Consider the following 56755-nt stretch of genomic DNA (forward strand, 5'->3'; position numbering starts at 1 on the left):
GAGCAAGCTCCACTATCTCCGCTCGACTTGCATGTATTAGGCACGCCGCCAGCGTTCGTCCTGAGCCAGGATCAAACTCTCCATTATAGAGTAGTATTGATTGCTCAATAGTTGCTGGCGTATCGCCGTCCCGAAAGACGCGCGATTCGCTTGATCTGCCGAAGCTGATCAGTACGTTTGCCGCGATCACTCGCGACTGTATTGTTGACGTTTTGCTGTTCAGTTTTCAAGGTTCAAATTTCCACATTGCTTCAAGAGCAACTTCTATAATTTAGCATCGCTGAGCGAAAGAGTCAAGTCTTTTTTATTATTGTAAAAAACTTAATCTGTCCGAGCGACATGTAATATCATAATACAATAGTTGCTTGATTGTCAACGCTTAAATTGAAAATATCCTCGAAGTGTTTTGAAGCATATCTATTCTTGTGCAGTATTTTGCTATTCTTTAACTTGCTATAATGAAGAAAGCTGACGGGGTGACTTCCCTGTCAGCTTTCTTCCTGTAAAATTATTTAGCGCTGGTTTGAATAATAACGATGGAAGATACCTTCGCTTTTTGTCTTTACGCCGTTAATTGCAATTAGATCTTTTTCGATTAAAAACTCAATTAGCACTTCAAGGTTGGAAGAATAATTTTTCAATTCTTCCTGTTCGTGCAATTCCTGAATCGTCCAGCTGCTTTGCTTCTCCATTACTTCACGAATATGTTGTGATCCGTCTTGTGTGCGAGAATGGATGAAGAATTCGCTGGCTAAGAATAAAAGCTCCAAGCGCTTGTCAATCGGTTCATCGCTTGAGATGAGTTCTTCGTATAATTTATAGATTGCCGGTTCCATCTTCTTCACTTGTGACCACACCGTCACTTCAGGCGGAAGCCCATTCTCAAGAACGGATAATCGAGCCAAATGATGGAGTGACTCTACCATGTGATGATACGCATCTAAATAATTTTTTTCTTCGAAGAACATTTTACCTTCTAGGTACCGGCGAATCAGTTTAGCAAACTCCAGCCCCATTTTGATTTTTCTGCCGTAGAAGGGATACTCTTTCAATTCTGTTTTGAGCTTTTCCATAAATTCATTGCGATCATATATGACACGTCCGTTAAAGAGCCAGTCGACAATTTTGCGGTTTGTTCCCAATAGAAGCCACTTGTGCAATTGCTTTTCTGTAATGATATGCATAGCTGCTTTTTTATCCATGTACGTATAATGTTTTGTGAAAACCGGTGTTTCATTTTCTTTTGTAATGATTAGAAGGATTGAATCGAATGTATCTGTAATTGGGCTGATGTCTTCTCTCTTTTCTATTAGGATGACACCGAGCGTTGTTTCCTGGCTCGCGCGTTCTTGGTATAGCGGTCTCAATATTTGTTCCATCCGTCGTCACTCCCTGCAGTCTATCTTTGTATGTTTTATGATGCCCTGTATGCTCTAGGCATGCAAATATTCTAAGGCGTTTTTCTTTATTTCGACATATTTCTCTCATATTCCTTTAACGGAATTAGCTTAACCCTTTTTGTGGACGTTTATGATATAGTATGATGGACGCAAGGAGGAACCGCTCATGAAATCTTATAAAAACAAAATCAACCGCATCCGGACCTTCGCTTTGGCATTGATTTTCATCGGCATCGTGATTATGTATGTCGGTATCTATTTCCGTAACCAACCGATTGTAATGGTCATCTTTATGCTGCTCGGTGTTGTCGCCATCATCGGAAGCACGGGTGTCTATGCTTGGATCGGCCTACTGTCGATGAAAACCGTCCCTGTACAGTGCCCGAATTGCGAGCGCCATACAAAAATGCTCGGACGTGTTGATATCTGTATGCATTGCAATGAACCGTTGACGATGGACCCTTCTCTTGAAGGTAAAGAATTCAACGAAGAATATAATAAGAAAAAGCCGCAATTATAAAAAAGAATGCCCGCCAAATCGGCGGGCATTCTTTTTATTGGGCTTTAGCTGACTCGCTATAACAATCGCGGCATGTCCCGTAGATTTCCAAACGGTGGTAATCCACCTGGAAGCCTGTTACATGGGACGCCAAATGTTCCACTTCGTCCAATCCTGGATAATGGAAATCGACAATCTTCCCACACTCGTTACAAATCATATGATAATGGTCGTGTGTGACAAAATCAAAGCGGCTTGAAGAATCCCCGTAGGTTAATTCTTTTACCAGCCCTGCTTTTTTAAAAACACGCAAATTATTATAAACGGTGGCTACACTCATATTGGGAAAGGCCTTTTCAAGCGCGCGATAAATATCATCTGCTGTCGGATGCGATGTAGAATGGATCATAAACTCCAAAATCGCATGACGCTGTGGTGTAATTCTGACACCTGTAGACTTCAACGTATCGAGTGCGTCTTTCAATTGGGCTTCAGACATCGCTGGGCACCTCACTTCGTATATATTCTTACATTGTAATCGTTATAATTAGTGTACCTAAAAAAACCTTTGCGTGTCAAGAAATCGCTATAGGACGCTAATTTTCTGTTTATTCCACTATCTAATTTTTGAATTAAAAAAGCAGCTAGGTATAGAACCCAGCTGCTTGAAGTTTCCGCTTACTCTGCGTGAAGCCCTTTTTCTTTAGAACCTAGTTGCTGGTTGACGAATCGTGCTGCGACAAAGAGAAAATCGGAAAGCCTGTTCAAATATGCCAGGACGTTAGGCGAAACGCCTTCCCCTATTGCAATAACATTGCGCTCGGCGCGGCGCACGATCGTCCGGGCTACATGAAATGCCGCTCCTGCGGGATGGCCGCCTGGCAAGATGAAGTTACTAAGTGGTTGGAGTTCTGCGTCATATTCATCGATCCATGTTTCCAGTCGAGTGATATGTTCCTCCTCAAGTTTCCATTTCACTTCTTTTCCTGCCGGGGTCGCTAATTCCGCTCCAACGTGGAAGAGAATTGTTTGGATCTGATGGAAGATTTCACAAAGAGCTTCTTTTTGCTCGAAAAATTCTCCATTCAAATGCCCTACACCGAGACCGATCATCGTATTGGCTTCATCACACGTTCCATAGGCTTCGACGAGCGGGTCGTTCTTTTTGACGCGGCTGCCGTATACAAGTGAAGTCGTTCCTTTGTCTCCTGTTTTCGTATAGATTTTCATCTTCAATAACCCCTTTTCATATCCACTGGATTTGATGGTGATTTATCGCCTTTGATCCAAGCATGTAAATTCGGAATGAAAACATCCAATGCGCGCTCGACGTATTTTCCGGAATGGCTCGAAACATGCGGGGAAATGATGACATTGTCCATCTTCCAATACGGGTGGTCTGCCGGCAGCGGTTCTTCTTCGAAAACATCCAATATGGCATAACCAATTTCGCCGCTTTCCAGCGCTTCAAGCATCACTTGGTCTTCCACCAGATCACCGCGGCCTAAATTCATGAAAATCGCATCCTCTTTCATCGCCTGGAAATGCTCTTTCTTCAATAGATGATAAGTTTCCTTCGTGCTCGGCAATACGGACAGAACAATATCAGCATTTGGAAGAACGGCTGATACATTTTCAATAGAAACCATTTCATCCATATATTCAGCATCATTTCCCGAACGGTTGCAGCCGATCGTCTTAACTCCGAATGCTTGAAGCAAGCGGCCGATTTCCGAACCGATTGCCCCAGGACCGAACAGGACGGCTGTAGAACCTGCCAGTTCGGATGATTTGGTTTTCCGGTTCCATTCCCTGTTGCGCTGGTTCTCATAAATGAATGGCAAGGAGCGTTTGAGCGACAGCAAATGGGCCAATGCGGATTCCGCCATCGGGGTTTTATGGATTCCTTTGACGTTCGAAACGATGATCCCTTTTTTTGCTATGGCCGCGTGGGGCATTTTTTCAATTCCTGCGCTTGCTACCATGATCCATTTCAGGTTGTCAGCGCTTTCGATATCTTCCGCCGTTAAATCTTCTCCGTATGTGACAACAATATCGGCTGTCGGCAAAAATGACTTGTTCTTATATAAAAAGCGGAAATTTACTTCAGGGAATTCGGCTTGAAGTCGTTCCTGCTGGTTTTCTCTTGGCACAAATGTAAATAGGACATCCATCAGATTCTTCCTCTCTCAGTCACCGCTGATTGCTTTTACAGTTTCCAACACTTCTTCGATATGTTCTTTCACTTTCACTTTGCGCCATTCCTTGATGACGGTACCTGTCGGGTCAATCAAGAATGTCGAGCGCTCTATGCCCCAGAATTCTTTGCCGTACATTTTCTTGAGCTTCCAAACCCCATAAGCTTCAGACACTTGGTGATCCTCGTCAACGAGAAGCGAAAACGGCAAGCCGTGCTTGTCGATGAATTTTTGATGGCGTTCTTTGGAATCTGCACTAACGCCCAAAATCTCCGCGTTAAGCTCCGAGAAATCTTTTTCGGCATCGCGGAAATCGCATGCTTGGGTCGTACAACCCGGCGTCATGTCTTTCGGATAAAAATAGAGCACGACGTATTTTTTCCCTGCGTAATCCGATAGGGAAATTGTTTCGCCCTGTTCATTTTGCAATGTGAAGTCAGGTGCTGCCAATCCTTCTAATGTAGCCAAACCCATCACTCCTTTTCTTTCTTCTATCGTACCGGACGGTTTCATTACTTTCAATTTCTTTGGCGTTTGCAGCTGATATTGTCTACAATAAGGAATAGATTATTTTAGGAGGCATTTTATGGATCACTCGATTTCCGAACAATTGCACCAAGAAGCGCTAGAACATATTGTCGGCGGGGTTAATAGCCCTTCCCGCTCTTATAAAGCTGTAGGGGGCGGCTCCCCTGTTGCCATGGATTATGGAAAAGGCGCCCACTTTTATGATGTGGATGGAAATAAATACATCGATTATTTAGCGGCTTACGGCCCGATCATCACAGGCCACGGTCACCCGCATATCGCAAAAGCCATTGCACATGCCGCTGAAACCGGCGTGTTATTCGGCACACCGACAAAGCACGAAGTGACATTCGCAAAAATGCTGAAACAAGCGATGCCTGCGATGGATAAAGTGCGTTTTGTCAATAGCGGGACGGAAGCTGTCATGACGACCATACGCGTGGCCCGTGCCTACACGGGACGGACCAAAATCATGAAATTCGCCGGATGCTATCACGGCCATTCCGATTTAGTGCTCGTTGCGGCTGGTTCCGGCCCCGCTACACTCGGCACACCTGATTCGGCAGGCGTCCCGAAATCGATCGCTGAAGAAGTCATCACGATTCCCTTTAACGATCCCGGGGCATTCAACGAAGCGATTAACCGTTGGGGAGACGAAATTGCCTGCATTCTCGTCGAGCCGATTGTCGGCAACTTCGGCATTGTTGAACCGGAAGAGGGATTTCTTGAAGAAGTCCATGCACTGGCGAAAGAGAAAGGTGCATTGATTGTCTATGATGAAGTCATTACGGCTTTCCGCTTCCATTACGGCGGTGCGCAGAACTTACTCGGACTTGAGCCGGACTTGACGGCGCTCGGAAAAATCATCGGCGGCGGTTTGCCGATCGGTGCATACGGCGGGAAGCGTGAAATCATGGAAACGGTCGCCCCGCTTGGACCCGCTTATCAGGCAGGGACGATGGCCGGCAATCCGGCTTCGATCCAAGCAGGCATCGCATGTCTTGAAGTGTTGCAAGAAAAAGGTGTTTACGAACGCATGGACCAACTTGGGGAACGTCTTGAATCAGGAATTTTGGCTGCTGCTGACAAACACGGCGTCACGATTACGATCAATCGTTTAAAAGGTGCCCTGACGATTTATTTCACCGATCAAAAAGTGAAAAATTACGAACAAGCGGAAGCAACGGATGGCGAAATGTTCGGGCGCTTCTTTAAACTGATGCTCGAGCAGGGCATCAATTTGGCGCCTTCCAAATACGAAGCCTGGTTTTTGACCACTGAACATACAGAGGAAGATATCGATACGTCGATCCGGGCGGTAGAGCATGCATTTGCCCAATTGTAAAAACGGATTCCTTCCTGAAGGGGGTGTTTGCCGATGAAACTCGGTGCGCGCATATTCAAAACCGGTATCGCTATATCACTTGCCTTGTTTCTGGCGACGCTTCTTGAACTTCCGACGCCGGTATTTGCAGGGGTAGCGGCGATTTTCGCCATACAGCCTTCCATTTACCGGTCATACCTGACATTACTCGACCAAGTTTACGGCAATTTGATTGGTGCTTCGATTGCCGTAATCTTCGTGTTGACGCTCGGGCCGAACTATTTGACGATTGGCGTCGCCGCTATTTTAGCGATTATCATTATGCTGAAATTAAAGCTGGAAAATACAGTTCCCCTGACATTGGTCACTTTGATCATCATTATGGACTCGCAATCGGATGACTTCCTCGTCTTCGCTTCTTTGCGATTCTTGACAGTATTATTGGGGATTTTATCGGCTTTTATCGTCAATATGATCTTTTTGCCGCCAAAATACGAAACGCGCTTGTTCCAGTCAATCCATTCCGTCAGCGAAGATGTCATACGGTGGATCCGGATTTCGATCCGCCATGCTTCCGATCATTCCTCGGTAAAAGAAGACATCGACAAATTGACCGAGAAACTGGTGAAAGTGGATCAATGGTATTCATTTTATAAGGAAGAACGCAGTTATACGAAAAAGCAGCAATATACAAAAGCACGCAAGCTGGTACTCTACAGGCAGATGATTGCCACATCGAAAAAGAGCCTCGAAGTTTTGCGGCGCTTGAACCGTTATGAAAATGAACTGCGCGACCTGCCCGAACAATTCCATATGATGGTTCAGGAACGGCTCGAGAGCTTGGCGAGCTATCACGAACAGCTTTATATGAAATACATCGGGAAAATCCGTCCGGAACATAGCGAAAGTTCAGGGCCGGACGCGGTGTTGAAACGCAATGAAGTCATGTCGATTTTCGTTAAGGAAATCAATCTATCGACTGAAGTCGAAGAAGACGAATTTTCGGTTTACCATTTGATGCATGTCCTCTCTGCCCTGCTTGACTACGAAGAGCATTTGGAGCATTTGGACTTGCTGATCATCGCATACCATAATTACCATAGCGAAGAAGTCGACAGCGATATCGAAAACGCCATATAAAAAACGCCCGGAAAATTTCCGGGCGTTTTTCTTATGATTTCATTCGTGGGTCGAGTGCGTCGCGCAACCCGTCTCCCATTAAATTAAAGCCAAGTACGGTCAACATAATCGCCACACCCGGGAAAATCATCGTCCACGGGGCATTGGTCAAGTACGAGCGGGAATCGGCCAGCATCTTGCCCCATTCCGGGGAAGGTGCCTGCGCCCCGAGCCCGAGAAATCCGAGTGCCGCCGCTTCAATGATCGCTGTCGCAATCGCGAGCGTGCCTTGGACGATAACCGGCGCCATGGAGTTTGGCAAAATATGCGAAACCAAGATGCGGTTGTCTTTCATGCCGATCGCTTTCGCTGACATGATGTATTCGTCTTCCTTGATGCTCAATACCTTCGATCGGATCAAGCGCCCAAAGTTCGGAACGTTGATGATGGCAATCGCAATCAATGCATTGCGCAATGACGGCCCAAGAACCGATACAACTGCAATCGCAAGAAGGATACTCGGGAATGCCAACATGATATCGAATAGCCGGGAAATAATGGTGTCGACCCAGCGCCCGTAATAGCCCGCCAAAATACCGAGAATACTGCCGACAACTACCGAGCCGATAACCGCCAGGAATCCAACCCATAGCGAGATGCGCGCTCCGTATACGACACGCGACAAGATATCACGGCCGAAATCGTCTGTACCCATCCAATGATCGCCGGAAGGAGGCAGAAGCCGCTGGGAAAGATTTTGTTCATTGATGCCTTGAGGTGTAAATAACGGACCGAAAATCGCCAAAAGAATGAAGAAAATGACGATGCCCATGCCGACGACCGCGACTTTACTTTTGCGGAATCCACGCCATGCCTCTTTCCAAGGACCGGCGACTTTTTGCATTTCCTGCTTGTCTGCTGCTGCTGTTTCAGCCAATATGCTCCTCCCCCTTCCTAATCATATTTGATCCTCGGATCGACCAAGCCGTAAAGCAAGTCGACGAAGAGATTGATCATGACGAATATAAATGCGACGACTAGAATGCCGGATTGGATAACCGGATAATCGCGGAAACCGATCGCTTCATAGATATAGCGCCCAATGCCTGGCCATCCGAAAATGGTTTCGGTCAAAATTGCGCCGCCGAGCAATAAGCCCATCTGCAAACCGATAATAGTCAATACAGGAATGATCGCATTTTTTAATGCATGCTTGTAGACGACCCAGAACATTTTGACGCCTTTAGCGCGAGCGGTCCGGACGTAATCCGAACGCATGACTTCAAGCATTGAAGAGCGTGTCATCCGTGCGATGATCGCCATCGGAATGGTGGCTAGCGCCGTGCCTGGAAGCACCAAATGCTTCAATACGGTCGCCAATTGGTTGAAATCGCCTTGAATGATAGTGTCCAACACATAAAAATTGGTGATGTTATTGATTGGGTCCCGGACGTTTTCCCGGCCAGTCGTCGGCAATATGCCGAGTTCAATCGAGAAAATCCATTGGTTCATGAGGCCAAGCCAGAAGATTGGCATGGAAACACCGATCAAAGCTAGCACCATCGCTGTGTAATCGAACCACGAGTTTTGGAACCATGCAGAGATGATGCCCGCATTAATGCCGATGACGACGGCAATGATGATTGCGAATAAAGACAGTTCAAATGTCGCTGCTAGATATGGCCAAATTTCTTCCGAAACAGGTGAACGGGTACGCAGTGAATCCCCCATGTCGCCTGTAACCAGGCCTTTTAAGTAATCGAAATATTGGATGTACCAGGGATTATCAAGCCCCAGACTCGTCCGTAATGCTTTAATTGCTTCTTCGGATGCTTGTTGCCCAAGGATGACTTGTGCGGGATCGCCTGGAATTGCCCGGATGATCATAAAGACGATAAACGTCATTCCGAGTAAGACAGGAATCAATTGCAAAAGCCGCTGCCCGATATAGTGAAGCATCTTCTTCACCTCTCCATCTCAATTGCATTATGTATTGAAAAGGGGGAGAAATCAGTATGACCTCTCCCCCAAAGAAACGCCTACTCCAAATCTACTGAAGACAATTTGTCAGAGCCAGTTGGATGCGCTTTAAAGTCGATTACGTTCGTCCCACCTGCAAGAAGCGGTGTAGAGTGCGCAAGCGGTACCCATGGCGCGTCTTCGTGAATGATTTCCTGTGCCTGCATGTATAATTCGTTGCGGGCATCTTCATCAACTTCTGTTTGAGCTTCGATTAATAGATCGTGAAGTTCTTGGTTTTCGTAGTATGTGTAGTTGTTTGAACCAATGTTGTCTTGGTCAAGCAATACATACAAGAAGTTATCCGCATCGCCATTATCGCCTGTCCAGCCAAGAAGGAATGCATCCGCTTCTCCCGCTGCCGCTTTTTCGAGGTATGTTGCCCACTCGTAAGAAACGATTTCAGCTGTAATGCCGACTTCTGACAAATCACTTTGGATCGCTTCTGCTACTTTTTGGCCATCCGGCATATACGGACGTGGAACCGGCATTGCCCATAGTTCCATTGTGAAGCCATCTTCAAGTCCAGCTTCAGCCAGAAGTTCTTTCGCTTTTTCAGGATCGTATTCATAGCCTTCAATGCTGTCGTTATAACCGCTGATTACCGGAGGCATCGGGTTTTTCGCGACTTCTGCACGGCCTTCGAAGAATGAATCAACAATCGCCTGACGGTCGATCGCGTGGTTCATCGCCTGACGGACTTTCGGATCATCAAATGGCTCACGAGTAGTCGTCAATCCAAGGTAGCCGACGTTCATCGACGGACGCTCGAACAATTGAAGATTTTCATCGTTTTCGATTGTTTCTGAATCTGATGGCGTGATGCCGTCAGCCAAATCAATTTCGCCAGACAATAATGCATTCAAGCGAGCTGAGTTATCTGGAATTGCACGGAACACGACTTGGTCGAGTTTCGGTTCTCCATCTACCCAGTAATCATCGAATTTCTCGATTGTTACCGTGTCGTTGCGCTGCCATTCAACGAATTTGAATGGGCCAGTTCCGACAGGGTTGTCGCCGAATGATTCGCCGGCTTCTTCAAATGCTGTCGGTGATGCGATGCCGAACGGGCTCATGGCCAAGTTTTTCAAGAATGGCGCTTGAGGACGTTTTAATTTGATAACGACTTCGTAATCACCAGTCGCTTCAACAGATTCGATGACGTGTTCTTCTTCGTCGCCAAATCCGCCAAACATTGATTTATAGTACGGGAATTGGTCTGCATCTCCAGCAGCCCAGCGTTCAAAGTTTGCGACAACTGCTTCTGCGTTGAAATCCGTTCCATCATGGAAGGTGACGCCTTCTTGCAATTGGAACGTATAAGTCAAGCCATCTTCAGAAGCTTGCCAATCGCTGGCAAGACCTGCTTCAATTTCTGTGTCCTGCTCTCCGAAATTGATCAAGGTATCGAAGATGTTTTTTGTTACTTTGAAAGATTCTCCGTCTGTAACCGTGATCGGATCCAGTGAAACCGAGTCGCCGCCGCGGCCGAAGATCAGGACTTTTTCGCCGCCTGATTCTGAATCTCCGCCTTCTCCGCCTGACTCCGAATCACCGCCTGAACAGCCGTAAAGCGCTGTGGACAGCAAAAGCAGCATCAGGAAAGCGATTGATACAATTTTCTTTTTCCCCAAATTAACCCCTCCGTTTTGTTTTTTTATTATCATTGCGGCCTGCATTCCTCATAAAGGTGGCAAGCTACAGAATGACCTGGTTCAACTTCCGCGAAACGCGGAATTTCCTGCGAGCAGATATCCATTTTGAATGGGCAGCGTGTATGGAAACGGCAGCCTGATGGCGGGTTGGCCGGGCTCGGCACATCCCCTTTGATCACCACTTCTTCGCGGACAAAATCAGGGTCCGGGACGGGCACTGCCGACAGGAGCGCTTGCGTATATGGATGAAGCGGCTTTTCATACAGGCTTTCTGTATCCGCAAGCTCCGCCATATTGCCCAAATACATGACGCCCACACGGTCGCTGATATGGCGCACGACACCCAAATCATGGGCGATGAATATGTACGTCAGTTTTAAATCGCGCTGCAGATCCTGCATCAAATTGAGCACTTGCGCTTGAATCGATACATCAAGCGCTGAAACCGGCTCATCGGCAATGATCAGTTTCGGGTTGGTCATGAGGGCGCGCGCGATGCCGATGCGCTGGCGCTGGCCGCCGCTGAATTGGTGCGGATAGCGTTTAGCATGGTAGCTGCTGAGCCCGACGATTTCGAGAAACTCGTGCACTTTGCGTTTGCGCTCTTTCGGGTCGCCGATATTATGGACATTCAGCGGCTCCATCAAAATCTTTTCGATGCTGTGGCGCGGATTGAGTGACGCGTACGGATCCTGGAAGACCATCTGGATATCGCGTCTGGCCTTACGCATTTCAGATGCTGACAAACTGGTCAATTCCTGGCCATCAAACGTCACTTTGCCTTCTGTCGGATCGAGCAAACGCATAAGCATACGCCCGGTCGTCGACTTGCCGCAGCCCGATTCGCCGACGATTCCGAGCGTTTCGCCTTCATTTACATAAAAAGAGATGTCATCAACTGCTTTGACCTGCCCTTTGACACGGCCGAACATGCCGCCCGTAACCGGAAAATATTTCTTTAAGCCTTCAACTTTCAACAACGGTTCTGTCATGCGACTCGGCCTCCTTTGGATCGAATAGGAAACAGCGCGTCTTGTGGTCTTCTGCCGTCTGGTATAATGCCGGGTCTTCCACTCGGCAACGATCGAAAGCAAATTCACAACGTGCTGCGTATTTACAGCCTACTTTGATCGATCCCGGTTTTGGCACGTTTCCTGGAATAGAGTATAGCCGCTCTTTCTTGAAGCGCATATCGGGTACGCTTTCTAGAAGGCCGCGGGTATATGGATGCTGCGGATCATTGAAAATGGTATGTACTGGCCCTTCTTCGACCACTTTGCCCGCGTACATGACTACGACGCGTTCGCAAGTTTCTGCGACGACCCCAAGGTCATGGGTAATCAGCAAGACGGCGGTATCGAGCCGTTCATTTAAATTCTTGATCAATTTAAGGATCTGCGCTTGAATCGTCACGTCGAGTGCCGTGGTCGGTTCATCGGCGATCAGCACTTTCGGGTCGCACAATAAAGCCATCGCGATCATGACGCGCTGGCGCATGCCTCCCGATAATTGGTGAGGATAATCATTAAGCAAAGCTTCTGCGCGTGGCAAGCCGACCAGCTTCATCATTTCGACAGCGCGTTCCTGAATTTGGCTTTTCGACCAATCCTTTTTATGAATCTTCAACGCTTCGCGCAATTGATTGCCAATGGTAAACAAAGGATTCAGTGAAGTCATCGGCTCCTGGAAAATCATCGCTATATCGTCGCCGCGAATCTGGCGCATTTCTTTATCGGATAGTTTTGTTAAATCCTTATCTTGGAATAAAATTTCCCCGCTGACAATTTTCCCTGGAGGACTTGGCACCAGCCCCATTATGGACAATGAGGTAACACTTTTGCCGCAGCCTGATTCCCCTACGATGCCGAGTACTTCTCCCTGGCGGATATGGAAATCCACGTTGTCGACTGCCGGTACTTCTCCATCATCAGTGAAAAAGGAAGTGCGCAGCCCTTTCACATCCAAGATGGTTTTACGTTCGTCCATAGAGATCCTCCTTCTTCATTTTAAATTATTCAGAACATTCTCCGTGTTTCCATTATACGTAATATTAGTAGTAATGCAATAGTTTTCGGGAGATTGGCGAAAGCCTTCCTTCCTATTGAAAAAGCTCCCCAAAAATTGGGGAGCTTGAAATAGTTAACCTATGTTCTGCACTTGGAATAGTTTGTAATAGACGCCACGCTTTTGCAACAGCTCTTCGTGCGTGCCTTGTTCAGCCAATTGGCCGTTGTCGATGACCAGGATTTGGTCGGCGTGGGTAATGGTCGACAAACGGTGCGCGACCATCAATGTTGTGCGGTCGTGCGCAAGGCGTTCCAAGGAATCCTGGATCAGCGCCTCGCTTTCGAGGTCGAGTGCGGATGTCGCTTCGTCCAAGATGAGGATCGCCGGATCTTTCAGGAAGACACGGGAAATGGCGATGCGCTGTTTTTGGCCGCCAGATAACTTGACGCCGCGTTCGCCGACTTTCGTATCGTAGCCTTCCGGTAAGTTTTCGATAAATTCATGGGCATTCGCCGCTTTGGCTGCCGCGATGACTTCCTCATCGGTCGCATCGGGTTTGCCCATCAGGATATTTTCTTTGACCGACTCACTGAACAGGATCGAATCCTGCAGGACGAGACCGATCTGATCGCGCAAGGAATGAATCGTCACGTCTTTTAGGTCGTGGCCATCCATACGGATCGTACCTTCCGTGGCATCATAGAATCTCGGGATGAGTGAGACGATCGTCGATTTGCCTCCGCCGCTCATGCCGACAAATGCCACTGTTTCTCCTGGACGGACCGTGAAGTTGAGATTCGACAGCACTTCACTTCCCCCGTCATTATAATGGAACGAGACGTTATGGAATTCAAGCTTGCCATCGACGCGCCCAAGTTCGCGCGCACCTTGTTTATCCGTTACGTCGTATTCCTCATCGACCATCTCGAAGACACGGTCCATCGAAGCAAGTGACTGGACGAGTGTTGTTGACGAGTTGACGAGGCGGCGCAGTGGATTATACAAGCGTTCGATGTAAGCGATGAACGCCACCATCGTCCCAAGCGTCAAATTCCCCTGGATGACCTGGTAGCCGGCGTAGCCGATGACCAATAGCGGTGCCACGTCGGTGATGGTGTTGACGACCGCGAATGCCTTGGCATTCCATTTCGTATGGTCGATCGCTTTTTCCAGGAATTGATCGTTCGTGTTATTGAAAATCTTTTCTTCATGCTTTTCGAGTGCAAAGCTTTTGATGATGCTCATGCCTTGCACGCGTTCATGCAAATAGCTTTGGACATTGGCAAGCGCCTGGGAACGCTCGCGCGTCAAATCGCGCAAGCGGCCGAAGAAATACTTGACGCTGAATGCATAAAACGGAAACGCCAACAGCGCAACAATCGTCAAGGAGACGTCCATGGTGAGCATGATGATGATGGCGATGAGAATCGTCGCGACATCGAGCCAGACGTTCATCAAGCCGATCATGACGAAGTTTTTCGTCTGCTCGACATCATTGATGACCCGTGAAATGATTTCCCCGGCCCGTGTGTTTGCATAATAGCGCAAGCTCAGGCGCTGCAGGTGGCTGTAAAGATAGCCACGGATATCGTAGAGAATTTTATTGCTGACGTATTGCGCGTAATATTGCCGGAAATATTCGATCGGCGGGCGCAGCAGGAAGAACACGATCGCCGTGCCCCCGAGCCATAGATAAAGCTGGCTGAGTTTTTCCGCATCCGATAATGCCTCTGCGCCGATGATATCATCAATGACGATTTTGATTAAAAGAGGGATAAAAAGAGGGATCGCAAACTTGAATATCCCGATGAAGATCGTCAAGGCAATCTGCCAATAATAGGGCTTGACGAATTTCATATAGCGTTTCATACTGCTCAAACTGTTCACTCCATTCTGTTCAAAACGAAAAACCTGTTGGCAGGCAACAGGTTTTCCATGTTAATCATGAATCCGGTTATGCTTATGAAATTCATACCGGCTCGTCCATACTTCGATAAAGTCCTGGGCAAAAGGGCCTCTTCTTTGCTTGATCCAGCTGATCAGCTTGTCCACGTTTCGGTAGAGTATTTGATCGATGACTTCTGGGTAGCCCATTTGCCGCTTATGGTCTTCAAATTCGTCTTCATCCAACAGCGTGTAAGACATATCCGGAAACACTTTTACATCCAAGTCATAATCGATGTATTTCAACGATCCATTATTGTAGACGAACGGGGAGCTGATATTGCAATAATAATAAACGCCGTCGTCACGCAGCATGCAGATGATGTTGAACCAATGTTCGGCATGGAAATAACAGATCGACGGTTCTCGCGTCAACCATGTCCTGCCGTCCGATTCCCTCACCAGCGTGCGTTCGTTCGCGCCGATCACAATATTGTTCGTCCCTTTCAGTACAGTTGTTTCCTGCCAGACACGGTGGATGCGTCCGTTGTGCTTGTAACTGTGGATCTGGATTGTTTCACCCTCCGCAGGAACCGCCATGCACCATCCCACCTTTTCGTCTAACTATCACTATATGTTATCTCCCGTTCATTATATCAATCAATTCTGAAAACATACAGCAATAAGCCGAAAGTTGCGAGAATCACATGACGATAGACCGACCTCCGTCGACGATGATCGTCTGTCCACGGATCATATCGGCATGGTCAGAAATGAGGAACATCGCGGTTTTCACCATGTCATCGATTTCGACCATGCGCCCAGCTGGCGTGTTGTCGCGCGCATCGCCGAGCAGTTCTTCGCGGTTCGGGAAATGCTTCAACGCTTCCGTATCGAGCGCCCCGCCGGAGACGGTATTGACCGCGATATTTTTCGGCGCGAGTTCCACCGCCAAATAACGGGTGATCGATTCTACGGCTGCTTTCGATACGCCGATCGTCGTGTAGTTTTCCAAATAGCGGATCGAGCCGAGCGAGCTGATGCCGATGATCTTGCCGCCTTTGTCCATCAGTTTTGCTGCTTCCTGTGCGCCGAACAACATCGCTTTGGCGTTGATGTTCATGGTCCAGTCCCAATGGGATTCTTCCAGTTCCATAACTGGGCGCAAGACGCCGGATGCCGCATTCGACACAAAGACATCCAAGCGGCCAAATTCTTCTTTGATCGTCTCGAACATGGCGCGCAACTTATCGACGTCGCCAACATTGGCACGCACGAGCAACGCTTTTCTGCCTCTCGCTTCAACTTCTTTTACGGTATCGAGTGCAGCCGTTTTGCTGCGCGCATAGTTGACGACGATATCATAGCCCTCTTCCGCAAGCGCAATTGCCATCGCTTTTCCTAGCCCACGGCTGCTGCCTGTTACTAACGCCACTTTTTGTTCTGTCATTTTGCTACATCTCCTCTTTGCTCTAAAGCTGTCTTCATTTTTTGTCCGGGCCCGGCAATCGGTAAATTCTCCAATTGTTCCGGTGTCACCCATTTCATGTTTTCAGGCGGCGTGAATTCTCCCGCTCTGGCCAAATAGCCATCCACATTCCATGTTAAATGAGAAAAGACATGTTTGAAAGCGGTAATTTTCTCGACATCAGAAAGCTCGCCGTTTAATGTCTCTACATATAATTCACCGACTTCATTCGCTTCGAGCGGTGCGGTCAGCTCAAGCATCGGATACTGCCACATGCCTGCAAGCAGTCCTTTTCCTGGGCGCTGCTCCATTAAAAGCTTGTCCCCGCTCCAAATTGCCATCATGGCGAAATCGGCATTGCGATTTTTCTTCGCTTTCGTCTTAACCGGCAATTCAGTCTCCTTGCCGGCGTGAAATGCTTCGCAATGATCGCGAACCGGGCATAACAGGCATTTTGGCGATGTCGGCGTGCAGATGAGCGCACCGAGTTCCATCAATCCTTGGTTGAATGAAGATGGGTCTTCGTGGCTGATCAATTCTGTCACTGCCTGTTCAAACACTTTGCGTGTCTTCGGCTTGGCGATGTCTTCTTCAATCAAGAGGATGCGGCTGAGCACACGCATGACATTGCCATCGACGGCATGTTCCGGCACGCCATAAGCAATACTCAACACCGCGCCTGCCGTATAAGGACCAACGCCTTTCAATGAAGAAATCTCCTTGCGTGTCGATGGCACGATGCCCCCGTATTGTTCGGCGACTTCTCGCACGCCTGCCTGAAGGTTGCGGGCACGCGAATAATAGCCGAGCCCTTCCCAAAGCTTCAATAAACTTTCTTCTTCAGCTTGCGCCAAAGATTCGACAGTGGGAAATTTCTCGACAAAGCGTTTATAATAAGGGATAACCGTATCGACTCTCGTCTGTTGCAGCATGACTTCGGAAATCCAGATTTGGTAAGGGTCGGCTGTACGTCTCCAAGGCAGGTCCCGCTGTTCTTTCCGGAACCAGCCGATCAAATCCTGCTGAAATTGTTGCTTGTCCATATTTATGTTTTCTGCCTCCGTTCGTGCTGATTATTCCGGCCCTGAAGCGGGTATGTATATTTAGGGAATATGCTTATTTTATCAAATGGCGGGCACACAAGATATTATAAACGCTCGCAAAGAAGGGGGATGCGTCGATGGATACAGGAACTCATATCGTCATGGGCATTGCGCTCGGCGGGTTGGCAATGGCCGATCCCGTTGTCGCTGCTCATCCGGCCACTTGGACTGCCGTCATGACCGGCACCATTATCGGCTCACAAATCCCCGATATCGATACTGTTTTAAAACTGCGCGACAACGCGGTGTATATACGCCATCACCGGGGCATAACACATTCAGTGCCGGCCGTTCTGTCATGGCCTATTTTGCTCTCCGGCGCCATCTACCTTATCTTCCCGGAAGCCAATTTGCTTCATTTATGGCTATGGACTTTCCTGGCTGTGTTCCTGCATGTATTTGTGGACATATTCAATTCATACGGTACACAGGCACTCCGGCCATTTTCCAATCATTGGGTGGCGCTCGGCGTCATCAATACTTTTGACCCAATCATTTTCGGCGCGCATGTCGTGGCCCTCATGATCTGGGCGTTCGGAGCCGATCCGGTTTGGACGATGAGCATTTTGTATGTCATCTTGTTCTTCTATTACGTCTCGCGCTTTGCGCTGCAGTCAGCGATCAAGCAGGCGATCCGTAATACGATCCCGGGCACGAATGATGTATTCGTCGCGCCGACGATGCGCTATTTCCAATGGCGCATCGCCGCTGACACCGACCGGCACCATTATGTCGGCCAGGCATATGGCCGCTCGATCAATATCTATGATAAGTTCCTGAAAAAACCGATGCCTGAAAACGACTTGATCCAGACGGCAATGAAAGACAAGAACCTGGATGCCTTCGTCTCGTTTTCCCCACTTTATCGCTGGGAAATCAATCAATACGGAGAAATCTACGAAGTGCGTTTGATTGATTTGCGCTACCGCAGCAACGATTATTATCCGTTTGTCGCGGTTGCCCATCTGGACGAGGACCATAACATCCTGAACTCCTATACAGGATGGATTTTCAGCGAAGATAAATTGAGGAAAAAGCTCGATTTCAGCCATAACTAAACAAAAAAACGGCCGGGGTGCTCGCCCCGGCCGTTTTTTTGTCGTTTAAGAATCGTGCAAAAGATGTGCGTATTTCGGATTGTTCCCCGCAAATTCGTGGATTTTATCGCCATAGCTTTCAATCCACTGGCGCACGACTTTCTCGACGACTGCCGTCCCTTGATAATCATAGCCTGCTTTTGCGTATGAAGATTCAAAATCGGATACTAAAAGTTCAATCCATGTCCGGGCTTTGTCTTCAGACAGCTCCGGGTTTTTTTCTCTCAATTCGATGATTAACTGCTCAATGACTTCTTTCATCGATTCACTTCCCTTCCTTTAATGGGCGGAGCATGGAAATCGGCAGCGCTTCCGTGTATTTGTCGCCGCCCATGCGGTAGCCCCAGGCAAAATTGCCTTTTAAGTAATCAATCTGGAAATAGACATTCGGGTCGCCTTCCACACGGTAGACTTCCCCTGGTTTAAAGTCTTTTGGATCCAGCAGGAACGAAGCCGCCATGATGGCTTTGCGCTCGAGCACTGCGAATTCATTGACGATGCCGAGCTGTTCCGCCTTGCGCGCTTTTTCTTTCAGACGGGCGATTTCATTGCGCAATTCCGTTTCGTCCATTTGTGAATATGGTTTATGTTCACTCATCTTCAAGCTCCTTTTCTTCGATGTACTGGCTGATCACATCGCCCGGGAAGCCTTTTTGGTATAGGCCTTGCTTCACTTTCCGGCTCAGGTCGTTCCCCGACAATTTGCTTTCGTGCTTGCGCCATAGTTTATCCCCTTGCTGGCGGACGCTGTCGATCCATTGGTCTCCGTCGCGTTCAAGATCCAAGGTTTCGATCGCTTGCTTGATGATCGTGTAAGGATAGCCTTTTCTCATCAATGAATCATTGATTTTCTGTTTGACTTGGCTCGGGGTTTTCGACTGTTCTTTCGCTGCGATTTTTTCCGCTAGGCCGGTGGCGACTTCGAGCTGCTCTTCTTCACTGTAATTGGTTAAGACGTCTTTTTGCATAGCCTTATCAATTCCTCTCTTTTGCATATCCTGCTGAATTGCGCGCGGCCCTTTTTTACCGGATTTGATTTGTGTACGGAGCAAGGCTTCCGAAAACTGCTGGTCATCGAGGAAGCTGAGTTCGTAAAGCTTCTTGACCGCTTCATCGATGACGGCTTCACCGAATTCCTTTTCCTTCAACTTCTTGCGGACTTCGCCTTCGCTGCGCATGCGGAAGCCGAGGTAATGCAACGCTTTATTGAATGCTTTTCGGACTTCATCCTCAAAGTTCATTTCTTCGATCGTCCACTGGTCGAGTTCTTTGCCTTTAGTCAATTGGTAGCGGATGATCAAAGTTTCGTCGACACTGAACGCAAATTTTTCTTCCAAATAAATATTATAGCGTTCCGGATTGTTTTTTCCGCGGGTTATTTTCGTAATGATTGGCATCAATTTCCCCTCGCTTCTCCTACCATTATACACTTTGCACGCCCTCTTGGCATATGCTTCGCTCGAATTGGGTATGGGATAGAAATGGAGGCGATGGAAATGAAAATAGCGATAACTGGCGGCACCGGATTTCTCGGTTCTGTCTTAACGGAACTGCTGCAAGAAAAAGGCCACGAAGTGTTTATTTTAACACGTTCAGATAAACCAAAGGAATCGGGCATTACATATGTCCGCTGGCTGTCTGAAGGGGCACGCCCTGAAGCCCAGCTTGAAGGCATCGATGCGCTCGTCAATTTGGCCGGTACGTCGATCAACGAAGGCTTGTGGACAGATAAACAAAAAAAGAAAATTTACGAAAGCCGCGTATCGGCGACGAAAGAAGTACTGCGAATCCTTTCGGCACTTGAACAAAAACCGGAAGTACTTGTTAATGCAAGCGCTGTCGGAATCTATCCTGCTTCTGAACACAAAACTTACACAGAAGCCGACCGCGAATATGGCAATGATTTTCTGGCTGAAACTGTGCTCGCTTGGGAAGGCCTTGCCGAACAAGCGCAAATTGACGGCGTCCGAACATCATATGCACGTCTTGGCATTTTGCTTGGAAAAGAACAAGGTGCACTGCCGTTAATGGCACTGCCGTATAAGCTATTCGCCGGCGGCACAGTCGGCACTGGCAGGCAATGGCTGTCATGGATCCATGTCCGCGATGCGGCGCGCGCGATCCTGTTCGCCATTGAACAGAAAGAACTCACAGGCCCGTTCAATGTGACAGCGCCGAATCCACAGCGTATGAAAACGGTCGGCAAGGAAATCGGCCGTGCACTCGGCAGGCCACACTGGATCCCTGCTCCGTCATTTGCGTTAAAAGCTGCACTTGGCGATAAAAGCAGGCTCGTGCTCGAAGGACAGCGCGCGCTGCCAACCGTTCTTCTCGACCATGGATTTAAGTTCGAGTTCCCAAATTTGCCGGAAGCACTGGCTGACATATACAAATAAGCGTATAATGAAGGGATGACCAACTGAAGGACGTGACCTGCATGACTGAAAAACCAATCATTGAAATGGGGCAGAAATTCCCCTTAACCATTAAAAAACTCGGTATCAACGGAGAAGGCGTCGGCTTTTTCAAGCGCAATGTCGTCTTTGTTCCCGGCGCACTGCCAGGTGAAGAAGTGACAGCACAAGTGACGATCGTGAAACATAATTTCGCGCAAGCCCGGATATTGAAAATCCGTAAAGCTAGCCCCCACCGCCAGACGCCGCCGTGCCCGATTTTTGAAACATGCGGCGGCTGCCAATTGCAGCATTTATCCTATAGCCAGCAACTCGTCGAAAAACGCGACTTGGTATTGCAATCACTCGACCGTTATTTGCGCGGGACGGACATCCAAGTACGCGAAACGATCGGCATGGACGACCCTTGGCATTACCGCAATAAGAGCCAGTTCCAAACACGCAAGAAAGACGGCAAAGTAATGGCCGGCTTGTTTGCGGAAGGCTCTCAGCAGCTGCTCGATATCGAACAATGCCTCGTCCAGCATCCGGATACGGTGAAAATCACCAATGCTGCGAAGCGCATCATTGAAGAATTGAACCTATCCATCTACGACGGCAAATCGATGAAAGGGCTGGTGCGCACGATCGCTGTCCGCACGGCAGTCAAAACCGGTGAAATCCAGCTTGTGCTCATTACGACGCGCAAAGACATTCCGAAAGAGAAAGTGCTCGTCGAACGCTTGAGCGCAATCGATTCGAACTTGGTGTCCATCGTCCAAAACGTCAATACCGAGAAAACCTCATTGGTATTTGGCGACACGACGCGTACGCTGTTCGGCAAACCGACCATTCACGAAGAACTCGGCGAATTGTCGTTCGATTTGTCTGCCCGCGCATTTTTCCAATTGAATCCGGAACAGACCGTCAAACTCTACGATGAAATTAAGCGTGCAGCGAAACTGACCGGCAAGGAATCAGTCGTCGATGCGTACTGCGGCGTCGGCACGATCGGCCTATGGCTGGCGGATTCCGCCCGTGAAATCCGCGGCATGGATACCATTCCGGAAAGCATTGCCGATGCAAAAGCCAACGCGAAAAAACAAGGCCATCAAGCGACTTACGTGACAGGCACGGCAGAAAAATGGCTCGAAACCTGGCGCAAGGAAGGTTATGTGCCGGATGTATTAACAGTCGACCCGCCGCGCACCGGGCTTGCGGATTCGCTTTTGAAAACCATCTTGAAAGTAAAACCGAAACGTTTTGTCTATACGTCATGCAACCCGTCCACGCTTGCGAAAGACTTGCAGCAATTGACGAAGATTTACCGCGTCGAATACATCCAGCCGATCGATATGTTCCCGCAGACTTCGCAAGTGGAAGCGGTGTGCTTGTTGACCTTGAAATAGAAGGTTTCCCGCTCTTTGATTCGCGCTTTGCATACTCTTGACTCCAGCCATTGCATTTGATTTTTTAACAGGTTCTCAGGTTTTGAAAGCATCCACTGCCAGAGCCCAGGTGAAATCAGCTATTCAGGAGGAATTGCCATGAAGCCGTTGATTATCTATTACTCCCATTCCGAAAACAATCAAAAGCTAGCGATAGAACTGCAAAGCCGGATCGGGTGCGAATTGCGCGAAATCAAAGAACAAAAGAAACGGAAAGATATATCGATCTTGATGGATTTCCTCATCAAGCGCGACTCCCGTTTGGCACCGCTGGATTTTGACCTGAGAGAATACAGCCCGGTGATTTTGCTGGCTCCGATTTGGGCTGGAAAAATTGCAGCGCCGATGCGGACCTTTATTAAAAAGTCAAAAGATGGTTTAATCGATTACTCGTTTATCACCATTTGCAGCGGCGGGCCTGGCCAGCGGGAAAAGATCGGCGCAGAACTGCTTGCGCTCACCTCCCGCGAACCATCGGCATTAGCCGAGTTGTGGATCAACAACCTGCTCCCTGAAGAACAGCGCAATAAAATTAAGTACACCAATAAGTTCCGGCTCAAGCGTGAGCATTTCAGCCAATTTGATAAAGAAATCAGGTTCTTCATTGAAATGGCATTGCATGCAGACAAAGAACCCCAAACACTGACATAATCCAAGCGACAGGCAACCGTTAAATACGGTGCCTGTCGCTTTTTTCATGGAATTAAAAAAGTGCAGGAAGCGTCCGCTTCCTACACTTTTGCAGCACCATATTCATTTCAGAATTTAGGCTGTCTGTTTGTGTGGCCCTTTAAAAGCGATGATGGTGAATAAGGTCAATAAGATTCCGGTAATCAACAATAGGAAACTCAGCTGCTCGGTGACTTCAAGAAACAAGCCGCCTGCTGCCGGGCCGATCAAACTGCCGACGCTGAACGCCACGCCGCATAATAAATTCCCAGTCGGCAGCAATTCTTTCGGCATCAAGTCAGTCATATAAGAAATGCCGAGCGAAAAAGTCGAACCGACAAACATGCCAGCCACCACAAATAGAACGAGCGTGAGCCAGGCATTCGATTCAAAGAACGTCGCCACTAAAAATGACAGCCCACCGCCGCTTAGCGCAATCATCAATACCTTTTTCCGTCCGATGCGGTCACTGAGTTCACCGAGCGGCAATTGCGTGGCGATTGCCCCGATGGAAAAGGCAGCAAGAATATAGGAGACCATGCTGATATCGAATGATTGGCGCAAAGCATAGACCGGATAGATCGCGCTCAGTGATGCTTCCAAAAAACCATAGCCGAGCGGGGGCAAAAAAGCGACCCAGCCGATGACGAGAGCCGTCCGAAAGCGCTGCAAGGTTCCTTTGGCGCCCATGGAACTGGCGGAATGCTCCGGAAAATCATTGCGCAGGAAAAACACCAATGACCAGGCAATCAAACAGAGAACCCCGGAAATGATGAACGGCAATGCTTCGAACACTTCGACGAGCGGCACGAATAGCGGACCTGCACCAAAACCGACACTGAACGACATGCCGTAGATCGCGATATTGCGGCCGAGCTTATGGTGAGGCGAAGTGCTGGTGATCCAGGTTTGCGTCGAAAAATGCAGCGCCTGGTCCCCTACGCCGATCAAAATGCGCAAGACAAACCAAAATAAGACGCTTTTCCATAAAGGAAACGAAAGCAAGGCGAGTATGACCATCGCCCCGCCGACGAGAATAAGCGGTTTAAAACCGAACTTTCTCAGCTGTGGCTCCATGAACGGAGCGACAGCGATAATGCCTATGTATAAGCCTGTTGCACTGAGGCCGTTCAGTGCAGACGATACGCCGTCCTGTTCAAAAATGACGGCAATGAGCGGTAGTAGCATGCCTTGTGAAAACCCTGATATCGACACAATGGCGACCAAAATCCAAAAGCGGGCACGTTCGCTTGATAAGAAATATTTCATAATGCCTCCCCGAACGAGCACGTTCTTTTCTATTTTTGGAAGTTTCCGCTACAATTTTAACATAAGGAGGAGATACAAGATGAAATTTTCCATGAATGAAAACGGATTTACCGGGCATTTGCCTTTTGGCGAGCTCCACGTCTCGACTAATGAAGAATACGGATTCCGCCCTTATCAGCTGCTGGTTTCTTCACTGGCCATCTGCAGCGCAGGGATCATCCGCAAAGTATTGGACAAGCAACGGATGCCGGCAGAAGACATCGAAGTGGAAGTGAAGGAAATCGTCCGCGTCGCCGAAGAAGCGGACCGCGTTTCAAAAGTCCATCTGCATTTCCGCATCAAAGGCGATATCAATGAGGCGAAAATGCCGCGCGTTATGGAATTGACGCGTAAAAACTGCTCTATGGTCCGTTCTGTTGAAGAGACCATCGACATTGTGGAGACATACGAATTGATTTAAACACATAAAAGGCTCAGTCCGTTTCTGCATGGCAGATTGCGGGCTGAGCCTTTATGTTTTATGTTTACAGTTCGTTTCCATAATCGCACTGTCGGTGAAGCCACCTAAATGCTCGAATCGCCTCCTCTTTCCTATCGCGTTCTTTATGGTTCGGTGATCCGTCTTGTCCTCCCCTCGTAAAGGATTGATGCAATTATATCACATTAATAGAATAGTGTAAATATTCAATTAATAAATTTTCGTTATTTCCGCATTTTTTCTGTACTATTGATATTCCTTTAGTTATCAGCTACTATATACAATGGAAATGAGGTGGAATCAATGGGAAAATCCATTACTGATAAGGAACAGCAAGTAACTTATATGAAACAAAGGCTCAGCATGTTCCTCGATGTGTTAGATGCCATCGAACCGGAAAGCACGGAGCTTGAAGATATTGACCGGCTGATTGCCATGGTCGACGATTTGGACAACAAAATGCAGCAATTCAAAAACCGTCCATCTACTGAAAACGAATAATCCCCAAGCCCTGAAGCTTTCAATGAAAGCTTCAGGGCTTTTTATGTCATTCGCAAAAGGATTAGCCAAAATGACATATATTAAGCAAAATCCCGCTTCTATCCGGAGATCCGTATGGTAAACTGACAGTAATTACCGATATCTGACTATTTGATGGAGGAGTGGCTATGTGGAATAAAGTTCGGCCTCATATCGAATTGATCGCCGCGGTGTTATCAGGCGTTCTGATCATTATCGCCTATATCCTGGAATTACAGGATATCGCTCTTCCTTCCGTCGCCATCTATTTGCTGGCATTCGTAATCGGCGGCTACGCGAAGGCGAAATACGGCATCAAGAAAACCATCGAAGACAAAGAGTTGAATGTCGAATTCCTGATGATTCTGGCAGCTGTTGGTGCATCCATCATCGGCTACTGGACTGAAGGCGCCATCCTGATCTTCATCTTTGCGTTAAGCGGCGCACTTGAAACCTATACGATGAACAAAAGCCGCAAAGAACTGTCTGCCCTCATGGAGATGCAGCCGGATGAAGCCTGGCTATTGAAAGAATCCGGCGAGACGGTGCGCGTTCCGGTCGGTGAATTGAACACAGGAGACCTGGTCGCCGTCCGGCCCGGTGAGCGAATTCCTGTCGATGGTGAAGTCCATTCCGGACAAACCGCTGTCGACGAATCCGCCATCAGCGGTGAAGCGATTCCGGTGTCCAAATACCAACACGATAATTTATTTGCGGGCACCGTCAATTTGTCCGGTTCGATCACGATGGTGATGACCAAGCCGAGTTCTGAAACGATGTTCCAAAAAATCATCGAGCTCGTGCAATCCGCTGAAAGTGAGAAATCTCCCTCCCAGCAATTTATCGAACGCTTTGAAGGCCGTTATGTCAAAATTGTCTTGATTGTCTTCGTGCTCATGCTGTTCCTCCCCCATTTCTTGTTGGGCTGGAGCTGGAATGAAACCTTCTACCGAGCCATGGTACTGCTTGTAGTGGCATCGCCTTGCGCATTGGTCGCTTCCATCATGCCCGCTACGCTTGCCGCCATTTCAAACGGCGCCAAGAGCGGCGTCATTTTTAAAGGCGGAGCGCATTTGGAGAATTTAAGCGTCATTAAAGCCATCGCATTCGATAAGACCGGCACATTGACACGCGGCAAACCCGAAGTGACTGATTTTATCATCCGCCAAGATGCAAATCGCGAACAGGTGATGGCGCTGGTCGCAGGAATCGAATCCCAATCCAATCATCCCCTCGCAAAAGCAATGACCGATTATGTCATCCAACAAGGATTCGAACCGATGCGCAATCTGCAAGTCGTGGATGTGCCCGGTAATGGGTTGAAAACACAGTTCAACGGCGCTGAAATCCTAATCGGCAAGCCCGGCTTTGTCGGCGAGCATGAAGCTTATGCTTTTGAAGGCGGAATTCTTGAAAATCTGGCGAATCAAGGGAAAACCGTCACTTTCGTGAGGGATGGCCACGGGATTCTCGCTGCTATGGCGCTCAAAGATACTGTTCGCGACATTACCAAATCCACCATCGCCGAACTTCAGGATCGTGGCATTTATTGCATCATGCTCACAGGTGATAACCGTAAAACCGCAAAAGCCATTGCGGAAGAAACCGGTGTCGATGAGTACATCGGTGAATGCCTGCCTGGCGATAAAGTGCAGCACTTGAAAAAACTATTGGCTAAGTACAAATATGTGGCGATGACAGGAGACGGCATCAACGACGCCCCTGCCCTTGCGACAGCAACGACTGGCATCGCAATGGGTGAAGGAACCGATATCGCCCTAGAAACCGCAGACGTTATTTTGATGAAAAACGATTTATCCCGTATTTCCTATTCGATCCGGCTGGCGAGAAAAATGCAGCGTATCGTCAAGCAGAACATCTTTTTCTCCGTCGCCGTCATTATCATGCTTATCTTGTCGAATTTCTTCCAGGCGATTTCTTTGCCGCTCGGAGTGGTCGGACATGAAGGCAGCACAATCTTGGTCATTTTGAACGGATTGCGTATGCTTAACCGCAATGTTTAAAATTCAATACACAAAAGACGGCTCTCCCTCATTTATTGGGGAGAGCCGCCTTCTTTTTATGCAGCCGTTTCCTGGAATGCCGCCTTCCTTGCATGACAGCATTGATTTGCCCGCCGATGATCAACAACATGGCTGAAAGGTAGAGCCACAGCAATAACAGGATGATCCCCCCGATACTGCCATAAGTAGCTGAGAAATTGCCGAAATTATTGATATAGATAGAGAACAAAAATGACAGCAACAGCCATCCGATAGAAGCAAAAGCCGCTCCTGGCAGCACCGTCCTGAAACTAATCCGGACATTTGGCGCAAGCCAATAAATCACGGCGCATACAATGAATGTTATCAAGGCTGGAATGGTGAAACGAATCATCCCCCATAATTCCAGAAACCCTTCTTCAAGACCCAAAAATGCAAAAAAGAACAGGCCGATCTGGCGTCCGAATATAGGCAGCGCTAATGCTACTACCAACATGATAATCAAAAGAATGGTCATCAAAATCGACATGCCTCTCGCTATCAATAAAGGCCTACTCTCCCTCACTCCGTAGGTAGTATTCAAGGATTTAATCAATGCATCCATCCCGAGACTCGCCGACCAAATTGTCGCCAGCACACCAAAAGATAACAAGCCGCTGTTTTGATTCGTCAAGATTTCATTCAAGGTCTGCTCAATCAGCACATACACTTCCGATGGAATGACATCTTGCATAAACAGGAAGACTTCTTCCCTCGGCAGATTCAAATACGGAAGCAAAGTGACGAGAAAAATCAGCAACGGGAATATCGATAATAGGAAAAAAAACGCCAATTGCGCTCCGAGTCCCTGCACATCGACGTCTTTAATCCGTTTCCCTAATTCTTTTATAAATCCACGGCCAGTCAGCACGTCATACCTTGGTTTCCGTACTTGGGACTGGCCGCTTTTTTTGTGTGTTGCCATGAATCTGGCCTTTAGTTGCGATTCTGGTTCTGTGAGTTGGTGTTACTTGATGAAGAGTCGTTTGTAGAAGAATCCTCCGTCAGTGAAGAACTCGGTGACGGGTTGTCTTCTTTGACTGCTGATACAACATCCTCTTTCGATTCGACCACCGCATCCTTCGTTTCCATGACAGCGCCTCTCGCGTCCCGTGCCACTTCTTTCACTTCCGGCACCAACTTCTTGACTTGCTCTACCTTGCCGCCTACATAAGCAGCGTCTTCGGAAATTCGGGAGTAAAGATTCTGTGCACGTTCTGCCTGTTCTTTAAAGGCGGATTTCAGCTCATCTTTATTATTTGCATAATATTTTGCGTTTTCACTTGCTTTTTTCGATTTATTCATCACATCTTCGCGCGTGTTGCTGTCCAAAAGTGAAACTAGTGCCCCTACAGCCGCGCCTACTACTATTCCTGTCATTAATTTGTTTTGGCTCATTCCAAATTCCTCCTAGTATAAATTATAGTTTCCATCATACTTCGAATTTTTCCCTCTTCCTCCATAATCTAAACACTTCGTAAATTATTTTTTAAAAATAACTTGACTATGATATGAAACTTTCGGAATATTAACTCTACAGGAGGAATTTTTTCTAAAGAACAAAGTTTAAAAAAGGAGGAGAAAAGATGGAGGCATTAACAGAATTTCTAGGCACGATTAGCGGTTATGTATGGGGACCGCCGCTTTTGATTCTCCTGGTGGGTACAGGGATCTTCCTGACTGTGCGCTTGGGGCTTTTGCAATTACGCCTCTTGCCATATGCACTGAAGCTGACATTCAGCAAAAACCCTGATAAAGATGCACAGGGCGATATTTCCCATTTCCAGGCATTATCTACGGCGATGGCCGCTACAGTCGGGACAGGGAATATTGTGGGCGTTGCGACCGCCGTCATTCTCGGAGGCCCGGGAGCCGTCTTCTGGATGTGGTTTTCTGCATTCTTCGGGATGGCGACAAAATACGGTGAAGCTGTACTCGCCGTCAAATACCGCATTGTGGATGCACGAGGACAAATGGCCGGCGGGCCGATGTATTATCTTGAACATGGTTTGAAACAGAAATGGTTGGCCGTGCTATTTGCCATTTTCGGCGCAATCGCAGCGTTCGGCATTGGAAACGGCACACAATCCAACTCCGTGGCATCTGTCGTGCGCGATACGTTTTCGGTGCCGACATGGATCACAGGCATCATCTTGACAATTTTCGCTGCTGTCGTCATCATCGGCGGAATCAAGACAATCGGTAAAGTTACAGCATTCTTCGTTCCATTTATGGCCTTATTCTATATCATTGCAGGAATCATCATCATGATTCTGAATATGGATCTTATCCCTGCAGCGCTCGGTACGATTTTCAGTGCCGCCTTTACTGGTGAAGCTGCAGTCGGCGGCGCTATCGGTGCTGCGATCCGTTACGGTGTCGCACGAGGCGTCTTCTCCAACGAAGCGGGCCTTGGGTCTGCGCCAATCGCGGCGGCAGCTGCAAAAACCGATATGCCTGGTCGCCAGGCTTTGGTATCGATGACGCAAGTATTGTTCGATACTTTAATCATCTGTTCGATTACAGGCATCACAATCGTCATGTCCGGTTTGTATCTCGATGACAGCCTGGAAGGTGCTGCGCTTACAACCGCCGCATTCGAGCAGTTCCTTGGCGGTGCTGGCCCGATCATCGTGGCGATCGGCTTGATCTTCTTCGCTTCTTCGACGATCATCGGCTGGTCGTATTACGGCGAGAAATGTTTCCAGTATTTGTTCAAGAATCCAAGCTTGTTGATTGTCTACCGCATCGCTTTCGTCGCGATGGTCTTTGTTGGGGCGACGGTCTCGCTTGACGTCGTCTGGACATTCTCGGATGTCATGAACGGCTTAATGGCTTTCCCGAACTTGATCGGCCTTCTCGGACTTTCTGGTGTCATCGTTTACGAGACGAAGAAAATCACGGCGAAGATCAAGGAAGAGAAAGAACAAGCACGTTCTGGCAATTGACATTCCATTTGAATAATGAAATGATAAAGCATACCCACCCGAAAGGCAGGAATGGATCATGGATTTATCCAAACAATCACCTGAGAACGTCGATTTTATGATTGAAGAAATAAAAACGAAGCTGCGCATGGTCAATGTGGATGCAATGAAAGCAGAGCATTTCAACACGTCCGAGTACGAAGACTTGCGTGAAATTTACGAGATGGTTAAAAATCGCGATAATTTCAGCCCGAACGAAATGCAGGCCATTGCCTCTGAACTCGGTTCATTGCGCAAATAAGAAAAGCCCTGAAGCTAAATGCTTCAGGGCTTTTTTGTGATTCGCTTCGGGGACTCGGCTTACGCCTGTCGAGGGGCCACAGGATGTGGGTCAGCTAACCGTTGCGACAGGACATCGCGTCCTTAGGTTAGCTTCCTAAAAACGGGCGCTTTCGCTTTTCTTTGTCTAGCTTCAGCAACCAGATTCTCGGGTCATAAGCCAACTGTCCTGTGCGGCAAAAAGCGCCGCTTCGGCCATCCGTCTTATGCCTGTCGAATCTAAACGGCTGCTTCAGCTTTTCTTATTGTCTAGCTTCAATGGCCTGACTCCCGGGTCGTAAGCCAATTCCCCTGTGCGGCTGAAAAATGCCGCTTCGGGGACTCGGCTTACGCCTGTCGAGTCAAAACGGCCACTTCAGCTTTTCTTTTTGGCTAGCTTCGACAGCCAGACCCTCGAGGTCACAAGCCATTTTGCTTACGCGGCAAGTAACGCCGCTTCAGCAAACCGTCTTGTGCTTGTCGGGTCTACATGGCTGTCTCAGCTTTTCTTTGTCCAGCTCGATCGCCCAGCTTCTCGGGTCATAAGTCAATTTTCCTGTGCGGCAAAGAGCGCCGCTTCGGAAACTCGCCTTATGCCTGTCGAAGCTTAACGGGCGCTCTCGCTTTTCTTTTCATATTGCACGATGTACCAGCCGCCTTCTTTGATGACAGTGCGGAGACTTAGGAATTCCAGGTTTGATTCTTCTCCCCATTCGATGAGTTCTTCCTTTTTCGGCAGTCGGTAGAGATTGTCGAATGATGAGAAGAAGCTATTGAAGACATTGGCGAACGGCGGGCTGTCCGGGCCACCGGCGATTGGGGTGACGACCGAGAAAATGCCTCCCGGTGCAATCCAGCTGCTGATTTCCTTGAACAAGGCCTGGCGCTTCTCGAGCGGGATATAATGCAGCACGTTATTGAGCATCACCATATCCTGTGGGGATTCTGGTTTGTAATTCCATAAATCCGCCTGCTCGATGGAGACGTTGTTTTGGTTTGCTGTCAGTTCTTTCGCCTTCTCGACAACTTCTTCGCTGATTTCGATTCCCGTGAATTGCGTCGTTGGGAATCGCTGGCCCAATTTCTTTATGTAGCCGCCTTCTCCGCAGCCGATATCAAGCACACGGCGGCAGTCTTTTTCCTTCAATCTCTTGGCCATTTTCGGATACGCCAATACTTCAAGCAAACGGCTTGTTTCTGCGACAGTCGATGCGTGCTCATCTTCATCAAAGTGAAGGCGGCTTTGGTTGCGCATCATTTTCGGGTACTCCAAAAGCGTCGGAATGTGCAGTTCCATCATTTCCTTCAGCAATACACCCGATGAATTATTGCCTTTGGATTTCGGCAATTTCCAGCGGCTCTTTATTTGGTAGCGGTTGCGTCCACTTTCCTTTAAATAGCCAATCGAGACGCCGATTGCTACCCATTGCGCAAGTAGCTGCTCATCGAGTTCTAAAGCATCGGCTACATCAAATTGTGTAACTGGTCGTTCGAATGCCTTAAATAGGTCCAGTTCATAGCCGACATACGCATGCCAGCTGTACAGGAAGGGCTCATTGCGTTTCATATACGTTCTTGCTTTTACCATCTTCATTATATCGATCATATAAGTCCCTCCACTTTCCACGGGTAGTCATCTTCCGGTTTGTAGTATTTCAGTTCTTTCGTGCCTTCTGTCAGTTCCTTCGCGCGTACCGGCATGAACCCGCCTTGGATAAAGCGGTCCCGGACATTCTCTTTCCATAAGCCAAGCCCCGAGACATTCAACATTTGCTTGAAATGAAGAATCGGATCTTCTTCCATGCGCTCAAAAGTGCGTTGGCGCAAATAGCTGACCGGACGATACGGGAATGAATAGGCGAGCGCCGCCAGATGGCTTAGCTGGATGACATGGTCCGCCCGGCGGTAGCGCACTTTCTCGTACCACTTAAGATTTTCCGGGTCGGTTTTTCCATCGGATAAAATGTCAGCCGCAAGCTCACCCAAAACGTCAGCGTCCTGTATCGCCATGTTCATGCCTTCTCCCGCCATCGGATGGACAGCATGTGCCGCATCCCCGATGATTGCTTTATTGCCCTTTACATAGGATTCAGCATGATACATAACCGGAATCATCAACTGGATTTTCTTCCAGTCGGTCAAGCGCTGGACATAGCCGTCTACGGCCGGTGCCAAATCGGTGTAAAGCTTATGGAAATGGCTGATCGGCTTTTCTTTCAAGGTTTTGTAATCCCCTGGCGGAATCAAATAGACGCTGCGCACTTGGTCATCTGGAAGCGGAAATAAACCGAGAAAGCGGTTATAAGTCGAGATGATCTTGCCGTCCGTGAAGTTCTCAGCCCGCGGAAACGTCACCGTCAGGAAATGATGGTTGTACGTCGTCTGCTTCACTTCGATGTCCATCGCTTTTCTGGTCACCGATGACCGGCCTTCCGCCCCGAAGAAAAATTTGGCTTCCACTTCGAACTTTTCGGTTCCTTTTTGAAGAATGGCGGTGTTTTCGGTATATCCTTTGCAAGCAGTGCCTTTCAAGTAACGGAAGTTGTCGTATTCGCAAGCCGCTTTCCGAATGATGGTCTTTAGCTCTTCGTGATGGATCATATAAGCGGCGTTGTATTTTCCGGGCAACACACTGTAATCCATGAACGATTGATCTTTCACTTTCAAGGTGCTGGACAGTTCCAGCATATCGAGCACTTTGATTTCATTGGACCGATCGCAAATCGCATCGTATACATCAAGGCCGTCGAATACTTGCATGCTCTTCGGCTGCAGCAACTCTCCCTTGTAGGTCGGCGAGCGGACAGCCATGCGTTCGGCCAGAACGACATCAAAGCCGCGCCTCGCCAGTTTCAATGCGAGCGTCAGCCCACCTATTCCCCCTCCGCCGATGAACACATCCGTTTTCATGAGCTTCAACTCCTTGACTTTCCTTACCCTGAAAACAAGCCCGTGAAAACAGAACTGCCGGTAAACAATAAAAAAAGACCCTCGAGGGGTCTTTTTTTCACAATTTGTCCTTATAGTGCTCCATATGAAGCGGCCAGTTCCGCGCCGACTTTGGCATTGTGCTTGACGAGTTCGATATTGGCAACCAAGCTCTGTCCTTCCGTCAACTCTTTCACTTTGCCGAGCAGAAACGGCGTGACTTCTTTGCCGTTGATGCCGTTTACTTTCGCTTCTGCCATCGCCTGTTCGATGATGCCATCGATGAAGTCTTTATCGAGTGCATGCTCTTGAGGGATCGGGTTGGCAATGACCGCCCCGCCTTTCAAGCCGAGCGACCATTGCGCTTTCAGGATAGCCGCAAGCTCTTCAGTCGTTTGCGAACCGTAGCTCAACGGGAAGCCGCTGTGGCGTGTGTAGAATGCCGGCATCTCGTCTGTCTGGTAGCCGATGACCGGTACGCCTTTGGTCTCGAGGTATTCAAGTGTCAGCCCGATATCGAGAATCGACTTCGCGCCTGCACAGACGACCGCAACCCCTGTATTCGACAACTCTTCCAAGTCAGCCGAAATATCCATCGTCGCTTCTGCCCCGCGGTGAACTCCGCCGATGCCGCCAGTCGCAAAGACGCGGATGCCGGCGAGCTCTGCACAGATCATCGTTGCGGCAACCGTCGTTGCGCCGATTTTCTTCGTGGCAAGCAATTGGCCGATGTCGCGTCGGGATACTTTCGCAACGTCCGGTGAATTGCCCAGAAGTTCAAGTTCTTCATCCGACAAGCCGATTTTGATTTGCCCGTCCATCAATGCGATCGTTGCCGGAACGGCTCCGTTGTCGCGGACGATCTGCTCGACTTCACGCGCCGTTTCCACGTTTTGTGGGTACGGCATGCCGTGAGAGATGATTGTCGACTCCAAAGCGACGAGTGGTTTTTTCTGTTCGATGGCTTCCTGTACTTCTGTTGAATAGCTGATCATGTTTGTCATTTCAATTCCTCCAGTTCTTTAGTTAACACTGTTTCCGTTAATTCAGGACGCACTGTCTGGCTGCTTGCGAGTGTCTTGGATGCATTGAGCATGCCCATCTGTACCGCTTGATGAAAATCATAGCCTGATAGGTGGGCGTGAAGAAGGCCGCCAGAGAAGGCATCTCCAGCTCCCGTGACGTCTTCTACTTGCTGCGTTTCGATTGCCCGGAAATGCATCACGCCATTTTCGTCGCCCGCCATGGCGCCGTCTTTTCCGCCGGTCACGACGGCTGTTTTTGCGCCTTGCTCAAGAAGCATTTCAACCGAGCGCTTCCAATCCGCTTGATCCTGGATGGAAATGCCGAGCCCGAGGGCCGCTTCGTCGCGGTTCAAAATCAGAAAGCTGACCCCGCTCAAGTCATCTCCTAACCGATCCATTTTAGGGGCTGATACGGGAATGACAGCCAGCGGCACATTCGAAGACGATGCGAGAGCCTGTAGATACATTACAGTTTCTTTCGGGCAGTTCAAGTCGACTGCCAATAGTTTCGCACGCATTAACTTGCTGCGGTGATGCTCCAAGTAGCTAGGCGTCAATTCCGTGTAGATGTCCATGTCCGCCAGTGCCAAAGTCATTTCGCCGTCGGGTTCCAGCACAGCGGTATAGCTGCCGGTTGCGCCTTCCGAAAGCGTTTTGGTCATGGCAGTGTCCATATAAGGCGAAGACACTTCTTCGATGAAACGCCATTCCGGATCGTCTCCGGCAACCGATACCAATTGGACTTCGTGGCCAAGGCGGCCCAGGTTTTCAGCGATATTACGTGCGACGCCCCCGACGCTCCTCGTCACCGTTGCCGGATTCGAGGTGCCGTGGACAGACGGTGCTTTCAAATGGAATTTCCGGTCCACATTCGCCCCGCCGATGCAAAGGATTGCATTTTCTTCGGGCAGCACATATGCACGGCCGAGAATCCTGCCTTGCTTGATGAGCCCGGAAATCAGATTGGCTAAAGATGGCCGTGAAATCCCAAGCGCATCTGCCATTTCTTGTTGGGACAAATACGGATCGCGCTCGATCAGCTCCAGGATTTTCTGTTCGTTGCGATTCATTGGCTCCCTCCTTTTTAAACATTTGTTTATATATTAAACTTTTATAATTATAAATGCAAGCCGTTTTTCATTTCCAGCCCCCGACTATTGCGCTGTGCGTTTGAATATTGCTACTATAGAGAGGATGAGAGGAGTGTTTTTGGAAATGACTACATTTGATGAAAAGTTATCCCGCTATGCTGAATTGGCGGTAAAGGTAGGCGTCAATATCCAGCCTGACCAAACATTGTATATTGCAGCTTCCATAGATGCAGCACCGTTTGTCCGCTTGATTGTCAAGAAAGCTTATGAAGAAGGCGCGAGACAAGTATTCGTGGATTGGAGCGACGATGTGATTTCCCGCACGCGCTTTGAGAAAGCACCGGAAGATTCTTTTGCCGAATTCCCGGAATGGAAAGTCCAGGAGCGCGAGCAATTGGCCGAACAAGGCGCTGCGTTCATCAGCGTCGTTTCGCAAAGCCCGGACCTGCTTAAAGGCATCGATTCCAAACGCATTTCTGCGTCCCAGAAAGCGACCGGCCAAGCGCTAAATAAATACCGCCAATACGTCCAATCCGATAAAATCAGCTGGTGCGTCCTAGCAGCACCGTCTGCACAATGGGCGAACAAAGTGTTCCCGGACCTCCCGGAAAACGAGCAAGTAGAAGCGCTCTGGGAAGCGATTTTCAAGGCTGTCCGTGCAGATACTAAAGACCCGATCGAAGCTTGGCTCGAGCATGACCGCACGCTCCACACCAAAGCCGATTATTTGAACGACAAGAAATACGCCAAGCTTCATTACCAGGCACCTGGCACCGACCTCGAAGTCGCGCTGCCAAAAGGTCATCTATGGGCAGGCGCTGGTTCAGTCAATGAAAAAGGACATACTTTCATGGCCAATATGCCGACAGAAGAAGTGTTTACAGTGCCGCATAAAGACGATGTCAACGGCTTCGTCTCCAGCACCAAGCCACTCAGCTACGGCGGCAATATCATCGACGGCTTTAAAATCACGTTCGAAGGCGGGCGCATCACCGATGTCACGGCCGAACAAGGCGAAGAAGTGCTCAAGGAATTGGTCGCCACGGACGAAGGCTCCCACCGCCTCGGCGAAGTGGCATTAGTGCCTCACCAATCGCCAATTTCGGATTCCGGCATCTTGTTCTTCAATACTTTATTCGATGAAAATGCGTCCAACCACTTCGCGATCGGCAGCGCCTATGCGTTCTGCCTAGAAGGCGGCAAGACGATGTCAGCGGATGAATTGAAGGAACACGGCTTGAACCAAAGCATCACCCATGTCGATTTCATGGTCGGGTCTGCTGATATGGACATCGACGGCATTTTGGAAGACGGCACGCGCGAACCGATCTTCCGAGGCGGCAACTGGGCATTTTAAAGGTCGATAATTCGACACTTAATTTTCCATGCGTTTTCATGTATACTGAATAGGATTATTACAGTTTAGAGAGGGGTTATCACTATGCTATACGGTATTACTGCTGTCCTCGGATTTATGGCTGTGATCTTCATGTTCTTCTTCACACTGCTTCATTTCCTTGGCAAAGAGCTTCATAGCCATGATGCAGAGCATATCGATCCGCTTCCGAAAGAGCGTCATTAAGTAAAAAAGCTCTGCCTCGCATATGCGGGGCAGGGCTTTTTTCTGTTTCTCCTCCCTCTATCACATCTCACAGAAAAGTGATAAAATTTGAATAAGCAGTGTTTATACCGATTAGGAGGAATTCATCCATGTTTTCTGCAACGGATATCGGGATCGATCTCGGTACCGCCAATATTCTCGTCTATACAAAATCAAAAGGCGTCATCTTGAATGAACCATCGATCGTCGCCCTGGATGCCCGCAGCGGCGCTGTCATTGCCATCGGAACCGAAGCGAAAGCGATGCTCGGCAAAGCGCCCGATTCCATCCGCATCGTGCGCCCGATGAAAGAAGGCGTCATCGCAGATTTTGACGTGACCCGCGAGCTCTTGAAGCTGGTCATGCAAAAAGCGGCAAAACAGCTCGGCGGCTCTCTCAGGAAGCCAAAAGTCATGGTCTGCACGCCGTCCGGTGCCACCGCTGTCGAACGACGCGCCATCCATGATGCTGTCAAACAAAGCGGTGCAAAATCCGTGCACCTGATCGAAGAAACAGTTGCCGCAGCAATCGGCGCTGACTTGCCGATTACGGAACCTGTCGCTTCGGTCATCGTCGATATTGGAGGAGGCACGACAGAAGTCGCCATCATTTCATTTGGCGGCGTGGTGTCTTCCAATACGATCAAGATCGCAGGCGACCGGATGGATGAAGACATCATCCAATACGTCCGCAAGCATTATAATTTATTGATCGGCGAGAAAACGGCTGAAACGATCAAAAAAGAAATTGGCTATGCGCCAATCCCTCACGAACCGAAAAAGATGAATATCCGCGGCCGTGACGTATTGAGCGGATTGCCGAAAACGATTGAATTGAGTTCTGACGAAATGCAAAAAGCGCTCAGCGAGTCTTTGTCAGCCATTTTGGAATGCATCCGCGCCACGCTGGAAAATTGCCCCGCTGAATTGTCGGGCGACATGGTCGACCAGGGTGTCGTCATTTCTGGCGGCGGCGCCTTGTTGAAAGGCTTGCAGGAATGGCTGGCGCAAGAAATTTCCGTACCGGTCCATATCGCGCCGGACCCGTTGGAATCCGTCGCGATTGGCACTGGCCGGTCGCTCGGAATGATCGACCAGCTCGAGAAAATGTCGCGTTAAATCCCAAACCACCATCAAGGAGGAAAAACGATGTCTTTATTGAATGAGATTTTGGATTACAACGAAAAATTTGTAGAAGAAAAACACTATGAGGAATTCATCACCACCAATCTCCCGGATAAGCGGATCGTCATCTTGACTTGCATGGATACCCGCCTGCTTGAACTATTGCCAAAAGCGATGAACTTCAAGAACGGTGACGTGAAAATCGTCAAAAGTGCCGGTGCTGTCATCAACCATCCGTTTGGCGGCATCATGCGCAGCTTGTTCGTGGCAGTATACGAATTGAATGCCGACGAGATTTATATTATCGGGCACCACGACTGCGGTATGGCCAAAGTGAAACCGGAAGGCATCATCGAAAAGATGAAAGCCCGCGGCGTTGAAGAGAGTACGATCGAACAGATGAAATTCTCAGGTGTCAACCTCGACGAATGGCTGCAAGGCTTCGACAACGTAACGGATAGCGTGCGCCACAGCGTCGACATGGTCCGCCATCACCCATTGATGGATAAAACGGTTCCCGTCCACGGTCTTGTCATCGACCCTAAAACCGGAAAACTCGATGTCGTCATCGACGGCAATAAAGACGAAAACCGCTGAGAAATCTCAGCGGTTTTTTTCAGAGTGTTGAAGAAGTCTATTAATCTATTACGAATTAGAATGGAATCTTTTTTTCTACATTCAAAAATCAATGATTTCTCTAAGTATTTGGAGAAGCGTTCGCTCGACTCCAGTGGATCAGCGAGACGACCGAGACCCCGCAAGGCGCGAAGCGACTGAGGAGGCTTGGGCGCGAGCCCACGGAAAGCGAGCGATAAGCTTCGGAAAATACGATTTCTTACCTTTCTCGACAGCCTGCGAAAACCGCTGAGAAATCTCAGCGGTTTTCTTTTTGGAAATAAATATAATCGAGCGGGATTCCGGCTTTGCCGAATTGGCGCAATAAGGAAGTGATCTGCCCGCGGTGGTAGCTCGCGTGGTTGACGACGGTGAAAAGCATTTCTTCGCGGCTGTGGCGGAAGTCGTCGCCTTTCATATTGCGGTAATCCAGCTCTTCTTGCCAGCTTTCTTCTGATAGTGAGGCGAAATACAATTCCATCTCCGCATGAAGCAAGAGCAAGGCATTTTTCGCTTTCTCGATCGTGTCGACATCGAAATGTTCAAATTCCGGGCTCTTGACCCCATTCATCCGCTTGAACCACATCTTTTCGACGCCAATGACATGGGCGACCGTTTCACGAATCGATGGAAATGAATTTTCACCTGTTTTTGTGTAATACTCTTCGCCTGAGTCTTCCACCAATTGCAGTACCTTTTGGCTGGCCCATTGGTGATAGGCAAATAATTTCTGGGGATCCATATAGCACCCTCTCCCTTCATTATCTTTCAAACCATCTCCGCATATCCTTCCACCATCTCAGATAGGCGGCCTTGCCCTTTCAAAAATCCTGTTCGAGCAATGCGTAATAATAATGGTCTTTCCATTCCCCATTGATGAACAGGAATTGCTTGAGCAAGCCTTCTTTTTCAAATCCCGCTTTTTCGAGCACGCGCAGCGAGCCGATGTTATCCGGGGCAACGTACGCTTCCACGCGGTGGAGGCGCAATTGCTCAAATCCGAAAGCCGTGATCAAGCGGACGGCTTCACTCGCAATGCCGCGGCCGATAAACTCTTCGTCCATCGAGTAGCCGACCAAAGCGCTGAGGAACGGCAAGCGCTTGATGCTGTATATGGAAATATGGCCAATCAGCTGATTGTTGTCGTGTGAGAAAATCCCAAAACTGTATTCCCGGTTTTCTCTCGCTTGGTAGATCGATTCACGGATTTTCTCGCGCTGTACGGCGATCGTGAAATAACTATCGCGATGCCTCGGCTCATAAATCGCCCAATAATCGCGGTTTTTCACCAGGATCCGCACCATGTCTTCAGCATCTTCTACGGTGAGTGTGCGCAGATAACACGTTTTCCCTTCAAAAAGCAGATTCATCTTATCCCTCTTCTGCAGTCAATTTGATGAATTCCTCAACATCTTTTGTACACAAGGCAATGCCTTTTTCCCAGAACCCTTTTTCGGTGATATCTTCTCCGAGATGCTTCATCGCCAATTGTTCAGTACTCATAACCGCCGTATCCCGGAGCAAGGCCATATATTTCTCTTCGAACCCTTGTCCCTCTTCGAGCGCTTTCGCGTACACGCTGAGCGAGAACAAGTAACCGAATGTATACGGGAAATTATAGAACGGCACATCGGTGATATAGAAATGCAATTTCGATGCCCAGAAATGTGGATGCCCTTCCGATAAACTGCCGGCAAACGCTTCCTCTTGGGCCTGTTCCATCAATTCGTTCAAGCGGCTTGCCGGAACTACGCCATTCTTGCGTTCTTCATAGAATCTGGTCTCGAACAGGAAGCGGGCATGGATGTTCATGAAAAATGCCACACTGCGCTGAATCTTGTCTTCCAGCAACGAGATTTTCTCTTCTTTGGTCACAGCGTTCTTGACCGCTGCGTCCGCTACGATCATTTCTGCGAATGTCGACGCCGTTTCGGCGACGTTCATCGCATAGCTGCGGTTCAAGTCATGCATCGGTTGCAGTGCATGCGTATGGAAGGCATGCCCCAATTCGTGGGCCAATGTCGCGACATTGGACATCGATCCGCTATAGGTCATGAAGATGCGCGATTCGCCGCTTTTCGGAAGCGATGTGCAAAAGCCCCCCGGCATCTTATGCGCGCGGTCTTCCGCTTCCACCCAGCCGTTTTCCAGCGCGTGGCGGGAGAATTTCTCCAATTCCGGGCCGAATTTCCCGAAATGGCGGATGATGAACTCCGACCCTTGTTCGTAGTCGAACGACTGGGAGTTTTCCACGACCGGCGCGTCGACATCGTACCAGGCGAGCTTTTCTTTACCGAGCAGTTGCGCCTTGCGCGCCAAGTAATCCGCAAATGGCTGTTTATGTTCGCTGATGGCTTGCCACATGACGTCCAAGGTTTCCTGTTTCATGCGGTTCATCTGCAACGGCTCTTCTAGCACATTGTCGACGCCGCGTTTTTTATACATTTGCAGCCGGAATCCTGCGAGTGAGTTCAAGGTTTTGGCAAACAGTTCTTCTTTTTCGCCCCATGCCGCTTCCAGCTTGTCATAAGCTTCCTTCCGTACGCTTGCATCCTGGTGGGAGCTTAAATTATTCGCCTGCCCAACCGACAAAGTCTTGTCTTCACCGTCAACATCCACTTGGACCGATACGGAAGCGATCAGCAAATCGTATAATTCGCTCCACGCGTGATAACCATCGATGCCGAGCGATGTAATGAGCCCTTCCTCTTGTTCAGATAATAGCCGTTGTGCTTCTTTGCGCCATTCGTCCAAGACGAAGGCAAATTCCTGCAAGTCTTCAGTCGAAAGCAGCTCTGACCAGACATTCGGGTCCGTCTCCATTAGGACCTGCTTGAATTTCAAGAAAGCACTTTGGAAACGCGACCGTAGCAATGCGTGTTCACTTTGCAGCAATGCCGCTTTTTTGTCTTCGGTGTTTTGCGCCATCAAGCAGCCGATAAACGCCCCGGCTTGGCGGAGGTCTACCGATACATCACTCGTCTGTTCCAAGAACGCCGCTACTAGCTGCGCGTCGGCTGTTCGGTTTGGCACATCAAATGTAGCAGCAGCTTGTTCAAAATCGGCCAGTTTATTGCCTGTTGCCTCCAGATGCGTTCTCAATTCAGCTGAATCGCTTCCCCCTGAAAATAAGCTATCGAGCTCCCAGACTTCCGGATATGTATTCGTCATCTTTTTTCCCCCTGCAGTCACGAATTTTCAAAATACATTAATAAGTATAACATCTCCCTTCACGGAACGGGAACGGCGACTGCCTGGTACATTTCACGATATCGCCATTTTTCAAAAACTTCCTGCACTTTCTTGTTGGTCGTGCGGGCTGGCGAGTTTATACTGATATTTGAGGAGGGATTTCATATGATTCGCGTACTGCTGATGACGTTGGCATTTATCGCCGTCGTCACCATGAATGCCTTGGCGAATATACTGCCGATCAACGGTCAGACTACCGGTGAAATCTCCGACCGTGTGCCGGTCCTCTTTACGCCGGCCGGTTATGCATTTTCCATCTGGTCCGTTATATATATTTTATTGGCTATCTGGATCATCGGCTTTTGGCTGCGCTTGAAAAAAGGAGTGCACCCTTCAGCAAAAGTGTCATTGTATTTCATCTTGAGCGCTGTTTTCAATATCGCCTGGCTGCTTTGCTGGCATTATGAGTTCTTTATTTGGTCGATCGCTGCAATGATTGCCTATCTATTGTCGCTGATCGCTTTGTACTTGGAATACGGAAACGGCGAACGGGGCTTTACGGAACGTTTGCCGGTCTCTGTCAATCTGGGCTGGATTAGTGTCGCGACCATCGCCAATATTAGCTATGTCCTGACTTTCTACAGCTGGGGCGGCTGGGGGCTGAGCGATCAATTATGGACGGTCATCATGCTGACCGTGGCGACCGCATTGGCGCTTCATATACGTTTCCATCATTCGGATATCCCGCTGACTTTGGTCTTCATCTGGGCGTTCGTCGCGATTGCTGTACGCCACGGCATGGATGAACTATTGGTCAGCACGGCAGCTTTATTCCTAAGCGGCGTCTTACTGACCGGTATCTTGTTGATTAAGAAGAAGCCGGCAAAAACAGGTATGACGCCATAAAAAAACAACCATCAGCTGATGGTTGTTTTTTTATATTTGTTGATTTTATTTTTCGAGTTTTGTCAGCAAAATCGGCTCGCCTTTTGTGACGAGTACGGTATGTTCAATCTGTGCGACGAGCGATTGGTCCGGCGTGATAAAGGTCCAGCCGTCCCCTGATTCGATGATATGCTCAGCCTTTTGGGAAATAAACGGCTCGACTGCAAGCACCATGCCTTCTTTCAAGATCGTCGTTTCCCACGCATCGTAATAATTAAGGATATATTGCGGTGCTTCGTGAAGCGATTTCCCAACTCCGTGCCCTGTCAGGTTCTTGATGACAAACAAGCCTTGGTCTTTCGCTTCGCGTTCGACTGCCTTGCCGATCTGGTTCAGTTTGGCGCCGGCTTTCACTTTCATCATGGCGCGTTCGAATGCGGATTCCGCGGCTTGGCAAAGCTTTTCTTTTGCTTCGTGCCCTTCTCCGACCACAAATGAAATGCCGGTATCCGCGAAATAATCGCAGTATGATCCAGACACGTCAATATTGACGATATCGCCGTCGTTGATGACACGCTTACCTGGAATCCCGTGCGCCACTTCTTCGTTGACGCTGATGCATGTATAGCCCGGGAAATCATATTCCGATTTCGGGGCAGAGACGCCGCCCCATTCTTTGAACAGGCGTCCGCCCAGTTCATCGAGTTCTTTCGTCGTTATGCCGGGCTTCACGGCCGCTTTCATCGTTTCGCGGATTTCCGCCACCATTTGTCCGGCTTTTTTCAAACCTTCAATATCTTTTTCATTAGTCGCTATCATACTGACCCTTCTTTCAAACTATTCTATTTGAGCATTATAACATAGAATAAGCCGCTCTCGCCTCTCCTACCGTTCATTCAACTCCCATAAATACCCAAACTTAGTATGATTAATAGATCTATCCAACAAAAAAAGCCGCCTATCGATAAGGCGGCTTTCATCATGAATCCGGCTGCGTCAAACGCGGCGCTGTAATGAACAACAAAGAGCACACAATCGCTGCGACGATCGCAACGGGAATCATATAGGTAGCGTTATAGACTGCTGAATAGACGAAGACATTGCCTTCCGCAAACATGCCGAAGAATAGGATCCCCGTAATGACATGGATCACATAACGGAGAAATGACCCGATCAATACGCCAAGTGCGACCATGGCAATGACTTTTCCGGTCTTTCTCGCACGCACGGCTTCCAAGTAACGGCCGCGCATCATACCGGCCAAACCGACGACGCCATATGCCAGCAAATAATCCAAAATGACTTGCATGACCACAAAGCCGAACGACAGCGGCGCTACCGAGATAAAGCCCGTGACAATCTGCAGCAAGCCGACTAAAAGCCCCGTGATGACACCCGCTCCGACGCCCCTGCGGAATGCCATCAGCACGATCGGGATCATGACCAGGCTGACCGATCCCCCCTGCGGCATGCGAAAGGCGATAAAATCCAATACAAAGCCGAGAGCTGCAAAAATTGCAATTTCGACCATTAACAATACACGTTTATTCCTCATTCAAACTGCCTCCTTTTGGATTTGCACATCACCAGAAGGGCCGTTTTTAAAAAACCATATAAAAAACGGCGCCAGGACAGATCCTGGCGCCGCTTGGGCCGGTTTTCCATCCACATCCCTGCGCAAGTGTTAACTTACAGGTTCGAAGGGTAAGAACTTACTCGTTCACTCTCAGCCAAAGCTCCCCTTGTGGTGTATACAATTATTCCGCTATTATGTGTATTGTACACAACGCATACTTGGCTTGCAAGGCCGTTTCAGCCAAACGGATTAGGGTAGATAGAAACTAGCAAACTTTGTGGAAGGTGGTGGAGGCAGTTTGAAAACTGCCGGATCAATGATTGATTTATTGAAGGATTTGATCAAGATCGAAAGCGATACGAAAGAAGGAGCGAACGAAGCGCTGATGTTCTGCTCTGCCTGGCTCAAGGCGAAAGGCGAAGAAGTCGAAGTACACGATAACGACGGCTACCTCATGCTGACAGCAGCTAAAGGGCAAGGCGCCGAAAAGATCATCTGGAACGGCCATGTCGACGTCGTGCCCGGGCATAAAGAGCAATTTTCCCCAATCGAAGAAGGCGACAAACTATATGGCCGCGGGTCGGCAGACATGAAAGCCGGGGTTGCTGCGATGATGCAGGCATTTGTCGAACTCGACGCTTCTGCATTGCCGCGTGAAGTGCATTTGCACATTGTCACCGATGAAGAGATTGGCGGACGCAATACTTCGAAATGGCTCGTCGACCAAGGCCATTACGGCGACTTCGTCATTTGCGGTGAACCGACCCATTTGAAGATCGGCTTGCAATCGAAAGGCATCCTGAGAATGGATTTGACATTCAAAGGCAAACCGGCTCACGGATCGCGCCCATGGGAAGGCATTAACGCCATCGAATCGGCGATGAAATTCCATGCCGGCATGAACGATTTGCCGTTCCGCAAAGAATCAACGGAATACTATGAGCAGCCTTCCGTCAACTTGCCGATTATCAATGCAGGCGATCGTTATAATGTAGTGCCTGAAATCTGTAAGATGTCCTACGATATCCGCTTCATGCCGGGACAGGACAAGGACGAGATCGTCCGCCAGATGGAACAGCTGGCCAACACGCTCGATGTCGATATGGAATACAAGGCGAGCGGTTCGACCCCTGCCTTGACGACGACGGACGACCATCCATACATCCAGACCTTGATGAAGGCCGTCGAATCAACGCTATCGGAACAGCCGGTATTGTTCGGCCAGCACGGTGCTGCCGACACCCGTTATTACGCCGAGAAAATTGGCGGGCAAGGCGCCATCGAATTCGGGCCGAGCGGAGACGACTGGCATGGCAACGCGGAATACGTCTCCATTTCAAGTGTCCATTCCTATAAGGATATTCTGATCGCACACGCCAATGCCCCAACAGAGGTTTAAAAAAGGCTGAAATCGGGAAAACTCTACTAAACCTCAATACGAAAAAATGAATGGAGCGATAAATATGGCTATTGGAAGACTTGTCAGATCTGCGATTAAATACGGGCCGATTGCATACCCGATCATCCGTAAAGTGATGAACAACCGCAAGAAGAACAATGCAAACAATGAAAACGATGCACGTAACCGCAGCGACTCACGAAAAAGCCGCTGAACAATAAAAGGCCGGAGAAAATGATTCATTTTCTCCGGCCTTTTTATATTGCTTAAGCTTTTTAAATGAGCGGCAATGCCTGGCGAATCGCTAAATAATCCAGATCCTTGCCTTCAGAAGGCTTGGTGGCAGAATCGTCACTTGAAACATCTTCCGAATCGGCCTCTTCTTCATCCGCTTCACCTGACGGCTCTTCCTGTTCTTGCATTTGCTGGATTTCTTCGAACGTTACAGGCGCCGGTTCCGGAAGTTCTGCATCTTCCACTTCAAACCCTTCGCCGTATTGCTCGAAGAATGCGTTCGCCATCTCCTGATAGCCATCTACGTTCGGATGGACGTCTCCGGAATTCGGGACGAGTTCCACGGCATCCTCACCGAAACGGTCGGCTACATCGACAAATGTCGCGCCCGCCTGTTCTGCTTCCTGCTTGAGGATGTCGTTTAATTGCTCCAATTGCCCAGCCGTGCCTTGTTTTTGACTGTCACGGGCATGCGGGTAAGCAAAATAATAGCCCATTACATAGATATCCGCTGACGGCGCAAGCTCTTCCAGTTCAGAAAGAATCGTTTCGACATTTTCACGCGCCGCATTCAGTGCGTAATCCGCTTGGATCTCTTCAAAGCTCAACGCCCCTTCAGCGGCATTCGCTTGCACGAGGCGCAGCAAATCATTCGCTCCGGCAGACACCGTGATAATGTTCGCTTGGCCAAGCAGCTCTTTTGCTTCATCCGACTCGATGCTTTCCAGGACATCTCCTGTGGTGAATCCAGGGAAAGCCAAGTCTTTTGAATAGAACGCCAGCGGCTGGTTGCGCGTCAATTCCTGCGCAATCAAATCCGAATAACCGCTGTCGATTGACCGGTTCGGCGTCTGGCCTGCCGCCAGTGAATCGCCGATCGCCACATAAGCGGCAGGAATTTGCGGCTCCGCAGATGCCGTATTCCCTGCTATTAGCAATAGCCCAGCTGCTGCCGCACTCATTGTCTTTTTCATGTGCTCACCTCGTTAGAATGCCCAATTTCCTTTTCGGAAAATCGCTTCGGTCTTGCCGTCTTCTGTAATGCCGTCGATGTCCATCTCGCTCGAGCCGATCATGAAATCTTCATGGACAATCGATGTATTCAATCCGTAATCCTTTAATTGATCGCGTTCCAAGTCTTTTCCGCCTTCGAGGCAAGTCGGGTAGGAATCGCCGATTGCCAAATGATTCGATGCATTTTCATCGAACAAGGTGTTGTAGAACAAAATGCCGGAAGCCGATATCGGCGATTCCACCGGCACAAGCGCCACTTCCCCGAGATATGCTGCGCCTTCGTCGGCTGAAAGCAATTCATCCAATAGTTCCTGGCCGATTTCTGCTTGAGCTTTTGTAATACGGCCGTTTTCGAAGCGCAACGTGAAGCCATCGATGATATTGCCTTGGTAAACGAGCGGCTTCGTATTGCGCACGGTGCCTTCAACTTCCAGTTTGGCCGGCACGGTATATACTTCTTCAGTCGGCATATTGGCGATGAACGGCACATGGTCCGGTGTGCGGGAAGCGCCGCTCATCCAAATATGGCCATCTGGCAAGCCGATCGTCAAATCGGTTCCTGGCGCACGGTAATGCAATTTCCGGTAGCGCCGTTCGTTCAATGCGGCCGCCCGCCGTTCCAGGTTGGCGATATGTTCCTGCCACAACGCGACTGCGTCACCGTCTCCGATGCGCACGGTCTGGAAAATCGCTTGCCACAGAGCGGCCATTTGATCCTCTTCGTCCGGGAACACTTTTTGCGCCCATTTTTCAGAGGGGATCGCAACGATCGACCAAGCGATCTTATCGGATCCGACAGCCTGGCGATAGCGTTCCAATGCTTTTCCAGCGGATTTTTGCGCATCGCTTAAGCGTTTTGCAGGAATGCCTGTAAGCAAATCCGGGTCTTCCGCATCGATCCACAAGAATGCACCTTTATGGTCGATGATGGCGTCGCGCTGTTTGACGACCCAATCCGGAAATTCGTGAAACGCGGCGTCCGGTGCCAATTCGTAATGCGTCCGTATAACTGACGGGTCCGTGAACGCGACATGGACTTGCTTAGCCCCTGCTTCGTAGGCTTTCTCGACGACCAAACGCGTGAATTCCACGGTATCCGTCGTCGTCGCAATTAATAGCTCCTGCCCCGGTTGGACATTGACGCCGACACGGACAGTCAATTCCGCATATTGCGCTAACTTGTCCTGAAAGCTCATCATTTTTTCCCCTTTGCTGTCATGGTTTTGCTATTGCCTTCCACCAATTCGCCGCCATGCATGATTTTCTGCACCGGCTTATTCGGCAATTCTTTCGTCAATTTCTTATAATGCTTTTCATCGGCATAAGCCAGAAGCGTCAATACTTCCCCATCAGCCCCTGCGCGCCCGGTTCTGCCGGAACGGTGCAAATATTGCTCGACTGTCATCGGTGCATCGACATGGATGACATGCGTCAATTGGTCGATATCAAGCCCGCGCGCTGCCACTTCGGTTGCGATCAATACCGCCGTGTCGCCTTTGCGGAAATCGTCCAATGCTTTCTTGCGTTCTTCTTTTTTCATTTCGGAATGCAAAGTCGCGATTTTGGCGTCGCGGAATTTCAATTTGCTTTCCTTCATCAACACTTGGTCGAGATTGTTGACGAATGCAAGTGCTTTTACGCCTGTCATATGCGACAGGCTGCGAAGCAAGTCGGTCTTGTCGCGTTCATCGACTTTAATGAACGAATGCGTCACTTTTCCTTGTTTCGGCAACTGTTCAGCCGATACTTGCAATCTTGTCGGCTGCTTCATCAGGCGCTCTGCCACCAATTCGATTTCCTCTGTAATGGTCGCCGATACCAACACGAGCTGGCGATCCTGCTGCGTTCTTTCAATGAGGTCCTTCATGATGCCGCGGTGTTCCCGTGCCATCAATTGGTCGCCTTCATCAAGAACCATGATGCGTACCTCGTGCATTTTGAGTTTCTTGGTCTTGACCAATTCATTCAAGCGCCCCGGGGTGCCGACGACAATCGTCGGTTTTTTCTTCAACTTGTCCAATTGGCGCTGAATATTCGCGCCGCCGATCAACGGCGTAACAGTGACATCCGTCCCCGTTGTCCATTCACGCAAGACGTTGACGATTTGCATCGCGAGCTCTTGTGACGGCGCAATGATCATCGCTTGTGTATTCGGTTTTTTCGGATCGACGCGTTCCAAGATCGGCAACAGGTAAGCCAGCGTTTTTCCCGAGCCGGTCGGAGATTCCGCTACGATGTCGTTTCCTGCGAGCATTTCCGGAATCATCTGTTCCTGGATCGGCATCGCTTCGGTAAAGCCGGTTTGTTTCCATTTATCCTGCCAGACAGGACTTAGTTCTTCTATAAAATTCATGTGTCATTCCACCTTCTTTTCGATGCCTTAAGTGTACCATATCCGGCTCTTTGCCGCCTTTTTCGGCAAATGAAAAGGCGGTTCCTTTTTTAGAAGGAGCCGCCTCTTTTCAATCTGCATAGCGTTGTTTATAGACGCGTTCTTTTTGTCTTTCTGTCGCTTTCTGGTCGGGCTTTTTAATGAATAACGCCAACAGAAACGCAGCGAGTGCGATGTAAGTCGACACCGTAAAGGAGAAGTTAATGCCTTCGAGCATGGCAGGAATAGTCGCTTCCTGCGCGCTTGTCCCCGAAGCGACCAGTTCTTGTGCCGTCGATTCGGTGCGCGTATTCATCAAAGTGACAAGAAACGCTGAACCGATTGCGCCGGAAACTTGTTGCAAAGTATTGTTGATGGCCGTTCCGTGCGGATAGGATTTCATCGGCAATTGGTTGAGCCCGTTCGTCATGACCGGCATCATGACCATCGAAATGCCGAACATGCGCAATGTATAGATGGCCATAATTTCATAGTAACCCGTATCCAGTGTTAAATTACTGAACAAATAGGTGGTGATGACCACAAGAGCCAGACCAGGCAATGCCAGCACTTTAGCTCCATATCGGTCAAAAATGCGGCCCGTGATCGGAGACATAACCCCCATGACGAGCGCCCCCGGCAGCATCATCAAACCGGATTGAATCGGGGAGATGCCTTTAATAGTCTGGATGTAGATCGGCATGAGGATCATGGCCGAGAACATTGCCATCGACAAAGTGACTGAAATGACCGAAGACAATGCAAACATCGGATGCTTATAGACGCGCAGTTCCAATAGCGGCTCTTTTAACTTCATTTGTCGGAACGCAAAGGCTGTTAAGGACAACAGGCCGACCGCTATCGTTAAATAAACAGCCGGATTTTCCCAGCCGAGCGAGCCGGCCGAACTGAATCCATAAAGCAACCCGCCGAACCCAAGGCTCGATAGCACGAGAGACAACGGATCAAGCGACAGCTCACGGTTTTGGAAGGTCAGGTTTTTCAATTTAAAAATCCCGAGAAGTAACGGAATCAAAGCGACCGGCAATACGATAAAGAACAGGATTCTCCACGAGTAGGTTTGGACGATGAAGCCCGAAAGCGTCGGGCCGATTGCCGGCGCTACGACCATGACCATCCCGAAGACGCCCATTGCCTGCCCTCTTTTTTCGACGGGAAACGCGGCGAGCATGACATTCATCAATAAAGGCATCATGAGTGCTGCGCCTGACGCCTGGACCATACGGCCAATCAATAGGACAGCAAATGTCGGCGCAACTCCCGCAAGCAATGTCCCGAGTGAGAACAAGGACATTGCGACAATAAAGATGGCCCGGTTGGAATAACGCTGGATCAAATAAGCGCTCGCCGGAATCAGGATACCGTTGACGAGCATATAACCTGTGACGAGCCATTGGGCCGTTGCAGCGTCTACAGATAAGTCGACCATGATTTCCGGGAGTGCAATATTCAAAAGGGTTTGATTGAAAATCGCTACAAATGCCCCGGTGAACAAAATGGCGATGATTGCATAAGGTGGTTTCGTTGTTTCTTTCATCTTTCTTTCCTCCGTCTCGCCGATTTAATTCGGCTGATTATACTCTATTGACACATTTTATACTCGTGGTATATTTTTTACAAGAAAGACGTCCTGAGAACAGTCTATAAGTTCGAAACATTGATTTCATCAGCTTTTGACGGTATGCTTTTTCTATACTATCAGTCCAAAAAGGGGATATTATGAATCCTAAAAAACAGCAAATCGTCCATGCCGCCCATCGCTTATTCATCCAGAAGGGCTATAACGCTTCATCTATTCAGGACATTCTGGACGAAGCCGGCATCTCCAAGGGAACTTTTTATAATTACTTCACGTCGAAATCGGAATGCCTGATCGCTTTGATGGAATCGATCAGTGAAGACATCCGCGCACAACGCATCGCCGCCGCTTTCGGGGAATCGCCGGCCGACACCGACCTGTTCGCCAGGCAATTGGCGATTCGCATCCGCATGAATCATGAGAAGAACCTATTCTCCCTGTACGAAAGCATCTTCTATTCACAAGATGAGGAATTGAAAGCTTTCGGGAAAAGCCAGTACATTGCGGAACTCAAGTGGCTGAGCAGCCGCATTGTGGATATATTCGGTGAAGAGGCGCGTCCTTATGCACTGGAAAATGCCGCGATGGCCAACGGGGCGCTCCAGCAATTGATGCATGTTTGGCGGCTCGGCACTGGCCAGCATCTGCCGCTTGATGAACTGACCGTCTACATCGTCCATCGCATGAAACAAGCAGTACAGGCCCAATTAAAAGACGGCAAGCGATTTTTATCCGAGCACCTGCTAGAGCAAAACGGTCAGTCGCCAACTTTAGCCGACAGTTCAAAGCAATTGCAGGCACTTGCCGCTGCTGAAAAAAATCCGGACTTGCAGCAAATGATCGCATTTCTTGCCGATGAACTTATAGTTCCAAATCCGCGTAAAGCGATCGTCAATAGTGTGCTGACTTCTTTAGGTCAAAGCACGGACGATACCGAACTGCAGATTTTCTTGGAACATGTATGGCGCCAGATCAAATGAAAAATCCCCTTTCTCGGATGAAAATCCAAGGAAGGGGATTTTTTTATGAGGGGCGCCTCCGCCCCGCTGCCGCTTGCTCAAACGCATAAGCATATTCAATCAGCTTCGGTTCATCAAATGCCTGTCCGGCAAACGTGATGCCGAACGGTTCGCCTGATTCCGTCAAGCCGGCTGGCACGGTGATTGAAGGGAACCCGGCAGCAGCACCGATATTGCAGCCAAAATCCTGCGGCAGAACAAGTGCATCTGCCCCGACTTGCCCGAGCCGCTTATTCATGCCCTGTTCGGCCGCCAGGAAGCGGTTGCGTTCAAGCGCCTCAACGTATTCCCTCTCCGTCAAGTTTCCGCTCATGCCATTGGCCTGCTCCAATAGATTCTGGCCGAATTTCAACATCTGTTCCGCATGCTCTTCATTATATGAAATGATGTCACTCATTGAACGGATTCGGTGGTCGGGATTCGAGCGCGCCAAATAGGCGTTTAAGTCTGATTTAAATTCGTGGAGCAGCACTGCAAAACCAAGATCTTCCTGATCGGCGCCAAGATCGATTTCTTTGATGGTGGCTCCGCATGCCCGCAGCTGCTCCATGGCCTGCTCGAATGTGGCAGATTGCTGTTCCGTAATATCCGTGAACAATTGGCGGTCCACACCGAATACAACTCCAGATAACCCCTCTTGTTTCAAATGCTGCTGCCAATCATAGCCCTTGAACTGCTCGGCAAACAGCGTGATTTCGTCATCCGGGTCTACGCCGACCAAAGCCGCGAACACCGTAACCGCATCTTCCACTGTGCGCGCAAGCGGCCCGGCAGTGTCTTGCGTATGCGATAAAGGAATGATCCCTGCGCGGCTGATGAGGCCGATCGTCGGCTTAATGCCGACGAGGCTGTTCTGCGCTGCCGGGTTGATGATCGAACCGGAAGTTTCCGTCCCGACCGCAGCCGTAGCCAGATTCGAAGCCACTCCGGCCGCCGATCCTGAACTCGACCCGCCGACATCGAATGCGCCGAATGGGTTTTTCACTTGGCCGCCCCGCGAACTATAGCCGTTGGTCATTTTATCGCTCATAAAATTCGCCCACTCGGTCATATTCGTTTTTCCGAGAATGATCGCACCCGCCGCACGCAGTTTTTCCACCACTTTCGCATCGCGCAGCGCGTAATGGTCGGCCATGGCGAGTGAACCGGCACTTGTATGCATTTTATCGCCGGTGTCCATATTGTCTTTGACGAGCAGAGGGATGCCGTGCAGTTTCGAGCGCGGCCCTTTATGCTTGCGTTCGAAATCCAGCGCTTGGGCAATAAGCAAGGCGTCCGGGTTGATCTCAAGCACGGCTCGTGTGTTCTTGTCACGCAGTGAAATGTTTTCCTTATACATTAGCACAAGTTCTTCTGACGTCAGCTTGCCCGTTTCCATTTCTTTTTGCAACTGGGCAATCGTCATTTCGTCGAGCTTGTTTTTGCGGTAGTCTTCCAGTTTTTGATGATGCATGACTGTTCCTCCCACATGATGCAAAATTAACCCTTTTACAGGGCCATGGATATCTAAAAAAGCCTGAGCTCATGAGCTTAGGCTTTTATCGGTATATTCCTTTAACAGTTCATATAAGGACAGTTCGTAAAGCTGCCTGCCGTTGATCTTGAAGACATTCTTCGAAACGAGCTCATCAATGACCATTGACCGTTTGTCTTCGAATTTTGACTCGGGTATGTGTTCCATCGTGCTTCTTCTCTCCTTGCAGATAGTATCACTATTTCTATACCCGAAACGATCACAGCCTAAAACCTGCCAAAAGAAAAACTGCCGATAATTTTTTGGTCCGCCCTCGTTTCGACAAATTTCAACTCACCCTTTGTCAGGATAGCGCTCTTGCAAATACACTGCTGCATTTTGGATCAATTCTTTTAGCACTTCTGAATCGATATCGCTGAGTTTATTGATGTAGATGCAGGATTTGCCCGAAGTGCATTTCCCCAGGCGCTCAAGCGCATCCGGCTCTTTTTCTGCACAGCCTGTCAGGTATAAGCTGATTTTCGCTTTACGCGGGGAAAATCCAGCGAGTGGTGCATCGCCTTCGTGACCGGTCGCATAACGATAATGATAGGAACCGAAACCGATGATACTGTCGCCCCACATTTTCGCCGGATGGCCGGTCGCTTGTTCAAAAATTTCCAGCAGCCGGTAGGCATCTTCTTTCTTTGACGGCTTTTCGACCGACTCGATGAATTCAATGACGCTGCCTTCGTGTTCTTTCGTTTTTTGTTCGTACATCCATACTCCTCCTCCAGAAAACTCCTGGTCTCTACTTCCACATATAATATCCATTGTCCTGCCTCAACACCTAACGCCCGACACGGAACGTGGTGGTCATTTCCGTTCGACCAAGGTGAAATCAAAATGAAACACATCTTCCCGTGTTCCAAGCGAACTGTATAGTTTCACAGCAGCCGTGTCCACGGGATCCGCCTGCACGAAAACGACCCATGCGCCCAACTCTTGCGCTTCTGCCTGGACAAAACGGATCAGCCCGGTCGCGACTTTTCTCCTGCGGTATTTGCTGGCCACTGCCAAATCATAGATGTATACTTCCTTCCGCTGCTGCTCGAATTTATCCAGTACGTATGCGACAAGCCCGCCTGCAAGTTCGCCGCCGGACAATGCCACACAAACGAGGACATGCTCTTTTGCCAATAAAGACAGTAGATAGCCATCGGGCGGCGGGTTTTCGAGATACGTTTCTTGTTCCTCAAAGGCATCCGCAAACAAAGCATTCAATTCCCTGAACCGCTCCAGCGACTGCGCGTCATCCGCCAGCCGTTTAAAGTGGATGTCTGACATGATTTCCGACTCCCTTTCTTGCTACCTGGCCTGCTCTCTTGCCATTGCCTACGCTTTGTATTGGCTGCTGAAGCGTTCCGCCAATTCCTCGATTTGCTGTTCCCTTTTCTTATGGGACCAATTGATGATGGCGGTCGATTTGACCACTGCCCCCTTTGTTTCAAGCGATGTCGTCATTTTGGACATGGCCCTATTGCCGCCCATCCATTTATAGCGGAATTGCTGCGTCAAAAAACAAGATACCGGCGCTTGGCCGAGATTCAGAAGTTGTTCCGCATACTTCATAAATCCAGGACATAGCGTAAAGCCCTGCACCCATGCGCCAAAAATCAAGGCGTCATATCCTTTGGTTTCCGGCAATGAATCCAATTGTATAGCTGTTGGATTTTTCGCTTCTTCGTTCTCTAGATTTTGCATCCTCATTAAACGAACTTCATGGCCATCACTTTGTAATTTTTCACGAATCCGTTCCCCGACAAGCAAGGTATGCCCGGTCTGGGAATGCACGATAATGCCGATTTTCATACCGTTCCCTCCTTCGTTGAAACATCCGCAATTCCATAGCCGCACTCCATCAATGATGATTGATTACTTCCCTGCTGCGCAGAATATTCCTTCCTGCTAAAGTACAAATTTTCATTTTGACCCCCTATTGCATAAAAAAACCCCCAATGCTGTTCAAAGAACAGTCATCAGGGGTGGATTTTTACATTTAATCCCATTAACTAATAAAGAATTATCTTCTCGTCAGCCACGCGACACATTCAACGTGCGTCGTCTGCGGGAACATATCGACCGGCTGGACTTCCTGCGTCCGGTAGCCGCCGTCTTCCAAAATGCGCAAATCGCGTGCCAGCGTCGCCGGGTTGCAGGAAACGTAAACGATGCGCTCTGGTTGTTGTTCGAGCATCGTCTGAAGGAGCGCCTCGTCACAGCCTTTTCGCGGCGGGTCGACGACAAGCACATCGGCTTCTTTGCCATCTTTATACCAGCGCGGAATGACTTCTTCGGCGGGGCCTGCTTCAAATAAGGTATTCGTGAAGCCGTTCAAATCGGCATTGCGTTTGGCATCTTCAATCGCCTGCGGGACGATCTCGACACCCATGACGAATTTCGCGCGCTGTGCAAGGAATAGTGAAATCGTGCCGATGCCGCAATACGCATCGATCACCGTTTCCGTTCCTGTCAGCCCCGCGTAATCTAGCGCCTGCCCGTATAGCACCTCCGTCTGTTCCGGGTTGACCTGATAGAACGAACGCGCAGAGATCTCGAAGCGCACATCGCCGATCCGGTCTTCGATGATGTCTTTGCCCCATAGATTGATCGTTTCATTCCCGAAAATGACATTGGTCTTTTCTGGGTTAACGTTCTGCATGATCGATGTCACGTCCGGCAAGGCCGCACGGATCGCTTCCACGGCACGTTCTGCTTGAGGGAATTTCTGCTTCTTCGTCACCAACACGACCATCAATTCGCCCGTCACACGCCCTTTGCGTAGGACCACGTGGCGCAGCATGCCACGGGGTGTCTTTTCTTCATACGGTTCGATGCCCATATCTACCAAATTGCGCTTGAGCGACGCCATCAAAATATCCGCTTCTGGTGTCTGGATCAAGCAAATATCGGTATCCGCAATACGGTGCGAGCGCGGCTGGTAGAAACCAGCGACCACTCGGCCGTCCTCAAGGCCAAACGGGATTTGCGATTTGTTGCGGTAGCGCCACGGATTGTCCATGCCTTTGACCGGATGGACCGGCACGTCCGGCAATTTGCCGAGTCGCGCCATCGCATCGCGCACGACTTTCTCTTTGTATTTCAATTGCCCTTCGTAGGACAGGTGCTGCAATTGGCAGCCGCCGCAAATCTCAAACACCGGGCACGGCGCATCGATGCGGTCTGCGGATTTCTCTTCGATAGA

59 protein-coding genes, 1 rRNA gene and 1 riboswitch (1 of these 61 cut by a window edge) are annotated in these 56755 nt (G+C 49.1%); of the genes, 20 read left to right on the top strand and 40 right to left on the bottom strand.

Annotated features, from left to right (window positions below; genetic code table 11):
• Together DFR62_RS15550 and DFR62_RS15555 are read right to left on the bottom strand one after the other, a co-directional pair.
• Positions 1 to 87 (bottom strand): 16S ribosomal RNA (locus DFR62_RS15550); the annotation flags it as partial.
• Between the two features lie 425 nt (positions 88 to 512).
• Positions 513 to 1379, bottom strand: a complete 867-nt coding sequence (locus DFR62_RS15555; protein WP_121301204.1) for a nucleotidyltransferase-like protein — start codon at positions 1377 to 1379, stop codon at positions 513 to 515.
• Between the two features lie 187 nt (positions 1380 to 1566).
• On the opposite strand from DFR62_RS15555, the gene DFR62_RS15560 reads away from it, so the two are divergent.
• Entirely contained in the window at positions 1567 to 1920 is a 354-nt protein-coding gene (locus DFR62_RS15560; protein WP_058381334.1) for a YgzB family protein, read from the top strand.
• A 34-nt stretch (positions 1921 to 1954) separates the two neighbouring features.
• Here DFR62_RS15560 and perR read toward each other — a convergent pair whose 3' ends face one another.
• From perR to bcp, 4 genes are all read right to left on the bottom strand, one after another.
• The gene (perR, locus tag DFR62_RS15565) at positions 1955 to 2398 is read right to left on the bottom strand and encodes a peroxide-responsive transcriptional repressor PerR (protein ID WP_058381335.1); all 444 of its coding nucleotides are present in this window, start codon (positions 2396 to 2398) and stop codon (positions 1955 to 1957) included.
• A 179-nt stretch (positions 2399 to 2577) separates the two neighbouring features.
• Positions 2578 to 3129 carry a cob(I)yrinic acid a,c-diamide adenosyltransferase gene (locus DFR62_RS15570; protein WP_058381336.1) on the bottom strand — a complete coding sequence of 184 codons (552 nt, stop codon included), beginning with the start codon at positions 3127 to 3129 and terminating at the stop codon, positions 2578 to 2580.
• A 2-nt stretch (positions 3130 to 3131) separates the two neighbouring features.
• On the bottom strand, positions 3132 to 4073 hold the full coding sequence (locus DFR62_RS15575; protein WP_121301205.1) for a D-2-hydroxyacid dehydrogenase: 942 nt from the start codon (positions 4071 to 4073) through the stop codon (positions 3132 to 3134).
• Positions 4074 to 4088: 15 nt separating this feature from the next.
• Entirely contained in the window at positions 4089 to 4565 is a 477-nt protein-coding gene (bcp, locus tag DFR62_RS15580) for a thioredoxin-dependent thiol peroxidase (protein ID WP_121301206.1), read from the bottom strand.
• A gap of 118 nt (positions 4566 to 4683) precedes the next feature.
• Here bcp and DFR62_RS15585 point away from each other — a divergent pair, with 118 nt between their 5' ends.
• A complete protein-coding gene (locus DFR62_RS15585) occupies positions 4684 to 5970 on the top strand; it encodes a glutamate-1-semialdehyde 2,1-aminomutase (protein ID WP_121301207.1) in 1287 nt (428 codons plus the stop codon).
• Positions 5971 to 6003: 33 nt separating this feature from the next.
• On the top strand, positions 6004 to 7089 hold the full coding sequence (locus tag DFR62_RS15590) for an aromatic acid exporter family protein (RefSeq protein ID WP_121301208.1): 1086 nt from the start codon (positions 6004 to 6006) through the stop codon (positions 7087 to 7089).
• Positions 7090 to 7120: 31 nt separating this feature from the next.
• Here the strand turns inward: DFR62_RS15590 and nikC are convergent, their stop codons facing one another.
• The 9 genes from nikC to mutY form a co-directional block, all read right to left on the bottom strand.
• Positions 7121 to 7972, bottom strand: coding sequence for a nickel transporter permease (gene nikC / locus DFR62_RS15595; RefSeq protein ID WP_174520013.1), 852 nt, complete (start codon positions 7970 to 7972; stop codon positions 7121 to 7123).
• Positions 7973 to 8022: 50 nt separating this feature from the next.
• Positions 8023 to 9027, bottom strand: a complete 1005-nt coding sequence (locus tag DFR62_RS15600; RefSeq protein ID WP_058381342.1) for an ABC transporter permease — start codon at positions 9025 to 9027, stop codon at positions 8023 to 8025.
• Between the two features lie 80 nt (positions 9028 to 9107).
• Positions 9108 to 10721: an ABC transporter substrate-binding protein gene (locus DFR62_RS15605; RefSeq protein ID WP_121301209.1), complete on the bottom strand. Its 1614-nt coding sequence runs from the start codon at positions 10719 to 10721 to the stop codon at positions 9108 to 9110.
• A 29-nt stretch (positions 10722 to 10750) separates the two neighbouring features.
• Entirely contained in the window at positions 10751 to 11734 is a 984-nt protein-coding gene (locus DFR62_RS15610) for an ABC transporter ATP-binding protein (RefSeq protein ID WP_121301210.1), read from the bottom strand.
• Positions 11709 to 12728 (bottom strand): ABC transporter ATP-binding protein, encoded by a 1020-nt coding sequence (locus tag DFR62_RS15615; RefSeq protein WP_058381345.1) that lies wholly within the window; start codon positions 12726 to 12728, stop codon positions 11709 to 11711. The genes DFR62_RS15610 and DFR62_RS15615 overlap by 26 nt, the downstream gene beginning before the upstream one ends.
• A gap of 153 nt (positions 12729 to 12881) precedes the next feature.
• Complete coding sequence (locus DFR62_RS15620; protein ID WP_121301211.1) at positions 12882 to 14627, bottom strand: ABC transporter ATP-binding protein; 1746 nt, start codon at positions 14625 to 14627, stop codon at positions 12882 to 12884.
• Between the two features lie 60 nt (positions 14628 to 14687).
• Positions 14688 to 15233, bottom strand: a complete 546-nt coding sequence (gene ntdP, locus DFR62_RS15625; RefSeq protein ID WP_058381347.1) for a nucleoside tri-diphosphate phosphatase — start codon at positions 15231 to 15233, stop codon at positions 14688 to 14690.
• 103 nt (positions 15234 to 15336) lie between these two features.
• Positions 15337 to 16083, bottom strand: a complete 747-nt coding sequence (fabL, locus tag DFR62_RS15630) for an enoyl-[acyl-carrier-protein] reductase FabL (RefSeq protein ID WP_121301212.1) — start codon at positions 16081 to 16083, stop codon at positions 15337 to 15339.
• Complete coding sequence (gene mutY / locus DFR62_RS15635; RefSeq protein WP_121301213.1) at positions 16080 to 17144, bottom strand: A/G-specific adenine glycosylase; 1065 nt, start codon at positions 17142 to 17144, stop codon at positions 16080 to 16082. The genes fabL and mutY overlap by 4 nt, the downstream gene beginning before the upstream one ends.
• A 137-nt stretch (positions 17145 to 17281) precedes the next feature.
• On the opposite strand from mutY, the gene DFR62_RS15640 reads away from it, so the two are divergent.
• The gene (locus tag DFR62_RS15640; RefSeq protein ID WP_121301214.1) at positions 17282 to 18262 is read left to right on the top strand and encodes a metal-dependent hydrolase; all 981 of its coding nucleotides are present in this window, start codon (positions 17282 to 17284) and stop codon (positions 18260 to 18262) included.
• Between the two features lie 45 nt (positions 18263 to 18307).
• Here DFR62_RS15640 and DFR62_RS15645 read toward each other — a convergent pair whose 3' ends face one another.
• From DFR62_RS15645 to recX, 3 genes are read right to left on the bottom strand one after another with little or no spacing between them, the layout of a single operon-like run.
• Complete coding sequence (locus DFR62_RS15645) at positions 18308 to 18562, bottom strand: YfhJ family protein (protein WP_101189901.1); 255 nt, start codon at positions 18560 to 18562, stop codon at positions 18308 to 18310.
• 4 nt (positions 18563 to 18566) lie between these two features.
• Complete coding sequence (locus DFR62_RS15650; RefSeq protein WP_058381352.1) at positions 18567 to 18899, bottom strand: YfhH family protein; 333 nt, start codon at positions 18897 to 18899, stop codon at positions 18567 to 18569.
• Positions 18892 to 19698, bottom strand: a complete 807-nt coding sequence (recX, locus tag DFR62_RS15655) for a recombination regulator RecX (protein ID WP_121301215.1) — start codon at positions 19696 to 19698, stop codon at positions 18892 to 18894. Before recX ends, DFR62_RS15650 begins: the two co-directional genes overlap by 8 nt.
• A gap of 99 nt (positions 19699 to 19797) precedes the next feature.
• Between recX and DFR62_RS15660 the strand changes: the two genes are divergently transcribed.
• The 3 genes from DFR62_RS15660 (at position 19798) to DFR62_RS15670 (ending at position 22793) form a co-directional block, all read left to right on the top strand.
• Entirely contained in the window at positions 19798 to 20697 is a 900-nt protein-coding gene (locus DFR62_RS15660; RefSeq protein WP_121301216.1) for a TIGR01777 family oxidoreductase, read from the top strand.
• 41 nt (positions 20698 to 20738) lie between these two features.
• Positions 20739 to 22103: a 23S rRNA (uracil(1939)-C(5))-methyltransferase RlmD gene (gene rlmD / locus DFR62_RS15665; protein WP_121301217.1), complete on the top strand. Its 1365-nt coding sequence runs from the start codon at positions 20739 to 20741 to the stop codon at positions 22101 to 22103.
• Between the two features lie 138 nt (positions 22104 to 22241).
• The gene (locus DFR62_RS15670; RefSeq protein WP_121301218.1) at positions 22242 to 22793 is read left to right on the top strand and encodes a flavodoxin family protein; all 552 of its coding nucleotides are present in this window, start codon (positions 22242 to 22244) and stop codon (positions 22791 to 22793) included.
• A gap of 114 nt (positions 22794 to 22907) precedes the next feature.
• Here DFR62_RS15670 and DFR62_RS15675 read toward each other — a convergent pair whose 3' ends face one another.
• Positions 22908 to 24080: an MFS transporter gene (locus tag DFR62_RS15675; protein ID WP_121301219.1), complete on the bottom strand. Its 1173-nt coding sequence runs from the start codon at positions 24078 to 24080 to the stop codon at positions 22908 to 22910.
• Positions 24081 to 24159: 79 nt separating this feature from the next.
• Here DFR62_RS15675 and DFR62_RS15680 point away from each other — a divergent pair, with 79 nt between their 5' ends.
• The 3 genes from DFR62_RS15680 to DFR62_RS15690 all read left to right on the top strand — a co-directional run bounded on the left by DFR62_RS15680 (position 24160) and on the right by DFR62_RS15690 (position 27101).
• Positions 24160 to 24540 (top strand): OsmC family protein, encoded by a 381-nt coding sequence (locus tag DFR62_RS15680; protein WP_121301220.1) that lies wholly within the window; start codon positions 24160 to 24162, stop codon positions 24538 to 24540.
• Between the two features lie 321 nt (positions 24541 to 24861).
• Positions 24862 to 25059: an SE1561 family protein gene (locus DFR62_RS15685; protein ID WP_058381359.1), complete on the top strand. Its 198-nt coding sequence runs from the start codon at positions 24862 to 24864 to the stop codon at positions 25057 to 25059.
• A gap of 167 nt (positions 25060 to 25226) precedes the next feature.
• Entirely contained in the window at positions 25227 to 27101 is a 1875-nt protein-coding gene (locus DFR62_RS15690; RefSeq protein ID WP_121301221.1) for a heavy metal translocating P-type ATPase, read from the top strand.
• A 28-nt stretch (positions 27102 to 27129) separates the two neighbouring features.
• On the opposite strand, the gene DFR62_RS15695 is transcribed toward DFR62_RS15690, so the two are convergent.
• Together DFR62_RS15695 and DFR62_RS15700 are read right to left on the bottom strand one after the other, a co-directional pair.
• Positions 27130 to 28044 carry a YihY/virulence factor BrkB family protein gene (locus DFR62_RS15695; protein WP_121301222.1) on the bottom strand — a complete coding sequence of 305 codons (915 nt, stop codon included), beginning with the start codon at positions 28042 to 28044 and terminating at the stop codon, positions 27130 to 27132.
• An 11-nt stretch (positions 28045 to 28055) separates the two neighbouring features.
• A complete protein-coding gene (locus DFR62_RS15700) occupies positions 28056 to 28517 on the bottom strand; it encodes a YtxH domain-containing protein (protein WP_121301223.1) in 462 nt (153 codons plus the stop codon).
• A gap of 188 nt (positions 28518 to 28705) precedes the next feature.
• Here DFR62_RS15700 and DFR62_RS15705 point away from each other — a divergent pair, with 188 nt between their 5' ends.
• Positions 28706 to 30067 (top strand): alanine/glycine:cation symporter family protein, encoded by a 1362-nt coding sequence (locus DFR62_RS15705; RefSeq protein WP_121301224.1) that lies wholly within the window; start codon positions 28706 to 28708, stop codon positions 30065 to 30067.
• A 58-nt stretch (positions 30068 to 30125) separates the two neighbouring features.
• Positions 30126 to 30347 (top strand): DUF1128 domain-containing protein, encoded by a 222-nt coding sequence (locus tag DFR62_RS15710; RefSeq protein WP_058381364.1) that lies wholly within the window; start codon positions 30126 to 30128, stop codon positions 30345 to 30347.
• A 624-nt stretch (positions 30348 to 30971) separates the two neighbouring features.
• Here DFR62_RS15710 and DFR62_RS15715 read toward each other — a convergent pair.
• The 4 genes from DFR62_RS15715 to DFR62_RS15730 all read right to left on the bottom strand — a co-directional run bounded on the left by DFR62_RS15715 (position 30972) and on the right by DFR62_RS15730 (position 35387).
• Positions 30972 to 31970: a class I SAM-dependent methyltransferase gene (locus tag DFR62_RS15715; protein WP_121301225.1), complete on the bottom strand. Its 999-nt coding sequence runs from the start codon at positions 31968 to 31970 to the stop codon at positions 30972 to 30974.
• Positions 31967 to 33274, bottom strand: a complete 1308-nt coding sequence (locus tag DFR62_RS15720; protein ID WP_121301226.1) for an FAD-dependent oxidoreductase — start codon at positions 33272 to 33274, stop codon at positions 31967 to 31969. Before DFR62_RS15720 ends, DFR62_RS15715 begins: the two co-directional genes overlap by 4 nt.
• A gap of 110 nt (positions 33275 to 33384) precedes the next feature.
• Positions 33385 to 34296, bottom strand: a complete 912-nt coding sequence (locus DFR62_RS15725; protein ID WP_121301227.1) for a pseudouridine-5'-phosphate glycosidase — start codon at positions 34294 to 34296, stop codon at positions 33385 to 33387.
• On the bottom strand, positions 34293 to 35387 hold the full coding sequence (locus DFR62_RS15730) for a carbohydrate kinase (RefSeq protein ID WP_121301228.1): 1095 nt from the start codon (positions 35385 to 35387) through the stop codon (positions 34293 to 34295). The genes DFR62_RS15725 and DFR62_RS15730 overlap by 4 nt, the downstream gene beginning before the upstream one ends.
• 145 nt (positions 35388 to 35532) lie before the next feature.
• On the opposite strand from DFR62_RS15730, the gene DFR62_RS15735 reads away from it, so the two are divergent.
• The 4 genes from DFR62_RS15735 (at position 35533) to DFR62_RS15745 (ending at position 38729) form a co-directional block, all read left to right on the top strand.
• On the top strand, positions 35533 to 36765 hold the full coding sequence (locus DFR62_RS15735) for an aminopeptidase (RefSeq protein WP_121301229.1): 1233 nt from the start codon (positions 35533 to 35535) through the stop codon (positions 36763 to 36765).
• A gap of 84 nt (positions 36766 to 36849) precedes the next feature.
• Positions 36850 to 36990 carry a hypothetical protein gene (locus tag DFR62_RS17445; protein ID WP_167358028.1) on the top strand — a complete coding sequence of 47 codons (141 nt, stop codon included), beginning with the start codon at positions 36850 to 36852 and terminating at the stop codon, positions 36988 to 36990.
• A gap of 128 nt (positions 36991 to 37118) precedes the next feature.
• Complete coding sequence (gene mreBH, locus DFR62_RS15740; protein ID WP_058381370.1) at positions 37119 to 38126, top strand: rod-share determining protein MreBH; 1008 nt, start codon at positions 37119 to 37121, stop codon at positions 38124 to 38126.
• Positions 38127 to 38156: 30 nt separating this feature from the next.
• Positions 38157 to 38729, top strand: coding sequence for a beta-class carbonic anhydrase (locus DFR62_RS15745; protein ID WP_058381371.1), 573 nt, complete (start codon positions 38157 to 38159; stop codon positions 38727 to 38729).
• A 277-nt stretch (positions 38730 to 39006) separates the two neighbouring features.
• On the opposite strand, the gene DFR62_RS15750 is transcribed toward DFR62_RS15745, so the two are convergent.
• From DFR62_RS15750 to DFR62_RS15760, 3 genes are all read right to left on the bottom strand, one after another.
• Positions 39007 to 39489: a DinB family protein gene (locus tag DFR62_RS15750; RefSeq protein ID WP_121301230.1), complete on the bottom strand. Its 483-nt coding sequence runs from the start codon at positions 39487 to 39489 to the stop codon at positions 39007 to 39009.
• Positions 39490 to 39568: 79 nt separating this feature from the next.
• Complete coding sequence (locus tag DFR62_RS15755; RefSeq protein WP_121301231.1) at positions 39569 to 40117, bottom strand: GNAT family N-acetyltransferase; 549 nt, start codon at positions 40115 to 40117, stop codon at positions 39569 to 39571.
• A 1-nt stretch (position 40118) separates the two neighbouring features.
• Positions 40119 to 41918, bottom strand: coding sequence for a M3 family oligoendopeptidase (locus DFR62_RS15760; RefSeq protein ID WP_121301232.1), 1800 nt, complete (start codon positions 41916 to 41918; stop codon positions 40119 to 40121).
• A gap of 186 nt (positions 41919 to 42104) precedes the next feature.
• On the opposite strand from DFR62_RS15760, the gene DFR62_RS15765 reads away from it, so the two are divergent.
• A complete protein-coding gene (locus DFR62_RS15765; protein WP_121301233.1) occupies positions 42105 to 42845 on the top strand; it encodes a tryptophan-rich sensory protein in 741 nt (246 codons plus the stop codon).
• A gap of 45 nt (positions 42846 to 42890) precedes the next feature.
• Here DFR62_RS15765 and map read toward each other — a convergent pair whose 3' ends face one another.
• Positions 42891 to 43643, bottom strand: coding sequence for a type I methionyl aminopeptidase (gene map / locus DFR62_RS15770; protein ID WP_121301234.1), 753 nt, complete (start codon positions 43641 to 43643; stop codon positions 42891 to 42893).
• A gap of 160 nt (positions 43644 to 43803) precedes the next feature.
• Entirely contained in the window at positions 43804 to 44379 is a 576-nt protein-coding gene (gene thiT, locus DFR62_RS15775; RefSeq protein WP_121301235.1) for an energy-coupled thiamine transporter ThiT, read from the bottom strand.
• Between the two features lie 98 nt (positions 44380 to 44477).
• Positions 44478 to 44577, bottom strand: a riboswitch (TPP riboswitch).
• A 139-nt stretch (positions 44578 to 44716) separates the two neighbouring features.
• Between thiT and DFR62_RS15780 the strand changes: the two genes are divergently transcribed.
• Both DFR62_RS15780 and DFR62_RS17450 read left to right on the top strand, forming a co-directional pair.
• Positions 44717 to 45799, top strand: a complete 1083-nt coding sequence (locus DFR62_RS15780; RefSeq protein WP_121301236.1) for a M20 family metallopeptidase — start codon at positions 44717 to 44719, stop codon at positions 45797 to 45799.
• Positions 45800 to 45863: 64 nt separating this feature from the next.
• Positions 45864 to 46013: a hypothetical protein gene (locus DFR62_RS17450; RefSeq protein WP_167456542.1), complete on the top strand. Its 150-nt coding sequence runs from the start codon at positions 45864 to 45866 to the stop codon at positions 46011 to 46013.
• A gap of 61 nt (positions 46014 to 46074) precedes the next feature.
• On the opposite strand, the gene DFR62_RS15785 is transcribed toward DFR62_RS17450, so the two are convergent.
• The 4 genes from DFR62_RS15785 to DFR62_RS15800 form a co-directional block, all read right to left on the bottom strand.
• The gene (locus DFR62_RS15785; protein WP_121301237.1) at positions 46075 to 47007 is read right to left on the bottom strand and encodes an SGNH/GDSL hydrolase family protein; all 933 of its coding nucleotides are present in this window, start codon (positions 47005 to 47007) and stop codon (positions 46075 to 46077) included.
• Between the two features lie 12 nt (positions 47008 to 47019).
• Complete coding sequence (locus DFR62_RS15790; protein WP_121301238.1) at positions 47020 to 48243, bottom strand: aminopeptidase; 1224 nt, start codon at positions 48241 to 48243, stop codon at positions 47020 to 47022.
• On the bottom strand, positions 48243 to 49400 hold the full coding sequence (locus DFR62_RS15795) for a DEAD/DEAH box helicase (RefSeq protein WP_121301239.1): 1158 nt from the start codon (positions 49398 to 49400) through the stop codon (positions 48243 to 48245). Before DFR62_RS15795 ends, DFR62_RS15790 begins: the two co-directional genes overlap by 1 nt.
• A 109-nt stretch (positions 49401 to 49509) precedes the next feature.
• Entirely contained in the window at positions 49510 to 50976 is a 1467-nt protein-coding gene (locus tag DFR62_RS15800; protein ID WP_121301240.1) for a DHA2 family efflux MFS transporter permease subunit, read from the bottom strand.
• Positions 50977 to 51158: 182 nt separating this feature from the next.
• On the opposite strand from DFR62_RS15800, the gene DFR62_RS15805 reads away from it, so the two are divergent.
• A complete protein-coding gene (locus DFR62_RS15805; RefSeq protein ID WP_121301241.1) occupies positions 51159 to 51998 on the top strand; it encodes a TetR/AcrR family transcriptional regulator in 840 nt (279 codons plus the stop codon).
• Positions 51999 to 52041: 43 nt separating this feature from the next.
• On the opposite strand, the gene DFR62_RS15810 is transcribed toward DFR62_RS15805, so the two are convergent.
• From DFR62_RS15810 to rlmD (DFR62_RS15835), 6 genes are all read right to left on the bottom strand, one after another.
• A complete protein-coding gene (locus tag DFR62_RS15810) occupies positions 52042 to 53490 on the bottom strand; it encodes an amidase family protein (protein WP_121301242.1) in 1449 nt (482 codons plus the stop codon).
• A gap of 69 nt (positions 53491 to 53559) precedes the next feature.
• Complete coding sequence (fbpA, locus tag DFR62_RS15815) at positions 53560 to 53718, bottom strand: Fur-regulated basic protein FbpA (RefSeq protein ID WP_083509116.1); 159 nt, start codon at positions 53716 to 53718, stop codon at positions 53560 to 53562.
• Between the two features lie 126 nt (positions 53719 to 53844).
• A complete protein-coding gene (locus DFR62_RS15820) occupies positions 53845 to 54270 on the bottom strand; it encodes a DUF1801 domain-containing protein (protein WP_121301243.1) in 426 nt (141 codons plus the stop codon).
• A 96-nt stretch (positions 54271 to 54366) separates the two neighbouring features.
• Positions 54367 to 54837, bottom strand: coding sequence for a GNAT family N-acetyltransferase (locus tag DFR62_RS15825; protein ID WP_121301244.1), 471 nt, complete (start codon positions 54835 to 54837; stop codon positions 54367 to 54369).
• 48 nt (positions 54838 to 54885) lie between these two features.
• Entirely contained in the window at positions 54886 to 55362 is a 477-nt protein-coding gene (locus DFR62_RS15830; RefSeq protein ID WP_121301245.1) for a flavodoxin family protein, read from the bottom strand.
• 211 nt (positions 55363 to 55573) lie between these two features.
• Positions 55574 to 56755 carry the 3' portion of a 23S rRNA (uracil(1939)-C(5))-methyltransferase RlmD gene (gene rlmD, locus DFR62_RS15835; protein ID WP_121301246.1) on the bottom strand. The gene runs 180 nt beyond the window's last position, so only the last 1182 of its 1362 coding nucleotides appear in the window; its start codon lies off the right edge, out of view — the gene reads right to left on this strand; it ends in the stop codon at positions 55574 to 55576.

Origin of the sequence: Planococcus citreus (genome assembly GCF_003664125.1) — a bacterium.
GTDB lineage: Bacteria > Bacillota > Bacilli > Bacillales_A > Planococcaceae > Planococcus > Planococcus citreus.

Coding starts and splice junctions, on each gene's coding strand:
- rlmD (WP_121301217.1), top strand. CDS start 20,739: ATGACTGAAAAACCAATCATTGAAATGGGGCAGAAATTCCCCTTAACC.
- mreBH (WP_058381370.1), top strand. CDS start 37,119: ATGTTTTCTGCAACGGATATCGGGATCGATCTCGGTACCGCCAATATT.
- DFR62_RS15780 (WP_121301236.1), top strand. CDS start 44,717: ATGATTGATTTATTGAAGGATTTGATCAAGATCGAAAGCGATACGAAA.
- DFR62_RS15570 (WP_058381336.1), bottom strand. CDS start 3,129: ATGAAAATCTATACGAAAACAGGAGACAAAGGAACGACTTCACTTGTA.
- fabL (WP_121301212.1), bottom strand. CDS start 16,083: ATGACAGAACAAAAAGTGGCGTTAGTAACAGGCAGCAGCCGTGGGCTA.
- DFR62_RS15690 (WP_121301221.1), top strand. CDS start 25,227: ATGTGGAATAAAGTTCGGCCTCATATCGAATTGATCGCCGCGGTGTTA.
- DFR62_RS15715 (WP_121301225.1), bottom strand. CDS start 31,970: ATGATCGATATAATGAAGATGGTAAAAGCAAGAACGTATATGAAACGC.
- DFR62_RS15710 (WP_058381364.1), top strand. CDS start 30,126: ATGGATTTATCCAAACAATCACCTGAGAACGTCGATTTTATGATTGAA.
- DFR62_RS15830 (WP_121301245.1), bottom strand. CDS start 55,362: ATGAAAATCGGCATTATCGTGCATTCCCAGACCGGGCATACCTTGCTT.
- DFR62_RS15765 (WP_121301233.1), top strand. CDS start 42,105: ATGATTCGCGTACTGCTGATGACGTTGGCATTTATCGCCGTCGTCACC.
- DFR62_RS15785 (WP_121301237.1), bottom strand. CDS start 47,007: ATGAAAAAGACAATGAGTGCGGCAGCAGCTGGGCTATTGCTAATAGCA.
- DFR62_RS15670 (WP_121301218.1), top strand. CDS start 22,242: ATGAAGCCGTTGATTATCTATTACTCCCATTCCGAAAACAATCAAAAG.
- DFR62_RS15675 (WP_121301219.1), bottom strand. CDS start 24,080: ATGAAATATTTCTTATCAAGCGAACGTGCCCGCTTTTGGATTTTGGTC.
- DFR62_RS15755 (WP_121301231.1), bottom strand. CDS start 40,117: ATGAATCTGCTTTTTGAAGGGAAAACGTGTTATCTGCGCACACTCACC.
- DFR62_RS17445 (WP_167358028.1), top strand. CDS start 36,850: ATGCTATACGGTATTACTGCTGTCCTCGGATTTATGGCTGTGATCTTC.
- DFR62_RS15640 (WP_121301214.1), top strand. CDS start 17,282: ATGGATACAGGAACTCATATCGTCATGGGCATTGCGCTCGGCGGGTTG.
- DFR62_RS15660 (WP_121301216.1), top strand. CDS start 19,798: ATGAAAATAGCGATAACTGGCGGCACCGGATTTCTCGGTTCTGTCTTA.
- DFR62_RS15615 (WP_058381345.1), bottom strand. CDS start 12,728: ATGGACGAACGTAAAACCATCTTGGATGTGAAAGGGCTGCGCACTTCC.
- DFR62_RS15750 (WP_121301230.1), bottom strand. CDS start 39,489: ATGGATCCCCAGAAATTATTTGCCTATCACCAATGGGCCAGCCAAAAG.
- DFR62_RS15725 (WP_121301227.1), bottom strand. CDS start 34,296: ATGACAAACATGATCAGCTATTCAACAGAAGTACAGGAAGCCATCGAA.
- mutY (WP_121301213.1), bottom strand. CDS start 17,144: ATGGACAAGCAACAATTTCAGCAGGATTTGATCGGCTGGTTCCGGAAA.
- DFR62_RS15795 (WP_121301239.1), bottom strand. CDS start 49,400: ATGAATTTTATAGAAGAACTAAGTCCTGTCTGGCAGGATAAATGGAAA.
- DFR62_RS15700 (WP_121301223.1), bottom strand. CDS start 28,517: ATGAGCCAAAACAAATTAATGACAGGAATAGTAGTAGGCGCGGCTGTA.
- DFR62_RS15680 (WP_121301220.1), top strand. CDS start 24,160: ATGAAATTTTCCATGAATGAAAACGGATTTACCGGGCATTTGCCTTTT.
- DFR62_RS15600 (WP_058381342.1), bottom strand. CDS start 9,027: ATGCTTCACTATATCGGGCAGCGGCTTTTGCAATTGATTCCTGTCTTA.
- DFR62_RS15730 (WP_121301228.1), bottom strand. CDS start 35,387: ATGAATCGCAACGAACAGAAAATCCTGGAGCTGATCGAGCGCGATCCG.
- DFR62_RS15560 (WP_058381334.1), top strand. CDS start 1,567: ATGAAATCTTATAAAAACAAAATCAACCGCATCCGGACCTTCGCTTTG.
- DFR62_RS15760 (WP_121301232.1), bottom strand. CDS start 41,918: ATGACGAATACATATCCGGAAGTCTGGGAGCTCGATAGCTTATTTTCA.
- DFR62_RS15650 (WP_058381352.1), bottom strand. CDS start 18,899: ATGAGTGAACATAAACCATATTCACAAATGGACGAAACGGAATTGCGC.
- ntdP (WP_058381347.1), bottom strand. CDS start 15,233: ATGGCGGTTCCTGCGGAGGGTGAAACAATCCAGATCCACAGTTACAAG.
- DFR62_RS15585 (WP_121301207.1), top strand. CDS start 4,684: ATGGATCACTCGATTTCCGAACAATTGCACCAAGAAGCGCTAGAACAT.
- recX (WP_121301215.1), bottom strand. CDS start 19,698: ATGCCAATCATTACGAAAATAACCCGCGGAAAAAACAATCCGGAACGC.
- thiT (WP_121301235.1), bottom strand. CDS start 44,379: ATGAGGAATAAACGTGTATTGTTAATGGTCGAAATTGCAATTTTTGCA.
- DFR62_RS17450 (WP_167456542.1), top strand. CDS start 45,864: ATGGCTATTGGAAGACTTGTCAGATCTGCGATTAAATACGGGCCGATT.
- DFR62_RS15825 (WP_121301244.1), bottom strand. CDS start 54,837: ATGTCAGACATCCACTTTAAACGGCTGGCGGATGACGCGCAGTCGCTG.
- DFR62_RS15575 (WP_121301205.1), bottom strand. CDS start 4,073: ATGGATGTCCTATTTACATTTGTGCCAAGAGAAAACCAGCAGGAACGA.
- perR (WP_058381335.1), bottom strand. CDS start 2,398: ATGTCTGAAGCCCAATTGAAAGACGCACTCGATACGTTGAAGTCTACA.
- DFR62_RS15720 (WP_121301226.1), bottom strand. CDS start 33,274: ATGAAAACGGATGTGTTCATCGGCGGAGGGGGAATAGGTGGGCTGACG.
- fbpA (WP_083509116.1), bottom strand. CDS start 53,718: ATGGAACACATACCCGAGTCAAAATTCGAAGACAAACGGTCAATGGTC.
- map (WP_121301234.1), bottom strand. CDS start 43,643: ATGATAGCGACTAATGAAAAAGATATTGAAGGTTTGAAAAAAGCCGGA.
- DFR62_RS15610 (WP_121301210.1), bottom strand. CDS start 11,734: ATGACAGAACCGTTGTTGAAAGTTGAAGGCTTAAAGAAATATTTTCCG.
- DFR62_RS15645 (WP_101189901.1), bottom strand. CDS start 18,562: ATGAAAGAAGTCATTGAGCAGTTAATCATCGAATTGAGAGAAAAAAAC.
- DFR62_RS15810 (WP_121301242.1), bottom strand. CDS start 53,490: ATGCATCATCAAAAACTGGAAGACTACCGCAAAAACAAGCTCGACGAA.
- DFR62_RS15790 (WP_121301238.1), bottom strand. CDS start 48,243: ATGAGCTTTCAGGACAAGTTAGCGCAATATGCGGAATTGACTGTCCGT.
- DFR62_RS15800 (WP_121301240.1), bottom strand. CDS start 50,976: ATGAAAGAAACAACGAAACCACCTTATGCAATCATCGCCATTTTGTTC.
- DFR62_RS15735 (WP_121301229.1), top strand. CDS start 35,533: ATGACTACATTTGATGAAAAGTTATCCCGCTATGCTGAATTGGCGGTA.
- nikC (WP_174520013.1), bottom strand. CDS start 7,972: ATGCAAAAAGTCGCCGGTCCTTGGAAAGAGGCATGGCGTGGATTCCGC.
- DFR62_RS15820 (WP_121301243.1), bottom strand. CDS start 54,270: ATGTACGAACAAAAAACGAAAGAACACGAAGGCAGCGTCATTGAATTC.
- DFR62_RS15745 (WP_058381371.1), top strand. CDS start 38,157: ATGTCTTTATTGAATGAGATTTTGGATTACAACGAAAAATTTGTAGAA.
- DFR62_RS15695 (WP_121301222.1), bottom strand. CDS start 28,044: ATGGCAACACACAAAAAAAGCGGCCAGTCCCAAGTACGGAAACCAAGG.
- DFR62_RS15705 (WP_121301224.1), top strand. CDS start 28,706: ATGGAGGCATTAACAGAATTTCTAGGCACGATTAGCGGTTATGTATGG.
- DFR62_RS15685 (WP_058381359.1), top strand. CDS start 24,862: ATGGGAAAATCCATTACTGATAAGGAACAGCAAGTAACTTATATGAAA.
- DFR62_RS15555 (WP_121301204.1), bottom strand. CDS start 1,379: ATGGAACAAATATTGAGACCGCTATACCAAGAACGCGCGAGCCAGGAA.
- DFR62_RS15805 (WP_121301241.1), top strand. CDS start 51,159: ATGAATCCTAAAAAACAGCAAATCGTCCATGCCGCCCATCGCTTATTC.
- DFR62_RS15590 (WP_121301208.1), top strand. CDS start 6,004: ATGAAACTCGGTGCGCGCATATTCAAAACCGGTATCGCTATATCACTT.